54 protein-coding genes and 3 pseudogenes (1 of these 57 cut by a window edge) are annotated in these 54898 nt (G+C 64.1%); 25 read left to right on the top strand and 32 right to left on the bottom strand.

Features of this window, described 5'->3' with window-relative positions:
* From E1J61_RS34360 to E1J61_RS34340, 5 genes are all read left to right on the top strand, one after another.
* Window positions 1-677 carry the 3' portion of an enoyl-CoA hydratase/isomerase family protein gene (locus E1J61_RS34360; protein ID WP_133098280.1) on the top strand. Its footprint begins 139 nt before the window's first position, so only the last 677 of its 816 coding nucleotides appear in the window; its start codon lies off the left edge, out of view; the stop codon is at window positions 675-677.
* Window positions 678-812: 135 nt separating this feature from the next.
* Window positions 813-2174: an MFS transporter gene (locus E1J61_RS34355; protein WP_133098279.1), complete on the top strand. Its 1362-nt coding sequence runs from the start codon at window positions 813-815 to the stop codon at window positions 2172-2174.
* 346 nt (window positions 2175-2520) lie between these two features.
* Window positions 2521-2838 carry a hypothetical protein gene (locus tag E1J61_RS34350; protein WP_133098278.1) on the top strand — a complete coding sequence of 106 codons (318 nt, stop codon included), beginning with the start codon at window positions 2521-2523 and terminating at the stop codon, window positions 2836-2838.
* A gap of 192 nt (window positions 2839-3030) precedes the next feature.
* Window positions 3031-4140: an alkene reductase gene (locus tag E1J61_RS34345; protein ID WP_133098295.1), complete on the top strand. Its 1110-nt coding sequence runs from the start codon at window positions 3031-3033 to the stop codon at window positions 4138-4140.
* 23 nt (window positions 4141-4163) lie between these two features.
* The gene (locus E1J61_RS34340; RefSeq protein WP_133098277.1) at window positions 4164-5324 is read left to right on the top strand and encodes an MFS transporter; all 1161 of its coding nucleotides are present in this window, start codon (window positions 4164-4166) and stop codon (window positions 5322-5324) included.
* A gap of 43 nt (window positions 5325-5367) precedes the next feature.
* Here the strand turns inward: E1J61_RS34340 and E1J61_RS34335 are convergent, their stop codons facing one another.
* The 3 genes from E1J61_RS34335 to E1J61_RS34325 all read right to left on the bottom strand — a co-directional run bounded on the left by E1J61_RS34335 (window position 5368) and on the right by E1J61_RS34325 (window position 7253).
* The gene (locus E1J61_RS34335; protein ID WP_243737096.1) at window positions 5368-5508 is read right to left on the bottom strand and encodes a hypothetical protein; all 141 of its coding nucleotides are present in this window, start codon (window positions 5506-5508) and stop codon (window positions 5368-5370) included.
* A 267-nt stretch (window positions 5509-5775) separates the two neighbouring features.
* Window positions 5776-6201 carry an SRPBCC family protein gene (locus E1J61_RS34330; protein WP_133098276.1) on the bottom strand — a complete coding sequence of 142 codons (426 nt, stop codon included), beginning with the start codon at window positions 6199-6201 and terminating at the stop codon, window positions 5776-5778.
* Window positions 6202-6233: 32 nt separating this feature from the next.
* Complete coding sequence (locus E1J61_RS34325) at window positions 6234-7253, bottom strand: aldo/keto reductase (protein WP_133098275.1); 1020 nt, start codon at window positions 7251-7253, stop codon at window positions 6234-6236.
* Window positions 7254-7367: 114 nt separating this feature from the next.
* Here E1J61_RS34325 and E1J61_RS34320 point away from each other — a divergent pair, with 114 nt between their 5' ends.
* From E1J61_RS34320 to E1J61_RS38530, 3 genes are all read left to right on the top strand, one after another.
* Window positions 7368-8297, top strand: coding sequence for a LysR substrate-binding domain-containing protein (locus E1J61_RS34320; protein WP_133098274.1), 930 nt, complete (start codon window positions 7368-7370; stop codon window positions 8295-8297).
* A gap of 166 nt (window positions 8298-8463) precedes the next feature.
* Entirely contained in the window at window positions 8464-8754 is a 291-nt protein-coding gene (locus tag E1J61_RS38535) for a LysR family transcriptional regulator (RefSeq protein ID WP_243737095.1), read from the top strand.
* Window positions 8733-9095, top strand: coding sequence for a LysR substrate-binding domain-containing protein (locus E1J61_RS38530; RefSeq protein ID WP_243737094.1), 363 nt, complete (start codon window positions 8733-8735; stop codon window positions 9093-9095). Before E1J61_RS38535 ends, E1J61_RS38530 begins: the two co-directional genes overlap by 22 nt.
* 89 nt (window positions 9096-9184) lie before the next feature.
* Here E1J61_RS38530 and E1J61_RS34310 read toward each other — a convergent pair.
* The 8 genes and pseudogenes from E1J61_RS34310 to E1J61_RS34275 form a co-directional block, all read right to left on the bottom strand.
* A pseudogene (locus tag E1J61_RS34310) lies at window positions 9185-9623 on the bottom strand (SDR family NAD(P)-dependent oxidoreductase); the annotation flags it as partial.
* A gap of 40 nt (window positions 9624-9663) precedes the next feature.
* Window positions 9664-11154, bottom strand: coding sequence for a M81 family metallopeptidase (locus E1J61_RS34305; RefSeq protein WP_133098273.1), 1491 nt, complete (start codon window positions 11152-11154; stop codon window positions 9664-9666).
* A 20-nt stretch (window positions 11155-11174) separates the two neighbouring features.
* Window positions 11175-12458, bottom strand: a complete 1284-nt coding sequence (locus E1J61_RS34300; protein WP_133098272.1) for a Zn-dependent hydrolase — start codon at window positions 12456-12458, stop codon at window positions 11175-11177.
* Window positions 12459-12507: 49 nt separating this feature from the next.
* Entirely contained in the window at window positions 12508-13212 is a 705-nt protein-coding gene (locus tag E1J61_RS34295; RefSeq protein ID WP_133098271.1) for an ABC transporter ATP-binding protein, read from the bottom strand.
* Window positions 13209-13985: an ABC transporter ATP-binding protein gene (locus E1J61_RS34290; RefSeq protein WP_133098270.1), complete on the bottom strand. Its 777-nt coding sequence runs from the start codon at window positions 13983-13985 to the stop codon at window positions 13209-13211. Before E1J61_RS34290 ends, E1J61_RS34295 begins: the two co-directional genes overlap by 4 nt.
* Entirely contained in the window at window positions 13982-14977 is a 996-nt protein-coding gene (locus tag E1J61_RS34285) for a branched-chain amino acid ABC transporter permease (RefSeq protein WP_133098294.1), read from the bottom strand. Before E1J61_RS34285 ends, E1J61_RS34290 begins: the two co-directional genes overlap by 4 nt.
* Window positions 14977-15834, bottom strand: a complete 858-nt coding sequence (locus E1J61_RS34280; protein ID WP_133098269.1) for a branched-chain amino acid ABC transporter permease — start codon at window positions 15832-15834, stop codon at window positions 14977-14979. The genes E1J61_RS34285 and E1J61_RS34280 overlap by 1 nt, the downstream gene beginning before the upstream one ends.
* Window positions 15835-15946: 112 nt before the next feature.
* Entirely contained in the window at window positions 15947-17149 is a 1203-nt protein-coding gene (locus E1J61_RS34275) for an ABC transporter substrate-binding protein (protein WP_133098268.1), read from the bottom strand.
* Between the two features lie 428 nt (window positions 17150-17577).
* Between E1J61_RS34275 and E1J61_RS34270 the strand changes: the two genes are divergently transcribed.
* A complete protein-coding gene (locus E1J61_RS34270) occupies window positions 17578-18411 on the top strand; it encodes a FadR/GntR family transcriptional regulator (RefSeq protein ID WP_133098267.1) in 834 nt (277 codons plus the stop codon).
* 90 nt (window positions 18412-18501) lie between these two features.
* On the opposite strand, the pseudogene E1J61_RS38525 reads toward E1J61_RS34270, so the two are convergent.
* Window positions 18502-18906, bottom strand: a pseudogene (locus E1J61_RS38525) (DUF6496 domain-containing protein); the annotation flags it as partial.
* Between the two features lie 293 nt (window positions 18907-19199).
* Between E1J61_RS38525 and E1J61_RS34260 the strand changes: the two are divergent.
* The 3 genes and pseudogenes from E1J61_RS34260 to panP form a co-directional block, all read left to right on the top strand.
* Window positions 19200-19622 (top strand): annotated as a pseudogene (locus E1J61_RS34260) (lecithin retinol acyltransferase family protein); the annotation flags it as partial.
* Between the two features lie 325 nt (window positions 19623-19947).
* A complete protein-coding gene (locus E1J61_RS34255; RefSeq protein ID WP_133098266.1) occupies window positions 19948-20166 on the top strand; it encodes a hypothetical protein in 219 nt (72 codons plus the stop codon).
* Between the two features lie 288 nt (window positions 20167-20454).
* Window positions 20455-22107, top strand: coding sequence for a pyridoxal-dependent aspartate 1-decarboxylase PanP (gene panP / locus E1J61_RS34250; protein ID WP_133098265.1), 1653 nt, complete (start codon window positions 20455-20457; stop codon window positions 22105-22107).
* A 24-nt stretch (window positions 22108-22131) separates the two neighbouring features.
* On the opposite strand, the gene E1J61_RS34245 is transcribed toward panP, so the two are convergent.
* Both E1J61_RS34245 and E1J61_RS34240 read right to left on the bottom strand, forming a co-directional pair.
* Window positions 22132-22728, bottom strand: a complete 597-nt coding sequence (locus E1J61_RS34245) for a short chain dehydrogenase (RefSeq protein ID WP_133098264.1) — start codon at window positions 22726-22728, stop codon at window positions 22132-22134.
* An 83-nt stretch (window positions 22729-22811) separates the two neighbouring features.
* Window positions 22812-23240: an ACT domain-containing protein gene (locus tag E1J61_RS34240; protein ID WP_133098263.1), complete on the bottom strand. Its 429-nt coding sequence runs from the start codon at window positions 23238-23240 to the stop codon at window positions 22812-22814.
* Window positions 23241-23442: 202 nt separating this feature from the next.
* Here E1J61_RS34240 and acs point away from each other — a divergent pair, with 202 nt between their 5' ends.
* Window positions 23443-25500, top strand: coding sequence for an acetate--CoA ligase (gene acs / locus E1J61_RS34235; protein WP_133098262.1), 2058 nt, complete (start codon window positions 23443-23445; stop codon window positions 25498-25500).
* Window positions 25501-25584: 84 nt separating this feature from the next.
* Here acs and E1J61_RS34230 read toward each other — a convergent pair whose 3' ends face one another.
* Both E1J61_RS34230 and E1J61_RS34225 read right to left on the bottom strand, forming a co-directional pair.
* Window positions 25585-26589, bottom strand: coding sequence for a tripartite tricarboxylate transporter substrate binding protein (locus E1J61_RS34230; protein WP_133098261.1), 1005 nt, complete (start codon window positions 26587-26589; stop codon window positions 25585-25587).
* 21 nt (window positions 26590-26610) lie between these two features.
* Window positions 26611-27627, bottom strand: coding sequence for a 1-aminocyclopropane-1-carboxylate deaminase (locus tag E1J61_RS34225; RefSeq protein WP_133098260.1), 1017 nt, complete (start codon window positions 27625-27627; stop codon window positions 26611-26613).
* 185 nt (window positions 27628-27812) lie between these two features.
* Here E1J61_RS34225 and E1J61_RS34220 point away from each other — a divergent pair, with 185 nt between their 5' ends.
* Entirely contained in the window at window positions 27813-28358 is a 546-nt protein-coding gene (locus E1J61_RS34220; RefSeq protein WP_240745993.1) for an Lrp/AsnC family transcriptional regulator, read from the top strand.
* Between the two features lie 122 nt (window positions 28359-28480).
* Here E1J61_RS34220 and E1J61_RS34215 read toward each other — a convergent pair whose 3' ends face one another.
* Window positions 28481-30004 (bottom strand): Rieske 2Fe-2S domain-containing protein, encoded by a 1524-nt coding sequence (locus E1J61_RS34215; protein ID WP_133098259.1) that lies wholly within the window; start codon window positions 30002-30004, stop codon window positions 28481-28483.
* A 706-nt stretch (window positions 30005-30710) separates the two neighbouring features.
* On the opposite strand from E1J61_RS34215, the gene E1J61_RS34210 reads away from it, so the two are divergent.
* Window positions 30711-31667, top strand: a complete 957-nt coding sequence (locus E1J61_RS34210) for a methicillin resistance protein (protein WP_133098258.1) — start codon at window positions 30711-30713, stop codon at window positions 31665-31667.
* Between the two features lie 363 nt (window positions 31668-32030).
* Here E1J61_RS34210 and E1J61_RS34205 read toward each other — a convergent pair whose 3' ends face one another.
* Together E1J61_RS34205 and E1J61_RS34200 are read right to left on the bottom strand one after the other, a co-directional pair.
* Window positions 32031-33149 carry a metal-dependent hydrolase gene (locus tag E1J61_RS34205; RefSeq protein ID WP_133098257.1) on the bottom strand — a complete coding sequence of 373 codons (1119 nt, stop codon included), beginning with the start codon at window positions 33147-33149 and terminating at the stop codon, window positions 32031-32033.
* Complete coding sequence (locus E1J61_RS34200; protein ID WP_243737093.1) at window positions 33125-33757, bottom strand: TetR family transcriptional regulator; 633 nt, start codon at window positions 33755-33757, stop codon at window positions 33125-33127. The genes E1J61_RS34205 and E1J61_RS34200 overlap by 25 nt, the downstream gene beginning before the upstream one ends.
* 184 nt (window positions 33758-33941) lie before the next feature.
* Here E1J61_RS34200 and E1J61_RS34195 point away from each other — a divergent pair, with 184 nt between their 5' ends.
* A complete protein-coding gene (locus E1J61_RS34195; protein WP_133098256.1) occupies window positions 33942-35027 on the top strand; it encodes an AI-2E family transporter in 1086 nt (361 codons plus the stop codon).
* A 116-nt stretch (window positions 35028-35143) separates the two neighbouring features.
* Here the strand turns inward: E1J61_RS34195 and E1J61_RS34190 are convergent, their stop codons facing one another.
* The 5 genes from E1J61_RS34190 to E1J61_RS34175 form a co-directional block, all read right to left on the bottom strand.
* Window positions 35144-35470 carry a hypothetical protein gene (locus tag E1J61_RS34190; protein ID WP_133098291.1) on the bottom strand — a complete coding sequence of 109 codons (327 nt, stop codon included), beginning with the start codon at window positions 35468-35470 and terminating at the stop codon, window positions 35144-35146.
* A gap of 290 nt (window positions 35471-35760) precedes the next feature.
* On the bottom strand, window positions 35761-36201 hold the full coding sequence (locus E1J61_RS34185) for a hypothetical protein (protein WP_133098255.1): 441 nt from the start codon (window positions 36199-36201) through the stop codon (window positions 35761-35763).
* Between the two features lie 161 nt (window positions 36202-36362).
* Window positions 36363-36941 carry an elongation factor P gene (locus tag E1J61_RS34180; protein ID WP_133098254.1) on the bottom strand — a complete coding sequence of 193 codons (579 nt, stop codon included), beginning with the start codon at window positions 36939-36941 and terminating at the stop codon, window positions 36363-36365.
* Window positions 36942-37009: 68 nt separating this feature from the next.
* Entirely contained in the window at window positions 37010-37141 is a 132-nt protein-coding gene (locus E1J61_RS38720; RefSeq protein WP_255519991.1) for a hypothetical protein, read from the bottom strand.
* Between the two features lie 10 nt (window positions 37142-37151).
* Window positions 37152-37661, bottom strand: coding sequence for a lecithin retinol acyltransferase family protein (locus E1J61_RS34175; RefSeq protein WP_133098253.1), 510 nt, complete (start codon window positions 37659-37661; stop codon window positions 37152-37154).
* A 228-nt stretch (window positions 37662-37889) separates the two neighbouring features.
* Between E1J61_RS34175 and E1J61_RS34170 the strand changes: the two genes are divergently transcribed.
* The 4 genes from E1J61_RS34170 (at window position 37890) to E1J61_RS34155 (ending at window position 41706) form a co-directional block, all read left to right on the top strand.
* On the top strand, window positions 37890-38522 hold the full coding sequence (locus E1J61_RS34170; protein ID WP_133098252.1) for a malonic semialdehyde reductase: 633 nt from the start codon (window positions 37890-37892) through the stop codon (window positions 38520-38522).
* 234 nt (window positions 38523-38756) lie between these two features.
* Window positions 38757-39797: an isocitrate/isopropylmalate dehydrogenase family protein gene (locus tag E1J61_RS34165; RefSeq protein WP_133098251.1), complete on the top strand. Its 1041-nt coding sequence runs from the start codon at window positions 38757-38759 to the stop codon at window positions 39795-39797.
* A 215-nt stretch (window positions 39798-40012) separates the two neighbouring features.
* A complete protein-coding gene (locus E1J61_RS34160; RefSeq protein ID WP_133098250.1) occupies window positions 40013-41356 on the top strand; it encodes a CitMHS family transporter in 1344 nt (447 codons plus the stop codon).
* 146 nt (window positions 41357-41502) lie between these two features.
* A complete protein-coding gene (locus E1J61_RS34155; RefSeq protein ID WP_133098249.1) occupies window positions 41503-41706 on the top strand; it encodes a cold-shock protein in 204 nt (67 codons plus the stop codon).
* 222 nt (window positions 41707-41928) lie between these two features.
* On the opposite strand, the gene E1J61_RS34150 is transcribed toward E1J61_RS34155, so the two are convergent.
* Window positions 41929-42180 (bottom strand): hypothetical protein, encoded by a 252-nt coding sequence (locus tag E1J61_RS34150; RefSeq protein ID WP_133098248.1) that lies wholly within the window; start codon window positions 42178-42180, stop codon window positions 41929-41931.
* A gap of 409 nt (window positions 42181-42589) precedes the next feature.
* Between E1J61_RS34150 and E1J61_RS34145 the strand changes: the two genes are divergently transcribed.
* From E1J61_RS34145 to E1J61_RS34135, 3 genes are all read left to right on the top strand, one after another.
* Window positions 42590-44260, top strand: a complete 1671-nt coding sequence (locus E1J61_RS34145; RefSeq protein ID WP_133098247.1) for an MASE1 domain-containing protein — start codon at window positions 42590-42592, stop codon at window positions 44258-44260.
* Complete coding sequence (locus E1J61_RS34140; RefSeq protein WP_133098246.1) at window positions 44241-44912, top strand: response regulator transcription factor; 672 nt, start codon at window positions 44241-44243, stop codon at window positions 44910-44912. Before E1J61_RS34145 ends, E1J61_RS34140 begins: the two co-directional genes overlap by 20 nt.
* A gap of 266 nt (window positions 44913-45178) precedes the next feature.
* Window positions 45179-45739 carry an alpha/beta hydrolase gene (locus E1J61_RS34135; protein WP_133098245.1) on the top strand — a complete coding sequence of 187 codons (561 nt, stop codon included), beginning with the start codon at window positions 45179-45181 and terminating at the stop codon, window positions 45737-45739.
* A 115-nt stretch (window positions 45740-45854) separates the two neighbouring features.
* On the opposite strand, the gene E1J61_RS34130 is transcribed toward E1J61_RS34135, so the two are convergent.
* Complete coding sequence (locus tag E1J61_RS34130; protein WP_133098244.1) at window positions 45855-46850, bottom strand: tripartite tricarboxylate transporter substrate binding protein; 996 nt, start codon at window positions 46848-46850, stop codon at window positions 45855-45857.
* A 290-nt stretch (window positions 46851-47140) separates the two neighbouring features.
* Here E1J61_RS34130 and E1J61_RS34125 point away from each other — a divergent pair, with 290 nt between their 5' ends.
* A complete protein-coding gene (locus E1J61_RS34125; RefSeq protein WP_133098243.1) occupies window positions 47141-48154 on the top strand; it encodes an NAD(P)-dependent alcohol dehydrogenase in 1014 nt (337 codons plus the stop codon).
* Window positions 48155-48221: 67 nt separating this feature from the next.
* On the opposite strand, the gene E1J61_RS34120 is transcribed toward E1J61_RS34125, so the two are convergent.
* From E1J61_RS34120 to E1J61_RS34095, 6 genes are all read right to left on the bottom strand, one after another.
* Entirely contained in the window at window positions 48222-49556 is a 1335-nt protein-coding gene (locus tag E1J61_RS34120; RefSeq protein ID WP_133098242.1) for an amidase, read from the bottom strand.
* Window positions 49556-50257: a DUF2848 domain-containing protein gene (locus tag E1J61_RS34115; protein ID WP_133098241.1), complete on the bottom strand. Its 702-nt coding sequence runs from the start codon at window positions 50255-50257 to the stop codon at window positions 49556-49558. Before E1J61_RS34115 ends, E1J61_RS34120 begins: the two co-directional genes overlap by 1 nt.
* Window positions 50258-50346: 89 nt before the next feature.
* The gene (locus E1J61_RS34110; protein ID WP_133098290.1) at window positions 50347-51606 is read right to left on the bottom strand and encodes an MFS transporter; all 1260 of its coding nucleotides are present in this window, start codon (window positions 51604-51606) and stop codon (window positions 50347-50349) included.
* A gap of 95 nt (window positions 51607-51701) precedes the next feature.
* Entirely contained in the window at window positions 51702-52370 is a 669-nt protein-coding gene (locus tag E1J61_RS34105; protein ID WP_133098240.1) for a DUF4286 family protein, read from the bottom strand.
* 161 nt (window positions 52371-52531) lie between these two features.
* The gene (locus tag E1J61_RS34100; RefSeq protein WP_133098239.1) at window positions 52532-53443 is read right to left on the bottom strand and encodes a LysR family transcriptional regulator; all 912 of its coding nucleotides are present in this window, start codon (window positions 53441-53443) and stop codon (window positions 52532-52534) included.
* 122 nt (window positions 53444-53565) lie between these two features.
* On the bottom strand, window positions 53566-54468 hold the full coding sequence (locus E1J61_RS34095) for a LysR family transcriptional regulator (protein WP_133098238.1): 903 nt from the start codon (window positions 54466-54468) through the stop codon (window positions 53566-53568).
* Between the two features lie 170 nt (window positions 54469-54638).
* Here E1J61_RS34095 and sdhC point away from each other — a divergent pair.
* Window positions 54639-54898: succinate dehydrogenase, cytochrome b556 subunit (gene sdhC, locus E1J61_RS34090; protein WP_133098237.1), on the top strand; the 260-nt coding region annotated here is incomplete at its 3' end.

Genomic DNA, 54898 nt, shown 5'->3' with positions numbered 1-54898 from the left:
CAGCCCGCGACCAGTTGCGTGCTGTGTTCGAGGCGCTGGACGCCGATGACCGCGTGCGCGTCATCGTGCTGCGCGCGCAGGGCAAGCATTTCTCCAGCGGCGGCGACATCCGCGGCTTCCTGGAAGCGTCGCCGGAGCATGTGTCAAAGCTCGCGTGGAACGTGGCGGCGCCGGCGCGCTGCAGCAAGCCGGTGATCGCGGCCAACCAGGGCTACTGCTTCGGCGTGGGCTTCGAACTGTCGCTGGCGTGCGACTTCCGCATCGCCACCGCCACCACGGAATACGCACTGCCCGAGCAGAAGCTCGGCCAGATCCCGGGATCTGGCGGCTCGGCGCGGCTGCAGAAGATGGTAGGCGTGGGCCGCACCAAGGACATCGTCATGCGCTCGCGCCGCATCCCGGGGCGACAGGCCTACGAGTGGGGCATCGCCGTGGACTGCGTGGCTGACGCCGAGCTGGCAGCCGCCACCGACGCGCTGGTCGACGAGCTGCGCGCCTTCTCCCCGCTGGCCCAGCGCACCGCCAAGAAGCTGCTCAACGACACCGAGGATGCACCGCTGTCGATCGCCATCGAACTCGAAGGGCACTGCTACAGCCGCCTGCGCAGCTCGGACGACTTCCGCGAGGGCGTGGAAGCGTTCCACGCGAAGCGCAATCCCGATTTCCGCGGCAGCTGAGCGGCGGGCGCGGGCGGGGCTGACCCGCCTGCCGTGCCCGAAAGACGGACGCATACGGACGCATACGGACGCATCGACGATGCCCCCGGTGGGCATCGCGGGGAGCCGTTCATTTAAAAATATATGGAGACAACGATGGAAGTGCTGGCAAATGACAAGGTGCCGACCAGCGGCGCGCAGAGCGCGGCACCCGCGGCCGCGAACAACCGGCAGGTGCTGGGCGCGGTGACGGCTTCGTGCATGGGATGGGCGCTCGACCTGTTCGACCTGTTTATCCTGCTGTTCGTGGCGCCGGTGATCGGCAAGCTGTTCTTTCCGTCCGAGCATGCGATGCTGTCGCTGGCGGCGGTGTACGCGTCGTTCGCGGTGACGCTGCTGATGCGCCCGCTCGGCTCGGCCATCTTCGGGGCCTACGCGGACCGGCACGGGCGCAAGGGTGCCATGGTGGTGGCCGTGACCGGCGTCGGCCTGTCGACGGCGGCGTTCGGGCTGCTGCCGACAGTCGCCCAGATCGGCCTGTTCGCGCCGGCGCTGTTCATCCTGCTGCGGCTGGTGCAAGGCGTGTTCGTCGGCGGCGTGGTCGCTTCGACGCATACCATCGGCACGGAATCGGTGCCGCCGTCGTGGCGCGGCGCGGTGTCCGGCCTGGTGGGCGGCGGCGGCGCGGGCATCGGCGCGTTGCTGGCGTCGATCACGTACATGGCGATGACGGCGCTGTTTCCCGGCGACGCCTTCGAGGTCTGGGGATGGCGCTGCATGTTCTTCGCCGGCATCGTCAGCTCGGTGCTGGGGCTGGTCATCTTCAACTCGCTGGAAGAGTCGCCGCTGTGGAAGCAGCTGCAGGCGGCAAAGGCCGCCAGCGGCCACGCCAAGCCGCAAGCGCATCCGCTGCGCACGCTGTTCTCGCGCGAGTATCGTGGCATCCTGCTGGTCAACATCCTGCTGACCGTGGGCGCAGGCAGTGCCTACTACCTGACTTCCGGCTACCTCCCCACTTTTCTCAAGGTCGTGGTCAAGGCATCCCCCGGCGAGTCCTCGGCCATCCTGATGCTGAGCAGCCTCGGTGTGATCGTCGCATCGGTGGCAGCGGGGCATTTCAGCACGCTGGTCGGCCGCAAGCGGGCCTTTCTGCTGATCGGCGCGCTCAGCCTGGTGCTGATGCCGCTGCTCTACCAGTGGATGCCGGCCGCGCCAACCGCCACCCTGCGCGGCGTCTACGCGGTGGCGCTCAGCATGCTCGGGTGCGCCGGCTTCGCGCCGATCCTCATCTTCCTGAACGAGCGGTTCCCCACCAGCATCCGCGCCTCCGGCACGGGCTTGTCGTGGAATATCGGCTTCGCCATCGGCGGGATGATGCCGACGCTGGCCTCGCTTGCCGCCGGCACGCCCGCCGACCTGCCGGTGATCCTTGGTGTTTTCCTCGCGGCCGTCACGCTGGTCTATCTGGTGGGCGCTACGATCGTGCCGGAGACGCTGGGCCGTCTTGCCGAAAAGTAAGGGGCACTGCTGAGCTGCGGGGTGGCGGCTGGACTTCGTTGAGGCGCCGGCCCATACCCCCGGCCCGTCTCCCGCGGGCGGGAGAGGGGAGCAAACCGGCCCGCAAGACCTGCAAGGTCTTAAGTTCGACGCATTCCGTCTTGGACAGGCATGCCGCCCCTACCTAGACTCCAGTCACCCCCGGGCAATGCCCGGGTTCTTAACAGTGAGACCCGGCATTTTTTTTGATCCGCTTATCTATCTACTCGTAGATAGCATCACTTAAAAGCTGCCATCTCGATGACAGACTGGCCCTGCGACCAAACCCAAAGGTTGCCCGGCCGATCGGACTAAACAGGAGAGCATCATGCAAGCAAAGACCATCCTCGCGGCCATCACATTGGCCGCCGCCCTGACTGCCGGCGTGGCCCACGCAGCCGCCCAGCCGGAAACCGCCGGCAACGCGTTCCGCGTGGACACGCCTCGTGACGCCTACACCGACGGCGCCCGCATCAGCAACCGGGACGGCTACACCGATGGCGCCAGGATCACCAATCGGGATGGCTACATTGCTACCCGCAAGGTCGACCCCTACCTGGACGGTGCGCGCGGCAACAGCCCGCGCGATCCCTATTCAGAAGGGGCTCGCGGCGCCAATGGGTCCGGTGAGCACTTTTCGGCATAAGCGCCGAGTCATCGCGGGCACCTGTGCCTGGTCCGACGGGTCCTGACATTTGATATGAAATCAAAAGTATTTGACCCATACACGGCTTAATCAACAAATATAAACCGCGCAAACTGCGGTCCATCGACGAACTTACCGAGCGCGCCGCCACTACCCCCGGTGGCCGCCCCCCTCCCTGATCAAGGTCCCAAAATGAGTCTCCTGTTTAAGCCCTTTACCATGGGCGAGCGCCAGCTCGCTAACCGGATCGCCATGGCGCCGCTGACCCGTTCCCGCAATCCGGACGGGGTTCCCAACGACCTCAACGCGCTCTACTACAGCCAGCGCGCCGACGCCGGCCTGATCGTGACCGAGGGCACGGTGATATCGCCCAGCGCCCAGGGCTTCCTGTTCAACCCTGGCCTGTACACACCACAACAGGTCGATGGCTGGCGCAAGGTCACTGACGCCGTCCACGCCAAGGGCGGCACGATCTTCACCCAGCTCTGGCATGTCGGCCGTGTGAGCCATGTTTCGATCCAGCCCGGCGGCATACAGCCGGTCAGTGCCACCGGCCAGACCGCGAAGAACACCAAGGCCTGGGGTTACACCGCCGACGGCATGCCGGGTGCGGTCGATGTGTCCGCGCCCCGCGCACTGACGACCGGCGAGGTCTATGGCGTGATCGCCGATTTTGCCGAGGCCGCCGCCAATGCCATGGAGGCCGGCTTTGACGGCATCGAGTTGCACGGCGCCAATGGTTACCTGATCGAACAGTTCCTGAACCCGACGGTGAACGATCGCACCGATGAATTCCGCGGCGACACCGTGGAAAGCCGCACCCGTTTCGCCCTGGCAGCCATCGATGCGGTTGCGGCGCGAATCGGTGCGCAACGCACGGCCATTCGTTTGTCGCCCTATGGCGGCCTCGGCGACATGGCCGCCTACCCTGAGCTCGAGGAAACGTATCTCCATCTCGCCGATGAACTCTCTAAGCGGAATATCGCTTACGTCCACCTGATGGATCAGAGCACGCGCGGCAGTTCGGCCACGCCAGGTGACTTCCTTGCAAAGTTCCGCAGCCGATTCACAGGCGTGCTGATCCTTGCCGGAGGCATGACGCGCGCACGCGCCGAGGATCTCATCGCCGATGGCCTGATCGACATTGCGGCATTCGGCGAGCCGTTCATTGCCAACCCCGACCTGGTCGCACGCCTCGAGAACGACTGGCCCCTGGCCATGTCCGATCGCGCGCTCCACTATGGCGGCGGCGCCGAAGGCTACACCGACTATCCCGCCTACGATGGCAAGGCCGCAGCGTAAGGCACCTGCCAGGATCTGCCACGATGAAATCCAATACCGCACTGCTAGCGCTCGCCATCGGCGCCTTCGGCATCGGCACCACCGAATTCGCCCCGATGGGGTTGCTCCCCGTGATCGCCGAAGGCGTCGACGTCAGCATCCCCACCGCTGGTATGCTGATTACCGCGTACGCGGTTGGCGTGATGGTCGGCGCGCCGGTGATGACCCTGCTGTTCGGCCGCTTCGGCAAGCGCGCCGCACTGATGGCGCTGATGGCCATCTTCACCGTTGGCAACCTGCTGTCGGCGCTGGCGCCGGGATACGCCACGCTGCTGGCGTCGCGCCTGGTCACCAGCCTCAACCATGGCGCCTTCTTCGGCCTCGGGGCCGTGGTGGCCGCGAGCGTGGTGCCGAAGGAGAAGCAGGCCAGCGCCGTGGCAACGATGTTCATGGGACTGACCATCGCCAACATCGGTGGCGTGCCCGCGGCGACCTGGATCGGGCAGCAGGTCGGCTGGCGCCTGGCGTTCGCCGGCACCGCTGTGCTGGGGCTGGTCGCCATTGCTGCGCTTTGGCTGGCGCTGCCGCAGGGCGAGCGCGGCACCCCGCCCAATGTGCGCCGGGAACTGGCCGTGCTCACCCGCCCGCCGGTGTTGCTGGCGATGGCAACAACGGTGCTGGGCGCGGGCGCCATGTTCACGCTCTACACCTATGTCGCGCCGGTGCTTGCCGATCTCACCGGCGCATCCGACACCTTCGTGACGCTCTCGCTCGTGCTGATCGGCGTTGGCTTCACGGTCGGCAATCACGTAGGGGGACGGCTCGCGGACTGGTCGCTCGATGGCGCGACGAAGATCGTCCTGTCGGCGCTCGCCGTCATCATGCTGATGCTGCCCTTCGCCCTCTCCCACCACGTCACCGCGGCCCTTGGACTACTGGCCTGGGGAGCCGCGACCTTCGCCGTCGTCCCGCCGGTGCAGATGCGAGTGATGGAAGCCGCGGCGGAAGCACCGGGACTCGCCTCGTCGATCAACGTCGGCGCGTTCAATCTCGGCAATGCCCTGGGCGCCGCACTCGGTGGCGGGGTCATCAGCCTGGACCTCGGCTATCGCGCGGTGCCAGTCGCTGGCGGCCTGCTGGCTGCGGCGGGATTCCTGGTGGTGTGGCTCAGCCGGGCAGACAGGCGCGCCCTGGTCGCTTCGTGAGTGCTGTGCGAGCGTCCCTGTCCTGTGAGAGAGCAGGCAGCAATCACGCAGGACGCCGCACGCAGCTTGCCTCGCCGTCGCGCTGCCGTGCCCAGGCTTCCCACAGCAGCGCAGCCTGCAGCCGGTTGAGGACGAATCCTTCGATCTCCTTGTGCACATGGACCACGCTCTGGGGTGTGCCCATCCTTGCCCAGCCTCGCGCCATCGATGCGAATCGGCTCTCCATCGATAACGGCCTGATGAAGATGCCGTCGTAATGGCACTGCACCCCGTCAGCCGGATTCCGGCTGGCGGGGTGCAGTGCCGGTGGCGCGACGGCGCGCCATCCCACGGATTTACTCGCCATACTGGAACAGAAGGCGCCCTTCGCCAGGCACGCCAACCGCCGCCTGCGCAAGCCCCGACGTGCCGAACATGACCGCGAAAGCCAGCGACAAGGCCATCAGCCCTCTCATGATGCCGCCCCGGCCAGCGTTGCCTCCAGTGCCTTGAGGCCATCCCGATAAATGCCCTCGAACAGCCGCGATGCGTCGTCATCGCTCACGCCTGCCGGCGTGAACTGGCCAGACCATTCGACGCGCGATGCCTGGTCCCCGTCGATGCCGACCACGCGCAGCGTGGAGCGGTAGCCGGTGACCGGGAACGGCGCCTGCAGGATCGAGTAGGTGTAGCTGCGCGCGCCCTGGTCAAAGGCCTCGAGACGTTCGACGATGGCGTCGCCGTCCGGGTTGACGAGGCTGCGCACACGGCCGCCCTCGCTCAGTTCGCTCTTGGGGATATACGGCAGCCAGTCGGGCAGCGAATCGAAGCCGCCAATCAGTTGCCAGACGCGGTCCGGTGCTACCGGCAGCGTGATCGTTGCAGAAGCTTGTGCCATGATGGACTCCTTGAATCGAATGTGGTCCCGGATCAGTTGCTGTCGCCAGGCAGCGGTGCATTTGCCGCAACCAGGTGCTGCTCGCGCAGCTCGCGCCAGAAATCGGCGGGAATGACCGCCTTCAGCGCGGCGGTGTCCTCGGCGATGCGCTCGGGCCGGCTTGCCCCCGGGATCACGGCGGCGACCGCCGGGTTGGCCAGCACGAACTGCAGCGCGGCGGCCTTGATGCTGACGCCGTGGCGTTGCGCGATCGCCTTGATGCGCTCGACCTTGTCGATGATCTCGGGCGGCGCCTTCTGGTACTCGAAGTGCGAGCCGCCGGCCAGGATGCCCGAGCTGTACGGGCCGCCGACCACGATCTCGGTCTTGCGCTCCGCGGCCTTCGGCATCAGGCGCTGCAGCGCGCGCTCGTGGTCGAGCAGCGAATAGCGGCCCGCCAGCAGGAAGCCGTCCGGCTGCACTTCAGTCAGGTCCAGCGTCAGTTCGATCGGCTCGACGCGGTTCACGCCCAGGCCCCAGGCCTTGATCACGCCCTCTTCGCGCAGCCGGGTCAGCACCTTGAAAGCGCCCTTGCGGGCCGTCTCGAAATAGGCCAGCCACTCGTCGCCGTAGAAGTCCTGGGCGATGTCGTGGACCCACACGATGTCGAGGCGGTCGGCCTTCATCCGCTTGAGGCTGTCCTCGATCGAGCGCAGCGTGGCGTCCGCCGAGTAGTCGTTGACCAGCTTGTTCGGGCGGCCGGCGGCAAACAGGCCACTTTTCTCGCCCAGCGCCCGCGCGCTGGCGTCTTCGACTTCGTCCAGGATCAGGCGGCCGACCTTGGTACTGAGCACGTATTCGTCGCGCGGGTGCCGGGACAGCGCTTCGCCCAGCCGGATTTCGGCCAGGCCCGCGCCGTAGAACGGCGCGGTGTCGTAGTAGCGCACGCCTTGCGCCCAGGCCGCGTCCACGGTGGCCTGCGCCTCCGCTTCCGGGATGTCGCGGAACATATTGCCCAGCGGGGCGGTACCAAAGCCGAGCACGTTGCCGGCCAGTTTGTCCTTGATGCTCATGACTGCTCCACAAATTAAGTTGGGGTGAAGGCAGTCTAGGGTTGCAAGTTAAGTCTGTCCAAGACAGAATTTGAAAGACTTGATTCCCTAGAGGTCTGAAATTCAGGACTGGACATGCTAGATATCCGCCAACTTCACTATTTCGTGGCCGTGGCCGAAGACGAGCACGTCGGACGCGCCGCCGAACGGCTCCATATCTCCCAATCGCCACTTAGCCGGCAGATTGCCCAGCTCGAGGAAAAGCTCGGGCTGGTGTTGTTCGAGCGCTCCCAGCAACGCATCCGGCTCACGCGCGACGGCCGCACGTTCCTGGCCGAGACCCGCGCCTTCCTGACGCATGCCAACCGGCTCGAATCGCTGGCGCGGCGGCTCGGGCGCGGCGACGAAGGCGGCCTGTGCATCGGCTACCTGGAATACGCGATGCACTCCGGCATCCTGCCGAACGCCTTGCGCGAGTTGCGCCAGGACCGGCCCGCCGTGCACATCGCGCTGTACAACCAGCAGTCGGCGGCCCAGCTAGAGGGGCTGCGCCAGCGCAGCCTGGATATCGCACTCGTGTGCGAGCCGCCGCCACCCGACGATCCGGATCTCGAGGCCGCACAGGTGCTCAATGACCCGATGCTGCTGGCGCTGCCCGAAGGCCACCCGCTTGCCAGGGCGGAGCAGCTCACCCCGGACGACCTCGCTGCGCAGAAGTGGATCGGCGTCATGCACCAGGAAACCGCGCTGCGGCATGACACGTTCATCGCGGCTTGCGCGAAGGCTGGCTTCACGCCGACGATCACGATGGAAGCAACCGAACCGCTGGCGGCCCTTGGACTCGTGGCCGCGGGACTCGGCGTGACCACGATCCAGCAAAGCCTGCGCCACCAGGCACCGAAGGGCGTGGTGCTGCACGAACTGTCGTGGTTCAGCTACCGCACGCCCTTGTGGGCGGCGTGGCACAAGGTCAACCTGCGGCCGCTGGTGGAGATCTTCCGCAAGACGTTGTTGCTGCAGGCGAGCAGTGTGGTGCCGGAGATCGCAACGGTGGAGGCGGGCTGACGCGCCGTCGCTCCCCGAGGTGGTCTGAGAAGGTGCAGACGACCGCCGTCCAATGCCGCAAAAAGCTATAGTGTCGGCTTTCGGTCCTGCCGTTGCCATGAAGCCGCTGGCTGTCCCTTCCCTCGCCAACATTGCATCGCGTCTTCGCCTCAAGCAGTTGAGGCTGTTGATCGCGCTAGAGAACCATGGCTCGCTGCACAAGGCGGCCGAGGAAATCGCCATCTCGCAACCCGGCGCGACCAAGGTGCTGCGCGAGATCGAGGACATCCTCGGCATGCCGCTGTTCGAACGGCAGCCGAAAGGACTGGTCGCCAATGATCTCGGGGGCTGCGTCACGCGCTATGCGCGCCTGATCTACAGCGACCTGGAACACCTGCACGCCGAGGTCACTGCCCTGACGCAGGGACACGGCGCCACCTTGCGGTCGGCGTCATCATGGGCGCGGTGCCGCTGCTGACCCGTGCGCTGACCGACCTGCGCCATCGTCAGCGGCATCTTTCGATCGGGATCGTGGAGGGGACCAGCACCAGCCTGCTGGCACTGATCGACGAGGGGCGCGTCGATCTCGCCATCTGCCGCCGCGGCGGCAGCCGGCGCCCGGAAGCTTACGACTGCGTGCCGCTCGAATCCGAGCCGCTTGCGGTGGTGGCCGCGCGCGCGCACCCCCTCACCCGCAGGAAGACGCTGACCTTGCGCGACCTCGCGGAGGCGTCATGGGTAGCCTACCCTGTCAACACGCCGATGCGGTTCGCGCTCGAGCGCACGCACGCCGATGCCGGCATCGGCGTGCCACGCTGAAACAGGTGGCGGTCTGGCTCTCCGGCCTGACTCCTTGTCGGTGTCACGGGGCGGCCTTGAGCCACAACGACCGCCGCTCGACGGTGGTGCGCCAGTCCCGCCACAAAGCCCGTCAGGCCGGAGCGCGCGCCGTTGGAGAGGCCCAGCACGTCGATCGGTGCCTTGACCGCGCCGCTGGTGATGTTGATGATGCGGCCCCAACTTGCGCGCGATCATGCCGTCGACGGTGGCCTTGATCAGGTCGATCGGCGTCAGCATATTGGCGTTGAGCGCGGCCATCCACGTGTCGCGGTCCCAGTCGCGGAAGTTGCCCGGCGGCGGGCCGCCGGCGTTGTTGACCAGGATGTCGAGATCGCCGAGCCCGGCCACCGCGTCCGGCGCGGCGGCGCGGCCCTCGGGCCTGGTGATGTCGGCAGCCACGGCGACCACGCGGTGGCCATGGCGCGCACGGATGTCGCTGGCGGCTTGCTCCAGCGCATCGGCGTTGCGCGCCACGATTAGGGCTGCAAACGTCGACGCGGTCTCGATCGATAAACCAGTTCAATGTGTGCGCTGACCTAGCGCTGCCTTAGCCTGCCCAGGCAGCTGAGTCGTCGAGCGGATAGACCGGCCTGCTGACCTGACGAAACGGGAAGCGATCGTAGCGCGAACTGGTGACGCCTTCCCCGTCGCACTCGACCACCGCCTTGGCGATCGGGACGAACACCGGACGGCAATACATGCGCGACTTCAGCAGCAGGAACCGCGCCCGATGCGGGTCGATGCCGATATGGGTGAAGATCCCCATGTCCCAGTGCTCTTGCGGGGTTTCGGTCACGATCACCTGCGCTGCGCCGATATCGAGCAAGGCGGTGCGCCCCATGCGGATGCGCTGCCCGGTATAGGTCGGCCCGGTGATGATGTACTCGCCGTCGCTGATCGCCGCAACCTTGCCGGTCAGCGGCTTGGCCCGGGGATAGACATCCAGTTGGGGCAACGGCACCTTGTCGCCGACCGGCAGCGTGATGCTGGCCCCGACGCCGGCATCCACCAGCGCTGCCACCGCCTCCGGGTCGCATACGGGCCCGACTGCAATGCCGGTAAGTCCTTGCGCCAGTGCCTCGTGCAGCACCGCCATGTTGTCGCAGGTGCCGCCGGACATGCAATTGTCGCCATGATCGAGCAGCAGCACCGGTCGTGCGTCCGCACTGTCTGCGCTGTCGGCAAGCTGTGCCGCGCGTGCAATGGAACTGGCAAGCGGCTCCGCCTGGTAGGCAAAGGCATCGCGCTCTGCCCACGCCTGCTCCGCGATCCGGCGGGCGACCCTGTCGGCCCTGGCAGGGTCGCCGTCGCCAACCACAATGACGCTCAGGCATGGCGCGGCGATATCGGCCAGGCCGAAGCCGGCCAGCACCGACACTGCCAGCATGCCGTCCCGCTCGGCCTCGCGCGCCAGCGCCACGGCGCGCTGCATGGCGCCTTCGTCGGTGCGGCTGCGCAAGGTGTGCGTGATCAGCGGCGGGCGCCGCCACGCCATGACCGGGCGCACGCGCCCGGCAACCATGTCCAGCAGCAGCCGGCCGGCATGCGCGCCAGTTTCATACATGTCGACGTGCGGGTAGGTCTTGAAGCTGACCGCGATGTCGGCATGGTCGACAAGGGTCTGCGTGATGTTCCCGTGCAGGTCGAGTGCGACCGCGATCGGTGCATGCGGTAGCACGCCGCGCAGGCGCCGAAGCAGGTCGCCTTCGCCGTCGTCGCTGTTTTCGGCCACCATTGCGCCATGCAGGTCGAGCATCACCGCATCGCAGCCCTCGGCGGCTGCGAGGATGGTGTCGCACAGGTGCATGTAGGCGGCAGCGGCGACGCGTCCGCTCGGGTTGGCCCCAGCGATCACCGGCACCACGATTTCGGCGCCGGCGGCCTCGGCCAGGTCGATGAAGGCCGCAGCGGCAGTGCGAGTACCCTTGGCGGCGCGATAGGCGGCGTCGCCATAGGCCGGCGCGAACGACGCTAGCGGCGTTGGCACCGGTGAAAAGGTATTGGTCTCGTGATTGAGTCGGGCAATCAGGATCTTCATTGGGGCAGTCCGTTCGGTTGTCATGGCCGCGTGGCGGCATCGAGCATGGCGTGCAGCAGCACGTTGCAGCCGGCCTCAAGGTGCTCGGGCCTCGCGTCTTCGATTTCGTTGTGGCTGATGCCGTCCTTGCACGGCACGAAGATCATCGCGGCCGGGGCGACGCGGGCCAGGTAGACTGCGTCATGGCCAGCGCCGCTGATCACCTCCATGGCGGAATGGCCGAGCCGCCGCGCGCCGCCTCGTACCGCCTCCACCAGTCGCGCATCGAACGGCTGCGGCGCAAAGTACACCACCTGCTGCAAATCGATGGCGATGCCGCTGCGCGCCGCCAATGCGGCAAACTCCCCGTGCAGCGCCGCGTCCATCGCGGATAGCACCGCGTCGTCGCCGGCGCGCAGGTCCACCGTCATCGTCACCTTGCCGGGGATGACGTTGCGCGAATCGGGATGCACGGCCAGGCAACCGACTGTGCCGCGGCCGTGCGGGGGATGGTCGAGCGCGATGCGGTTGACGATAGTCACCAGCTCCGAGGCCGCCAGCAGCGCATCCTTGCGCAGCGCCATCGGCGTGGGACCCGCATGCGCTTCCATCCCGGTGAGCACTACGTCGTACCAGCGCTGGCCGAGCGCGCCGGTGACCACGCCGATGGTCGTGTCGTTTGCCTCCAGGACGGGCCCCTGCTCGATATGCGCTTCAAAGTACGCGCCGACCGGACGCGCACCGACCGGCTCCGGCCCGGCATAGCCGATGGCCTGCAGCGCCTGCCCGACGCAGATGCCATCGCGGTCGCGCTGCTGCAGCACGTCCGCCAGCGCAAACTCTCCGATGAACGCGCCCGAGCCCATCATCACCGGGACGAAGCGCGAGCCTTCCTCATTGGTCCAGACCGCGACCTCGAGCGGGGCATCGGTGACGATGCCGGCGTCAGCGAGCGTGCGCAGCACTTCGATGCCGGCGAACACACCGTAGTTGCCGTCGAACTTGCCGCCGGTCGGCTGGGTGTCGATATGGCTGCCGGTCATCACCGGTGGCAAGGCATCGTCGCGCCCGGCGCGCCGCGCAAAGATATTGCCGATGGCATCGACACGGATCGTGCATCCGGCCGCCTTGGCCTCGGCGACGAAGAAGTCGCGGCCCTGGCGGTCCAGGTCTGTCAGCGCCAGCCGGCATACGCCGCCCTTGGGCGTGGCGCCGATGGTGGACAGGCGCATCAGGGTGTCCCACAGGCGCTCGCCGTCGATGCGCAGGTCGGCGCGCGCGCCGGCGGCCGCCGCTGCCGCGCGCGCAGCTTGCAAAGTCGTCATGTCATTCCTTGTATCGGTCGGCCGGCATTGCGGCCTGCGTGATCCCGTTTCAGGCCGCCAGGCCGACGCCGAGATAGCGGTCCTTGACTGCTTCATCGGCGCGGAACGCATCATTGCTGCCGGTGTAGACCACCCTGCCCTGCTCGATGATCACGTGGCGGTCGGCCAGCTGCGTGCAGACCTCGAGGTTCTGCTCCACCAGCAGGATCGGCACACCGGCCGCCTTGATGACCTTGAGCTGCGCCACGATCTCTTCCACGATCACCGGTGCCAGCCCTTCGACCGGCTCGTCGAGCATCAGCAGGCGCGGATGGTTCATCATGGCGCGCCCGATGGCGAGCATCTGCTGTTCGCCGCCGGACAGCTGCGCGCCGCCATTGCCGCGCCGCTCGCGCAGGCGCGGGAAGATGCGGTAGATATCCTGCAACTGCCACGGCGAACCGCTGCGCGCGGCCAGCTTGAGGTTTTCTTCCACCGTCAGCAGCTTGAAGATGCCGCGGTGCTCGGGCACCAGGCACAGGCCTTCGGCGGCAATCCGGTGGGGCGCCATGCCGGCAACGTCCCGGCCGCGGAAGATGACACGCCCGACCCGGGGTTGGACGATGCCGGAGATGGCCTTGAGCGTGGTTGACTTGCCTGCGCCGTTACGCCCCAGCAGCGTCACCAGTTCGCCTTCGCCGACCGCCAGCGATACGCCTTGCAGCACATGGCTCTTGCCGTAGTAGCCATGTATCTCTTGTACGTCGAGCATCATCCCTTGCCTCCGGTAATCATGTTGCCGAGATAGGCGGCGCGCACGCGCGGGTCGCCGCGCACGACTGCGGGCGGCCCTTCCATCAGCACCTTGCCTTGCTGCATCACCGTGACGGTGTCTGAGATATCCATGACGATGTCCATGTTGTGTTCGATCAGCACGACCGTGTGGTCTGCCGCCAGCCCGCGGATCAGCCGTTTCATCGCGCCGAGATCGTCGACACCCATGCCCGAGGTCGGCTCGTCCAGGAAGATCGCGCGCGGACGCGCGGCCAGCGCCATGCCGACCTCCAGGCGCCGCTGCTGGCCGTGTGACAGCACGCCCGCTGCGCTATCGGCGACGCGCGTCAGTTCCAGCCGTTCGAGCACCTGGTCGACGATCCCGCCGCAGGCAAGCTCACCAACCGGCAAACGCCATCCGCTCATGGCTTTGCGCGGCGACGTGCCCAACGCGGCGAGGCGCAGGTTCTCGCGCACCGGCAGGCTCGGGAACAGGCTGGTGACCTGGAACGAGCGCGCGATACCACGCTGGACCCGCTGGTAGTCGGCTTCTGCCGTGACGTCCTTGCCGTCGAAGACGATGCGGCCCGCGCTGACTTCCTTCGTGCCGGTCAGCATGTGGAACAGCGTGGTCTTGCCGGCGCCGTTGGGGCCGATCACGGAATGGATCGTGCCCGGCATCACGCGCAGGTCGACCCCGCCCAGCGCCATGAACTTGCCATACTGCTTGACGATGCCGGTGGCTTCAAGGATGGGGGTGGTGGTAATGCTCATGCGCGTTCCTCCTGCGTGACGGGCGCGCGGCGTACGCCGCGCAGGCGATCCCATACCGTGGCACCCAGCCCCCACAGCCCGCGCTGCATGAACAGGCTGACAGCAATCAGCAGGAAACCGAGCAGCATCAGCCAGCGCGGCCACAGCGTGGACAGCCAGTCGGCCAGCAGCACATAGAAGGCGGCGCCCAGCACTGACGCGAAGATGTTGCCGGTGCCGCCGATCACGGTCATCACCAGGATCATTTCGCTGGCGTGGTAGTCGATATTGGTCAGCGGCGCGATGCCGGTGAGCATGGCGTGCAGCGCGCCGGCCAGCCCGGTGACCGCGCCGGAAACCATGAACGCCAGCAGCTTGAACGCCTTGACGTTGTAGCCGACAGCCAAGGCACGCTCTTCGTTGTCGCGGATCGCCAGCAGCGTGCGGCCCAGCACAGACTCGGTCACGCGCAGCACCGCAAGGAAGACCGCCAGGAACAGCACCGCGACGAAACCATAGAACTGCCATGGCGATGCCAGCGGCACCAGCGCATTACCGGCTATGGACAAGGGCGGTCGCGGGATGTCCAGCAGGCCGTTGTCGCCGCCGGTGATGCCGGGCGCCGTATAGGCCAGGAAGTAGAACATCTGCGCAAACGCCAGCGTCAGCATCACGAAGTAGGTGCCGCGTTGGCGGATCGCAAACCAGCCCACCAGCGCCGCCGCCGACGCGCCGATCGCGATCGCCAGCAGCAGCGCCAGCGGCATCGGCAGGCTTGCGCGGGTCAGCGCCAGCCCCACGGCATAGCTGCCCAGGCCGAAGAAGATCCCCTGGCCGAACGACAGCAGGCCGGTGTAGCCGAGCAGCAGATTGCACGCCATGGCGGCCATCGCGTAAATCAGCACTTCAGTGGCAAGCGTGCCGGAGCGCATGGTCAGCGGCAGCAGCAGCGTGACGGCAAGTGCCAGCCACCAGAAGCGGTAGCGCAAGAACCCTTGTTTCTGCGTAGCCATCATCCCCTCCCCAGCAAGCCATGCGGACGCAGCAGCAGCACCGCGGCCATGGCGACATAGATCATCAGCCGCGCGCCTTCCGGCCACAGCGTGCTCATCAGGCTCTGCACTACGCCAACCAGCAAGCCGCCCACCAGCGCACCGGTGAAGCTGCCCATGCCTCCTACCACGACCACGATGAAGGCCACGCCCAGCGCCTCGACGCCCATGAACGGCTCGGCGCCGCGGATCGGTGCGGCAAGCACGCCGGCGATCGCCGCAGTGGCGGCGCCAAGCGCGAACATCAGGCTGAACAGGCGGAACACGTTGATGCCGAGCAGCGACACCATCTCGGTGGACTCACTGCCCGCGCGCACCGCGCTGCCCAGGCGCGTGCCTTCCAGCAGCCACCACAGGCCGATGGCGAGCAGGCCGGTAAAGCCGATTACGAACAGGCGGTACTTGGGATAGACGAAGTCGCCCCACATCACCACGCCCTGCAGCGCATCCGGCGGCGGCACGTCGACGCCGAGCGGCCCCCAGCCGACGATGATGAGCTCCTGGATGGCCAGGGCCAGGCCAACCGTGACCAGGATGTGGAACTCGTGCGGCTGCGCATAGACGTGGCGCAGCATGAGCTTCTCGGTCAACCAGGCCAGCACGCCGATGACGATCGGTGCGAGTACCAGCGCCACCCAGAAGTTCATCCCGATCTGCAGAGCCTGAAAGCAGAGGTAGGCACCCAGCGCATAGAAGGCGCCATGCGCGAAATTGACGAAGCGCAACAGGCCGAAAACGATCGACAGTCCTACCGCCAGCAGGAAGTAGAGCATGCCTATCCCGACGCCGTTGATCACCTGCAACAGATAGACGTTCATGAGTCGTACGGATGTAGGAAGCCGCCACGCCGCGCGGAACTGCGCGGCATGGTGCTTCGGTGTGCTTCAGTGTTTATCTGCCGGGGCGGCGGCCCCGCGCAATGTCAGGGCATCAGGCCATCTTGCACTGGGTCTGGTCGACCGGCAGGAAGGCCTTGCCGACGCTCACGACCTCCGCGTAATCGTCCTTGTCCTTCATGCGCGCCTTGGCCTTGCCCTTGAGCAGGTAGTAGTTCTTCAGGACCTGATGGTCAGCGGCGCGGATTTCCTCCGGCCCTGTCAGACCCTCGTACTTCATGCCTTCGAGCGCAGCGACCACGGCCTTCGGGTCGGCGCTGCCGGCCTTGATCATGCCGTCCACCATGATCTTGGTGCAGATGTAGGAGCCTGCCAGGCTGTAGTTGGGATTGGCCTTGAACTTGTCGTGGGTGCGCTTGACGAGTTCGCGGTTCAGCGGCGTATCCACGCCGTGCCAGTACTGCGCTCCGAAATAAACGCCCTCGCACAGGTCGGCGCCAAGCGACTCGAACTGCTCCAGCCCCGAAGCCCATGCCAGCAGGATGGTGGTGTTCTTCTTCATGCCGAAGCTGACGGCCTGGCGCAGCGTATCGGCGGACTGCGAGCCAAAGTTCAGGATCAGCAGCACGTCTGGCTTGGCGGCCAGCGCATTGGTCAGGTAGCCGCTGAATTCCTTCTCGGTCAGGGCGTGGTAGCTGTTGCCCACGTGCTCGATGCCCTTCTCCTTGAAGATCGCCTTTGCTGCCGACAGCAGCCCGTCGCCAAACACATATTGCGGCGTGATGGTGTACCAGCGCTTGGCCTTGGGCATCGATTCGATCAGGGGCCGCACGGTGCGCTCGATCGCGCCGAAGGTCGGCACCGACCAGCGGAAGGTGGCGCGGTTGCAGTCCTTGCCGGTGATCTCGTCGGCCCCCGCGGTGGTAACGAACACGCCGCCAAATTTTTCCGCCTCCTTGCCCATGGCCAGCGATTCGGACGACAGGATGCCGCCCGCGAAATAGCGCGCCGCCTTCTGCTGCGCCAGTTCCTGCACCTTGCGCACCGCGGTGGCGGGCTTGCCTTCGGTATCGAGCACGCTGTAGCGCAGCGGCCTGCCCAGCACCTGGCCGTACTGGTCAAGGGCGAGCCGCATGCCCAGGTCGGCAAATTTTCCATTGGCGGCGAAGGCGCCCGACATGGGCACCGGGCAGCCGAATTCCAGGGCCTCGCCCGCGGCAAAGACGCTACGGGCATGGATCAGGGATGTGGGGACAGCAGACACAGCCGCCAGTTTTAGCAGGTCACGACGATTCAAGGCTCACTCCTCGGTATGTGGGGATTGGGCTGCACGGGGCGAAAGTCTGGACAACACCATGTGGCGCTGCACCGTCTCCCCGACATGCTGGTGACTTCGCCCGGCGCCGACATGGCCGAGCAAGAATCGAACCTGTTTATTCTATTTATACGTATAAATAGAATAGAATCATCTTAGGAGTCGGCCGGAACCGTTGTCAATAATGGAAAGGTCAGGGTTTACACACCCACTGCGAAGGACACATGCGACCCCCCCTATTGCCTCGTTGGCGGGACAAAAAGGTGAGAGAGCGGTCTAGCCATGTTTGCCAACCGGGCAGCATGCACTGAGAGGGGGCAAGCCAGCTGCGCGCACATGGCGCTGCCCCGCTTGGCTAGAATGCAAACGCCCAAGCCTCGATGGCTTGGGCGCATGACAAGGAAAGAGCAATGGCGATGTTTCGGGAGGGCAAGACTGGCGCCATCGAGATCCGCAAGCAAAAGCGCGCGGACCTGGTGGCAGAAGAACTCAAGCGGCTGATTACCCAGCGCAACCTGCGCCCTGGCGACAAGCTGCCGCATGAGGTCAAGCTGCAGCAGATGTTCTCTGTCAGCAAGAGCACGATCCGCGAGGCGCTCAAGTCGCTGGAAGTGCAGGGCCTGATTCGGGTTAGCACTGGGCCGACGGGCGGGGGCACGATCGTGGAAGTCCCGCTGGACCGCACCTTCCAGCTCATGCAGAACTACCTGTTCTTCAAGGACGTCGGCATTGCCGACATCTATACCGTGCGCCGACTGCTGGAGCCGGAGCTTGCCGCCGGCGCGGTGCCACACCTCACAGAGGACGATTTCAAGGCGCTGGAACGCACCATCGACCTGTGCGACCCGGCATCGGCCGCGGCCGCGACTCCGCTGCTGGACCAGCGCCAGGAAGACCTGACCTTCCACGACATCCTTGCCGCGGCCAATCCCAACCCGATGCTGCGGTTTTCCTGCGAGTTGATCAACGAGATGATCCGTCAGCTGGTGGTGTTCGGCAACGACACCCCTGCCTGCGAGCATGAGAAATTCGGCGCTGCCAACGTCAAGTTCCACAAGCGCATTGTCGAGGCGGCACGCGAGCGCGACGCCGAGACGGTACGCACGTTAATGTCAGCCCATATGGAAGAGTGCACGCATTACGTCACGCGCATGAACGGACGGGTACATGGCCGCCTGGTGCTCGACTCCGAAATGCCCCGGCGCGGCCGGACGCTGCCGGCAGACCACGACGAGCTTGAATGAAGGGGGGAGCCGATAACCGCCGCAGCGCTACCCGCGTCCAGACTTTCACGGTTGAGGGCGGTACACCCAAGCGTATGCAAATACTAGCGACTAGCGAGCTGAGGTCTTTTTTGCGGCGCGCGTACGAGCAGCCTTTCGGGCCGCTTCGGAGCGACCGGCAGCACCCTTCGTGCTGGCAGCCTTCCTGGCTGCAGCCGAGCGCTCGGCCGCCGTGCGCTTGCTTGCCGCGCCCTTGGCCTGCGCGGACAGCGCCTTAGGAGAAGCGCCGGCTGTGCTCTCGCGCTTGAGTGCCTTGAGCGCGGCCTGGGAGCGCTTGGCAGTGCTTTCTGAACTCGCACGTCGCGGTGCAGCCTTAGCGGCGGCTGACTTCGTTTCGGCCTTGGTGGCGCCCTTCTTCGGCGGAACATCGACTCCAGCGCAGCGCGCCTCCGACAAGCCGATCGCTATGGCTTGCCTGGCCGAGCGCACGCCGTGCTTACCTTTTCGCACAGCTTCGCTTCATCTCAACCAAGCCGGGGAATACCGGGCATAACTGCCGCGTTCATGTCGGATTTCGCTGACAGGCCGCGGGCGCATGACGGACAAAGGCCGTCTCAAAGCACGTACAAGCGGCCTGGCAAAAAGCCGACAGCATTTTCGGCACTGTGATGATTTCGGCATCGGCGGCCGACAACAATACTTCAGGCATAAGACAGGCATAAGCGGGACACAGGAGTGCTGGCGCCCGGCCAGAAACCGGCGCCCCAAATTAGGAGCGAGCAGCGCCACGAATCAACAAGGGGAAAGCGATGAGCGACGACCACCACATCGGACATGCACAGCGCCTTGCAGCAATCGCCGCGGACATTCCTCTTGGCGCGCATCTGAAAACGGACCGGCGGGGCTATATTCACCATGGTATTTATGCCGGCAACGGCGAAGTCCTGCACTATGCCGGCTTCAAAGGCTTCCTGCGTTGCGGGCCGGTCGAAAGGACTTCTCTCGCCGACTTTGCCGACGGCTACGGCTTCCGCCTCGCGCGGGCCGCGCAAGCCAGATACCCCGGATCAGAGATCGTACGGCGCGCAAGGGCGCGGCTAGGAGAAGACGATTACCGCCTTCTTACTAATAACTGCGAGCACTTTTGTACGTGGTGCCTGACTGGGGAAAGCCGCAGCGAGCAGGTGGAGTTGCTGCTGAGTCACCCGTGGCGGGCGCTCCTGGCTATTGTCGAATGGACGGGAGCAGGCATTGCTGCTCGCCTCGCGCTACCGGTGCATAGCCCGTCAATGCAGCAACTCGGGCAGCAACGCGGGCAGCAACGCGGGCAGCAACGCGGGCAGCAACGCGGGCAGCAACGCGACGACCCGCATGCTGGCGCTCAGTCCCTTGACCAGGCCCGAACAGATTATTGTGGTTTTTGAAACCGATCATTGTTCGGGTAAGGGTTTACCGCTCCAAGGGAAATCCCTAATATCGCACCCATTGAATGCCGCGGTGCAACAAGCACTGAACCAAACGGAATGGCATTCACCAGTTTGAAGAAAGAGGTGAGCCATGCATACCAATCTCCGTGCCCTACTCGCTGTCGCCGCGCTCGCTGCCACGTTCGCGGCGGCCCCCGTGTTTGCTAAGAGTGGTAAATTCGATACTTACACTGACGGCGCGCGGGCTGGAAAGTACGATGTTTATACTGACGGCGCAAAAAGCGGCAAATTCGACACTTATACGGACGGCGCCAGGTACTACATTGCGTCCGACCGCGCCCCGCTCTAAGGGCTGTTTCCCGATCGGGGGACACCTCCCCAAATCCGGTCCCGCTCCAATCCCCACACTTCTCCAGAGTGTGGGGATTTTGCTTTTGGGGAACCGGGACTTTCAGACCGCCGACACGGAGCGTCCAGGGACAGAGTTTATTTTCCTGGGCGGCATATGAAGGTCGCCCACGGGCAGCGTCGGACGTCGTCAAAGGTGCCGGTCGGGGCCCTCGGCCATCCGAATCCGTCCGATCCGGCATAATCCCGGGCGAACCATGGCGATACGGGATTGAATTAGGTAATGCAAATGAAGCCGGACATCTCTCGCGAAGAGAGCTCACAAAGCACGGACAGGGGCGACGACTGCCCCTTGCGCTGGTTCGACGCGGATCGGGGCGCATTCGAATCGCTCGAGCGATGGATCGCCGAGCATCCGGCGGATTTCTTTGCGGGCGAGCGCTTTGATCCGGTTGGCGCGTGCGCCACACGCGAGGCGGTGTTCGCGTCGGTTGAGCTGCCCGAGACTCCGGCATCGCCGCAAGCGCATGCCGATCATCTGCTCAACGACGTGTTTCGGCACGTGATGCCCGTGGCATCGCCAACGTTCGTCGGACACATGACGTCATCGCTGCCGTCATTCATGCCTTCGCTGGCCAAGGTGGTGGCAGCGCTAAACCAGAACGTCGTGAAGCTCGAGACGTCGGGCGCGCTGACAGGGCTCGAGCGCCAGGTCATCGGCATGCTGCACAAGCTGGTGTTTGCCCAGGACAGCGCGTTCTATGCGAGATGGCTGCACGATGCCGACCACGCGCTCGGCGCGATCTGTTCCGGCGGCACGGTCGCCAACCTCACCGCGCTATGGGCGAGCCGCAACAACTTGCTGGGCGCGCGTGATGGCTTCGCCGGCATCCATCGCGCCGGACTGATGGCTGCGCTACGCCATTACGGCCATGACGGGCTTGCCATCGTTGTCTCGGAGCGCGGGCACTACTCGTTGGGCAAGGCAGCCGATGTCCTTGGCATCGGGCGCGACAATCTCGTACCGGTCGGGGTCGATGCAGACGGTCGCATGCGCATCGACCTGCTCCGCCACACCATGCGTGACCTGCAGCAGCGCAACATCCGGCCGATGGCAATCGTCGGCATAGCGGGGACGACGGAGACAGGCGCGGTCGATCCGCTCGACGCGATTGCGGATGTTGCTCAGGAGGCCGGCTGTCATTTCCACGTGGATGCGGCATGGGGCGGCGCAACCCTGCTGTCGGAGCGCGAGCGCTGGCGCTTCGCGGGCATCGAGCGTGCCGATTCCGTCGTCATCGATGCGCACAAGCAGTTCTACGTGCCGATGGGTGCCGGCATGGTGCTGTTTCGCAGCCCGGCGTGGACGCAGGAAATCATCCAGCAAGCGAATTACATCGTGCGCAAGGGCTCGGTGGACCTGGGGCGCCATACGCTCGAAGGATCGCGCGGCGCGGCGGCGGTCATGCTCTATGCGAACCTGCATCTGCTCGGTCGCAAAGGGTTGGCGCAGCTGATCGATCGTAGCATCGATCACGCCCGCTACTTTGCATCCCTGATTGCGCAGCAGCCGGATTTCGAGCTCGACAGCCACCCGCAGCTTTGCATCCTGACCTATCGCCATGTGCCCGAGACCGTGCGTGCCGCGCTGGCAACGGCTTCGGCCGACCGGCGCGAGAAGATCCTGGACGCGCTGGATGCGCTGACCATCAGCATCCAGGAAATGCAGCGCGATGCCGGCCGCTCGTTCGTATCGCGCACGCAGTTGACGTCGACACAGTGGGGTGGCCGCCCGATTGCCGTGTTCCGCGTGGTGCTGGCCAACCCGGATACGACGCATGCCATCCTGCAGGACATCCTCGACGAACAGCGCGCGCTGGCGGCGGCCAGCCCGTGCATGGCGCCACTGATGGCGCTGGTGGGCGCGCCGGACACCGCGTGAGGCATTTGCAGCTGGCACTGCGAGTCAGTGGGTGACCGACACCACTTGCCCGGAAAAGTCTTCCAGAATGCACTTCTGGTAAACCTGTGCAACCACCGCTGCCCGAACGCCCTTGGCGGGGTCGCGTCCCATCGCTTCGAGCGTCTCCCACACCCATCCGGGGCTGACGACATTCACGCGAATTTTGCCTTGCAGTTCGAGCGCTGCAGTCCGCCCGAACGCCTCGACGCCGGCGTTCACGGTGCTCACGGCGGCACCACCGAGCATTGGATGCTGCGCGAGGGTGCCACTGGTGAGCGTGACCGACCCGCCCTGGGAGATGTAGGGAACCCCATACCGCACAAGGTTGATCTGCCCCATCAGCTTATTGGCGAGGCTGAATGCAAAATCATCGTCAGTCAGGGCGTCCAGTGGGGCGAATTTCGCGGTGCCCCCTACGCAGACCACGGCGTCAACCGTGCCCAGTTGTCTGTACATCGCCAGAATCGACTGCTTGTCGGAGATGTCCACGGAGAGCGCCGAAGACCCACGACTGGCCCCTATCACGTCATGCTCGTCCGACAATAAGGCCGTAATTTCTTTCCCAAGGAGCCCTGTGGCTCCAATGACCAGTATGCGCATACGTCCCCCTGATAGCAGATGACGGGCGGTAGTGAATGGCCCTCAGTACCTAACCCGTTTTGCCGTAGAAGGCCCGCGCCTCGTCAGCCTTTGCCCAAGATCGCCATTGCCTTGTTCGCATCGTCGAGCGAGTCCACTGACACGTACGCGACAAACTGTACCCCGATGACGGAGGCAGAGAATCCGCGTAGATTGATTCCGCCTTCCGCAAGCTTGCGGGTCAGTTCCGCCACGATGCCGGGCCGGTCCCCGCCCATGATACGCACCGAGTGCAGGCTGTGCGTGACATTGAAGCCGACCTGGGCAGCTGCACGGATTTCCCTGTCATTCTGCAGCGGTGTCACGAACACGACACCCTTGCCGGGATCCTCCGGCGTGCGGCGCGCAATCGCGAATTGCAGGTCCGCGCCGGCATCGCGCAGGGCCTCCAGTACCTCCGCGAGGCCGCCGGGCCGGTCCGGTATGCTTGCCGCCCAAACGTCCACGCGTTCCACAAGAAGATCGTTGGTCATTGCTGATTCTCCAATGCCCCCAATACGAATCTAGCGTATCGCGGCCGACAGGCAAGCTCTGGGCTCGGCGGACAGCGGCGGCCGATTCCCTGGCAACTCCCCGTGCCCGGACTTAATATGGACTAGTCGTTATTTCAGGCGGCTATCCCAGGATAGTGGCACCTGCCTGGATGGATGTCATGGAAAGTGAAGGGGAATCGTCATGCCTGAAGACAAAGCGCCACATCATGCTACACAGCAGGAATCGGCCGATGTGTCCGAGGCGGAAATCGCGGTCCATTGGCCCGAGGAAGACTATGTCCCGCCGCCCGCGCAGTTCATTGCGCAGGCCAATCTGACCGATCCGCGCATTTTCGAACGCTTCTCCCTCGATCGCTTCCCCGAGTGCTTCAAGGAGTTCGCAGACCTGCTGGACTGGTACAAGTATTGGGAAACGACGCTGGATACCAGCAACCCGCCTTTCTGGCGCTGGTTCGTCGGCGGCAGGATCAACGCCTGCCACAACTGCGTGGACCGCCACCTTGCTGCGTATGGGAACAAGACCGCGATTCATTTCGTGCCCGAGCCGGAGCATGAGTCGGTGCATCACCTCACCTACCAGGAGCTCTTTGTTCGCGTCAACGAGCTGGCCGCCCTGCTGCGCGATTTCTGCGGCCTGAAGGCTGGCGACCGCGTCACGCTGCATATGCCCATGGTGGCCGAACTGCCCATCACCATGCTTGCATGCGCGCGCATCGGCGTGATTCATTCACAGGTATTCAGCGGCTTCAGCGGCAAGGCCTGCGCCGAGCGCATCGCGGACTCCGAGAGCCGGCTGCTAATCACCATGGACGCCTATCACCGCGGCGGTGAATTGCTCGATCACAAGGAAAAGGCCGACATCGCCGTGGCAGAGGCCGCCAGCGCCGGTCAGCAGGTCGAGAAGGTCCTGATCTGGCAGCGCTACCCGGGCAAGTATTCCAGCGCCGCCATGCTGGTGGAGGGCCGCGATCTCATTCTCAATGACATGCTCGCCGGTTTCCGCGGCAGGCGTGTCGAGCCCGAGCCGATGCCGGCCGAGGCACCGCTGTTCCTGATGTACACGAGCGGCACCACGGGCCGGCCCAAGGGCTGCCAGCATTCCACCGGCGGCTATCTGTCCTATGTGGCGTGGACCTCGAAGTACATCCAGGATATCCACCCCGAGGACGTCTACTGGTGCATGGCCGATATTGGCTGGATCACCGGGCATTCCTACATCGTCTATGGCCCGCTCGCCCTCGCCGCCTCGTCTGTCGTCTACGAGGGCGTGCCGACCTGGCCCGACGCCGGCCGACCCTGGCGTATTGCGGAAGGCCTTGGCGTCAATATCTTCCACACCTCGCCCACCGCAATCCGCGCGCTGCGGCGCAACGGGCCCGACGAGCCGGCGAAATACAACTACCACTTCAAGCACATGACCACGGTGGGCGAGCCGATCGAGCCCGAAGTCTGGAAGTGGTACCACCGCGAAGTCGGCAAGGGCGAAGCGGTCATCGTGGACACCTGGTGGCAAACCGAGAATGGCGGTTTCCTCTGCAGCACGCTGCCGGGCATCCACCCGATGAAGCCCGGCAGCACGGGCCCGGCGATCCCGGGCATCCATCCGGTGATCTTTGACGAGGAAGGCAAGGAGGTCCCGGCCGGCTCGGGTAAGGCGGGCAATATCTGCATCCGCAATCCCTGGCCGGGCATATTCCAGACCGTCTGGAAGGATCCGGACCGCTACGTGCGCCAGTACTATGCGCGCTATTGCAAGAATCCCGACAGCAAGGACTGGCGCGACTGGCCGTATATGGCGGGCGATGGGGCAATGCAGGCGGCGGACGGCTACTTTCGAATCCTTGGCCGCATCGACGACGTGATTAACGTCTCCGGCCATCGCCTCGGCACCAAGGAGATCGAATCGGCCGCGCTGCTGGTGCCCGAGGTCGCCGAGGCGGCGGTGGTGCCGGTGGCCGACGAGGTCAAGGGCAAGGTGCCTGACCTCTATGTGTCGCTCAAGCCGGGACTGTCGCCTTCCGCCAAGATCGCGAACAAAGTCTCGGCCTCGGTGGTGTCCCAGATCGGCGCCATTGCGCGTCCGCATCGGGTCGTGATTGTTCCCGACATGCCCAAGACACGCTCGGGCAAGATCATGCGCCGCGTGCTGGCGGCGATCTCCAACCGGCAGGAACCTGGCGACGTGTCCACGCTTGCCAATCCGGAGGTCGTCGACAAGATCAGGGAACAGGCGACATAGGACGGCTGCGGCGGACAATGTCCGGCGGCATTGTCCGCTTGCCGGCTCGAATGCTGCTGCCTCCAGGCAAGGCGATGGAAACCATCAATTCGCCGTGATGCTCGCGCGCTGTGCGGTGGCGCGCATCAGCGGCAGTTCCTTGCTGATCATGGCGCTGACCTGCTCCGGGCCCGCGTAGTTCGGCTCCAGCCCGTTGGCCAGCAGCTTTTGCTGGACCTCAGGGTCTTTCATCGCCTGCGCGACCGCTTTTTCCAGCCGGGCCTTGACGTCGGCCGGCAAGCCGCGCGGCGCCGCGATGGCTACCCACGAGTCGGCATCGAAGCCGGGATAACCGGCTTCCGCGACGGTGGGCACGTCAGGCAGCGGCGTGGCGCGGCGGGCGCCCATGACCGCGATCGGCTTGATCTTGCCGCTGCGGATATGGGGCAACGACGCGGCGACCGTATCGACCGAGAACGGAATCTGCCCGCCGATCAGGTCGGCCACGGCCGGCGCACTGCCCTTGTACGGGATGTGCTGCAGCTTCATGCCGGTGGCGCCCAGCAGCATCTCGCCGGCGAAATGCCCGGTGGTGCCGGTACCGAAGGACCCATAGACGTACTTGCCCGGCGCAGCGTTGACCGCCGCAACCATCTGCGGCAGCGTATCCACCGGTACCGCCTTGTTCGCCAGCACAATCAGCGGTACGCGCGCCACCAGCCCGACGGGCTCGAAGCTTTTCACGGGGTCATACGGAAGGCTCGCGTTGATGGCCGGATTGACAGTGAATGTCGAGCCCGAACTGACCAGCAGTGTGTACCCATCGGCCGCGGACTTGGCCACGTAGCCGGCCCCGACGATGGTGCCGGCACCGGCGCGGTTCTCGATCACCACCGGCTGGCCCAGCGCATCGCCAAGGCTCTTGCCGACGAGCCGGCCGATCATGTCGACCGCCCCGCCGGCCGGGAACGGCACCACGAGCGTGACGGGCCGGACCGGATACGCCGATGCAGCGTGGGCCCCCAAGGCGGCAACCGCCAGCGCTGGCAGCGCCAGCGCCCGGGCTGCCACGAAGGCTCTGCGCAGGGACGAATGTAGAGTGGGATTCATCGCAGCACCTCCGTGCGTCGGTCAGCCGTTGCGGAACAGGAAGCTGTAGGCATTCAGGGCCGGTGCGCCGCCGAGATGGGCATACAGCACGCGCGAGCCTTCGGGGAATTCGCCACGCCGGACCATGTCGATCATGCCGTGCATCGATTTCCCCTCGTAGACCGGGTCGGTCATCATGCCTTCGTGCCTGGCGCTCAGGCGGATGGCTTCGAGCGTGCCTTCGGACGGCAGGCCATATTCGGGGCCGCCATAGCGCTCGTCGAGCACCACGTCGGCGTCGGCGATGTCGCGGTCCAGTTCCACCAGCCCCGCCGTGTGCCTGGCGATGCGCAGGATCTGCGCGCGGGTCTGGGCGGGCTTGGCGGAGGCATCGATGCCGATCACGCGATCAGCCCGGCCGTCGGCGGCAAAGCCCACCACCATGCCCGCCTGCGTGCTGCCCGTTACCGAACACACGACGATGTAGTCGAACTTGAAGCCCAGTTCGGCCTCCTGTGCGCGCACTTCCTCGGCAAAGCCGACGAAGCCCAGGCCCCCCAGCGGATGCTCCGAGCAGCCGGCGGGGATCGGATATGGCTTGCCACCCTCCTTGCGCACGCTCTCCATGGCCTCTTCCCAGCTCTTGCGGATGCCGATGTCAAAGCCGTCGGCCACCAGGCGCACGTCGGCCCCCATCATCCGGGACATCTGGATATTGCCGACCCGGTCATAGACCGCGTCGGAGTAATTGACCCAGTTTTCCTGGACGAGCACGCACTTGAGTCCCAGGTGCGCGGCCACGGCGGCCACCTGGCGCGTCTGGTTCGACTGGATGCCGCCGATCGAGACCAGCGTGTCGCAGCCTTGCGCCAGCACGTCCGGGATCAGGTATTCGAGCTTGCGGGTCTTGTTGCCGCCAAAGGCCAGGCCGCTGTTGCAGTCCTCACGCTTGGCGTACAGCTCGACCTTGCCGCCAAGGTGGGCAGAGAGGCGCTTGAGCGGCTGGATGGGCGTGGGGCCGAAGGTCAGGGGGTAACGGGCAAAGCGCTCGAGATTCATGGTGGCAGCTCCAGGGTTAGGGTGTGGTTCCGTCATCGGTGCGGCTTGCAGCAAGGCCAACGATGCGGCGACGGACTCTATCCTAGAAAAAAAGCCACGAAACGTGCTTGCAAAGAAGCGAGCTTTTGAACACTATTAGTAAGTCATCACCATTCATTCAGTCGGAAAATTCTCCCATAATCAGAATGAAAGAAACAAAATTTCGCACCAAATCCGCGCGGGCCGCACCCTCCCAGGCGCCATCGCAGACGCTGCCACCCGCACCCCACGTGGACTCGCTCGACCGCGCCGACAAGGCGATCCTGAGAGCCCTGCAGCAGGACGCATCGATCTCCAACGTGGCCTTGGCCGCAAAGGTCAACCTAAGCCCGCCCGCCTGCCTGCGGCGCGTGGAGCGGCTCAAGGAAATGGGGCTGATCCGCGGCATCGTGGCGCTCCTCAACCCCTCTGCGCTGGATGCGGGAATGCTCGTGATGATCGGCGTGGTGCTGGATCGCTCCACGCCCGAGTCCTTCGCGCAGTTCGAGTCTGCCGCGCAAAAAGTATCCGGTTGCATGGAATGCCACGTCGTGACCGGCGAATTCGATTACTTCATGCTGGTGCGCACAAGAGACAGTGAGAGCTTCAACCGCCTCCACGCGGAACAATTGCTCTACCTGCCAGGTGTCAGGCAGATCCGCTCGTTCATGGTGCTCAAGCAGGTGCTATCGACGACGCAGTTTCCTATCTGATGGACTTGCCACAGACGGATGGCAAGAAGCAGGACGCGCTGCAGCCGGGGAACAAAGGACCGGTCCCCGCTATCCAGCCGCCTCGCCGATGACGCGCCGGTGGGATAAAGCTGCAGCAGCTCTCATCCTTCGAGCTCTATAATTTTCGCTTCCAGGCTGCAACTTCCATCCAATGCCTTTCCGTCATCCTCAAGCGAGAAAGCCCACCCATGGCGCGGGCATATGAGCTTGCCATCTTCCGTAATAGTGGCGCAAGACAGATCTGCTCCTTGATGAGGGCAATATCGATTGATCTCATAACGCATTCCACTGCCCCGGGAAATCGTTATTCTTTCCTTCGGAATGGCGAGTGTTTGGAGTATGGAATCGCGAAGATTCGAGACATCCGAAAGCAGGAATATGTTTATGATGTTGTCGAACCTGTCAGGAGCGCGATATAGCTTTGCCCTCAGCGAGAGGTGAATGTTCTGCCATCGGTCGCGACCGCACATCAGGGCAAAGTATTTCCTGTCCGCGGTAATTCGCCAGAATGCCGGCATGGAACCAGGCGGATCAATAATGGATTTCTCTGACAAATCAATACATATGGAGTCATCTTCGCCATCACCCCAGGCCAGTACCAGAAGAGACTCGCATTGGAATTCCAGGTCCCAGATCTGATCCAGCCTGTTATTTATTTCATCTATCAGTCTTTCCTTTGAAAAATCGATAGCAAGACCTTCCCAGCGATCTGGAATATTCTTTCTGTAATCAAGAATATCGCGTTCCCCGGGTGGGGCGATGGGCTCCCGTGCGGTGAGTTCATTTATCTCATCCCCTGGCCTTGGGTACAGGATGTTTTCAATATTGGCGCCCAGTAAATATTGATGAAGCTCTGGTTGGTGAATGAAAATGTTGCCGACCCCGCATGATAGGGACAGGGGCAGAAAAGGAAATATTGCAGGCCCCGCAGCCGGGATGAAAAATCTCGGCTTAAGCCTTTGCATCGCGCCAACCACATTGTCGAGCTTTTTGATCGCTTTTTCCTTGCTGAGCTCCGCTCGTTCGCTTTCACTGTAATTCTCATAGCAGACCGGATGCCAGGTCGCGCCGGAAAACTGAACCGAATAGTAGGTTATCGGCCGGGGTAGCTGATCAAGCCGATCAAATATCTTGCAATCGTTCTGGTTGAAAAAACTGAAAGCAGGCGTTTCAATCAGAAGCGCGCTGTCATGATTCACCCCAATGTCCGACACAAAGCAGGTCAGCGTCAACCATGCGCTCATCAAGCTTGGCCGGCCATCGAGAAGTTCGATATATTGGAATCCCAGTTTGTCGATCTCGCTCCTCAGGGCATCATCGCGAAATCGTGGAATAACAAATACCGCATCCCGGCCGATCTTGCTCAGGGTGTCCACGTCAAAATGATCCTGATGCTCATGGGAGATATATATCCAGCCCTTCTTCCTTTGGCTTATCTCTATGAATTCCGCTTGGAGATGATGATTTTTCGGATACTGGAACCAGCTGCCATGGAATGCCCCGTTCTCGGTGAGCCAGGGGTCTGTCGCAAGATATTCCGTTGACGACTCGACCAGAAAGCCGTTATGACCCAGGAATTTCAGGGAGACCGCTTGCTGCATATCCGTGCCGGTAGTGTTCGCCATGGTCACTTCTCCTCACATCCTATATCCACGCCTTGGAGGGGTGCCGAAGGTCTCCGTGAAGAGCCCCAGCCCGACCGCGATCGCCTTTGCGTCGAGCAGGCGCGATCGCCAACATTGTGCAGACCGGTCCCGAAGCCGTTGTCCGACAAAAAGGCTCAGGTGTGTGCGAGCACCGCCAGATACCGGGCCCGTTCCTTCGCGGTGCCGAGCGAGGAGTCGTGCCACAGCATCGTGAGGCAGCCGTTCAGGTTGAGCACATTATCGAGATCACCGGGAGGCGTTACAACGGCACTGGGTGCGATGGCGCACGGTGCCTCATGTCCAGGCTCACCAATTGATGTTACCGAGCGGCTACATTAGCCGTACGATCAGGCGCAAGGGCCTGCGACCAAGCTTCATAATCTTGCTCTGCCTTATCGGCATGACTTTTTGCCTGCCAAAGCGGCTGGTCCCGCAATCGGTCTGACTCAAATCGAACAAATACAAGGCGGCAACGTGAGTGCACCATTCGATTAACCGTGGGCACGCAAGTCCGTTTCCCCAGCCGATGAATGCAATGCCGCGCCGGCATTTCTGCGGGGCATCCGCGATACCGTCCGTCCGACGGCTGATCGCCATCGGCATGATGTTGCGCCGGCCATGGATCCGCTAGTCTGGTGGGGCCAGCCGTACAGCGACAACGGCCATTCACCGGTGACTGAGACATATGGACATCAATCAGCAGAAGTACAGAGAGCTCTGCGAGATCGAACGCTCAATCCCGTTTTCCAGCCAGGCCTGGTGGCTGGACGCGACGGTCGGGCCTGAACGGTGGAGCGCGACCCTGGTGGAACGGGCAGGGAAGGTGATCGCGGCAATGCCCTATGTCAGAAAAACAAGATACGGTTTTGTCATTCTCACCCAGCCTCCCGCTGGCCATGGCTTGGGTCCCTGGCTGGCGTGCAAGGACGCGAAACCGACAAAATTGCTCAGCCAGCAGAAGGAGCTGATGACCGAGTTGATTGAACAGTTGCCGAGGTTCGATCATTTCGCGCAGGCGTGGCATTACACCGATACCAACTGGCTGCCTTTTTTCTGGAAAGGCTACCGGCAGACCACGCGATACACCTACGTTCTCCCGGACCTTAGCGACGAGACGTCGCTTTGGAACGCCATGCAGCCCACCGTGAAACAGGACATCCGGAAAGCGACTGGCCGCTTCAATCTTCACGTGCGCCACACCGATAGTATTGATGAATTCCTGCCCTTGAACCGCAATGTCGGCACCGACCCAAGATGGCGACGAGGCTATTCCGATGACGTCGCGAGGCGAATCGATGCCGCGTGCAAGGAGCGTGGGCAGCGCAAGATATTCATCGTCGAGGACGAGGAGGGACGGGCTCACTATAGCGCCTATCTCGTGTGGGATGAGCAGAGCGCCTATGGCCTGATGGGTGGCGCAAACCGGGACCTGCCACCCAATACCGGAGCCGGCAGCTACTGCATATGGGAAACCATCAAATTCGCTTCGACGGTAACCAGGATCTATGACTTTTCAGGTTCCATGCTGGAATCGGTGGAACGCTTCTTCCGGGGATTCGGTGCTGTTCAGAGACCCTATTTCCGGATTACGAAGACACCATCCAGGGCGCTTTCCCTGTATCAGCTCATGCGGTCCCGATAGCGGGGGCCAGCGGGGAGATCGGGTGAACTACGACAACGGCACCGATCGTTGTGCCATGCACTGAACGTCGGTCGCTTCGCGGCACTGCCGGAGCTCGGCTCAGAACTCATGCCGCATCCCGAGCCCCAACAGTGCAAGCACATAGCTTTGACGACGCGCCATCAGCGCGCCGGTTCCAGCGCGGCCTTCACTCCATTTTGAGCCCCACCGTCCTGGTCATGGCCTGGTAGGTCGGGGCCGGCAGGAATGGCATGCCGCTACTGGACGTGTGCCGGGAGATGGCTATCCCGGTCGCTGAAGTCATGGTGACCGCGCGCGTCGAGGAGAGCTGTGGGGGGCGCAGACGGGATTTCGCATGTCGTGCTAGTCAAGTCGCTGGCGCTGCTCCTGGCTGAAATAGGCAAGCCGGTATAGCCGCCATGGTGCCTGCACACTGTCGCGGCAATAGCCATAGCGGAAGATGTCTTCCACCGCGGGCAGGTCATAGCGCAGGTCGGTGAACCAGACGCAGGCGGCCGTTTCGCCTGGCTCGCGCGGCGGCAGGTCCGTTGCCGGCATCGCAGTGATGGCGGAAAGGGCCGGATAGACAGCGAATCGCCTGAAATCGGCAAAGTCCGGCCGCACCCAGAGTTGCCATGCGAGCGCCTGCCCGGACCGCGCCAGCGGAAGCTGCAGCAGCTGCGGCCGCAGCGTCCATTCCATGTGCGCGGGCGGCACATAGGCCCTGGCCATGGCGGGCAGGCGCCCCAGCACCGGCCATGGCGGCAGCCAGGCAGGATGCCCGGCCAGGTTGACGTGGGCGACATGGTAGTCCGTCCCCGCGCGGGCGATCAGTTTCCAGTTGAACGGAGAAAACGGCTGTGGCAGCGCGTCCACACCCTGCGCCTGGATGCCGGCAGCATGCAAGGATTCGTTGCCCAGTTCCAGCGCGCGTTGCCTGAGCACGCCCTGGGCGCCGACATAGGCGCACAGCAGCACCATGCCCGCCAGGGCTGCCCGCGCACGCAGCGGCGGTGCCAGGCACAGTGCCAGGCCCAGGGCGGATACAACGATGCCGCTCAGCAGCGGATCGACCAGGAAGGTGGTGCCGAGGCTGAAGCGCCGTTCGGAGCCGGGATAGAAGATGCGGGTGCCATAAACGGTGATCAGGTCCAGCGCGATGTGGCTGGCCACGCCGAGGCAACTGACGGCAAGCGCTTCGCGCCAGGCCTGGTGCCGGCGCGTCACCAGGCAGAACAGTCCGGCCAGCAATGCGCCCCAGGCCGGAAGCAGCAGCAGCGAATGCGTCGGCCCCTGGTGCCACTGGGCCAGGAAACGCAGCGGATGGACCAGGAAGCCCAGGAAATCGATATCCGGAAAGGCTCCGGCGGCAGCGCCAAGCAGCAGTCGTTCGCGCGTGCCGAGGCGCCGGCCGGGAGCCTCGTCCATGGGGACGGCCAGCGCAACCTGCGCGCCCATCAAGGCGTGGGTGATCGTGTCCATCCGGGCCGCGCTCCGGTGTCGCCAGGACGGCGCCACGCCAGGCGCTCGGCGCAGCGCAGTTGCCGATCGAGCCAGGCCCGCGTGCGGCCTGCATCCGGTGAATGGTCGCGCAGCCAGCAGCCGAAGGTGGAAACGAAGATGCCGGTCAGCACGACCTCGCCCGCTTCGCGGCGCCAGCCGGATTCCGGCAGGCGGGCAGCTTCGCGCAGCCACTGCACGGTGCGGCTGATATGCAGCAGGCCCTGCACCTGCAGGTGTACGTGCTCCGGCTGCAGCTTGTAGCGCAGCATCTGGGCAGTGAGTTGCCGGTGCGGGGCCAGCGCCTCCAGCCAGGCGAGGATGGCCTGCTCCAGCCGCTCGCGATGGGACAGGGCGCCCCAGCCTTCACGCGCGGACACGCGCACCAGCGCAAGGTCAGCGCGCTCGAACCAGGCTTCGGCCAGGTCGTCCTTCTGCCGGTAATGCCGGTGGATCTCTTCCAGGCCGATGCCCATGTCGTCGGCGACATCATGCAGATGCAGGGCGTCCCAGCCGCGGCGCTCGCCGAGCATCAGGGCGACCTCCAGGATCCGGCCGGCCAGGGCTGCATTGTCGTTCATGGCGTTCATGGCTTTGCCATCCTCGGGAATGCGTCTGCACGCTGCTTTCCAGCATAGAAAGGCAGCGCGCAGGCTGGCGCCGATTTCTGACCCATGTGCGCGCTGCTGCTACCGCATCCTATGCGGCGTGATGCGCCGCGGTTAGCATATTGGCAACGTGCATCGCCCGGATGCCGTGCCCAGGTGCCCTTCCATGACCGATTCCCAAGCAGCCGTATGGGTACGCCGGACTCTCCTGGTGTGCCTGCTCGGCGGGCTGCTCGCCCTGTCCTTTGTCGTGGTACGGCCGTTCCTTGTGCCACTCGCCTGGGCCGCAATCCTCTCCTATATCACCTGGCCGCTCAACGCGCGGCTGCGCCGCGTGCTGCGCCAGCGGCGAACCTGGGCTGCGCTGATCTCCACGCTGATACTTTCCGCGTTGTTGGGCGTGCCGCTCATCGGGCTCACTATCCTCCTGCGTGCCGAGATGGTCGCGGCCTACCGCGAGGCGGCTGAGATCCTGAACGCGGGTGCGGCACTGCCGGATTCGCTCGCACGCCTGCCCTGGGTTGGCGAATGGCTGCAGGAATGGGTATCAGTGCTGTTAGGTGACCGCGCAGCCCTGCGTGCCCAGGTCACGCCGCTGATCGAACGATGGGGCGGCGCCCTTGCAAGGCTGGCCGGCGGCGTGGGACTCAACGCAGGGCTCATTGGCGTGACGCTGCTTACGGCATTCTTTTTCTTCCGCGATGGCGAGAAATTGCTTGCGCAGTTGCGCCTGGTCCTGCAAGGGGTGCTCGGGCCGCGCGCGCACGGGTACGTCATTGCAGTGGGCGACACCGCGCGGGCCGTGGTGTTCGGCCTCTTCCTCGCCGCAGTCGCGCAAGGGTCGTTCGCCGGAATTGGCTACTGGGCGGCAGGCGTCGAAGCGCCGGTGTTCTGGGGCATTGCCACGGCCATCCTTGCGCTGATTCCCTTCGGTGCGCTTGCGATCTGGGTCCCCATCGGCGTTTGGCTGCTCATCACCGGCCACACCGTGGCGGGGATCGGGCTCCTGCTGTGGGGCGCTACCGCCGTGAGCTGGGTCGATAACGTCGTTCGTCCGCTCGTCATCAGTGGAGCCACCAAGATTCCGTTCCTGCTGGTGATGTTCGGCGTTGTGGGCGGACTCGCCGCATTTGGCCTGATCGGCCTGTTCGTCGGGCCGGTGATCCTCGCGGTGCTGCTTGCCGTATGGCGCGAATGGCTGGAAAGCCAGGCGGAGCAACGGGTGGGGCCACCGCCGGCACCTCCGGCGTAACCGGGGCGACACCTGTCGTGCATCACCTAAGTTTGAACGCGGCGAATTGAAATCAGCCCCGGCGGGTTGCACCGAGGCTGTCAGGCTGGTTAATGTGATTAGTGCGGTTAGTGTGGTTAGTGCAGCTGGCGCTTCAGGTCAGCAAGCTCCGAATGCATCGAACTGACTGCATCCTTGACCTTTGCATCGAGACCGCCGGCCTGCTGGCAAGCGCGGTCTGCACGATCGCCGATCCGTTCGAGATCATCGACCCACTGCCGGATCCGGTCCTCGTCCTTGGACGACATGACCTTCGATGCCGATTTGCATTCCTTGTCGAGTTCATCCACCCAGTTCATCAAGTCCGGTGGAATCGCCGCCTCGGCATGACAAGTCCGTGATGTCTCGCTGATGGTTTGCTGCAGATGACTAAAGCGTTGCTGCATTTCGCTGGCTTGCAACATGATGCCCCCTTCGTGAACATCCATCCACATGAATTCAGGCAGCAGATAACAGTGCGTTGCCCGTGCCATTGTCATTCGCCCGCGAGCGGGCTGCCAGCGAAGTTGCATTGCGCCAAAGCGGCCGCCAAGCGCGCGAAGGACACTTTTTCAGTCTAGGTCAGAATCGGCCAACCGCTTCGCTGTGAGCCCGGGGTTCCTGCTAACCTCGGGAACAAGTCAGCCAGCTTGGCGACAACAGGTATGCCGAAGCCGGCCGGGTACGACGCCCGCCCCTGGCTGCAGCCGCAGGGCTATCGCTTGCCCGCCTTCCCGGCGTGCCGCGCGCCGTACATCCGGTCCGGGACCAGATCCTGGTCCAGGATGTCATCGATGCTTGGCGGCATTGGCGGGTGCTCTTCCCGCACGGCGCTATGGTCCGCCCTGTCTGCCGGGCTGTCCGAGGGAATACTCTCTGCAGCGCGGGTGATCTCGTTGCGGCCGTCCTCCGGCGCATCGTCATCATCCGGATGGTGGCCATGGGGAAAATCGACCGGCTCCACCACCCGTTCGACGATCTGCTCGACGGCCCGTTCAACGTCTTCCCATACCTCTTCCGGTTCGATCGGATCCAGGATGCTGGGCATGGAGCGATTGGCGTGAGACCGACGCGGTGGTCCGCTTCGCCGCGTCCCGCCCAAATCCACTTTGGGTGGCTTGTGCATGAACAACTCCTGAGCGACGACGATGGTCATGCGGCATGCATGGCATGCGCATACTTGCATAATATGCAGACGCGAGGCTCAAAGTGAAGGACAGGTACCGGATACGGTACTGCCGCCGCCGCTGCCGGCCCGTCCCGGCGCGAGTGTACGCGGCGCTGCACATGTCGGGAGCGACGCCGCAGCATGCGGATTCACGATTTCCGCGTCCCGTGCCTTACCCGCTCCAGGTATTTTCCTGAAGCAGCCTCGATTCGCACCGTGTCCCCTTCCTTGATGAATTGAGGAACGAGAACCTCCATGCCGTTGTCCAGCGTCGCGGTCTTGAAGGTAGAGGTTTCATGCTCGCGCAAGCCCGGCGGCGTGGACACGATGGTTAACTCGACCGCAGGGGGAAATGCGATGGTGACTGGCTCGCCCTCATAAAGCTGCACCGGGATTCGCATGCTGGGGCGAAGAAATTTTTGATATGCGCCTATGGTCTCTGCGGGAAAACTGATCTGCTCGAAGGTTTCGGGATTCATGAAATAAAAGGCGGCACCATCGGTGTACAGATATTCCATCTCCTGGTGAACGAGCGCGACCTCTTCGAGCTTGTCGCTCGGGCGCAACCGCAACTCCTTGATGTGACCGGTCTTCAGGTTCCTGAACTTGGCGAAAACTGCGCTTCCCTGCTGGCCACTGCCGGCGTGATAACCGGCGCTGGTAACGCTGTGAAGTTCGTCCTCGAGCATGATGACCATGCCCGGCTTCAGTCCGGAAGCTTCGACCATTGGTGTCTCCGCCTGGGCGGCAAGATTCGCCTTCAGCCTAGCACCGCAGCGCCCTTTCAACAAACGGCCTAGATGAAGTCGCGGCCAAATGCAGCGCAAACCCGCACGGTGGTGGTGAAATCGCGCGGCCATTTCCGCGCGGCCATTTCCACGCGGCCTTCGACCAGTTCCTGACCACGGTGATCGGCCACGACCGGCAAGAATCGATGATCAGCTCACGCAAGCTCCGGTGCGCCGCATCGACCATGCCGCCGCAACAAATGCAGTGAAGAAGCGCAAGGCAGTCCGAAAGGCCGCGCGCGGGTCGATGAAGCACGCGAGCACCTGTTCGCTACGGCTTTCCCCATACAGGCACCAGGCGCAGAAATGCTCGCAGTTATTGGTCAGCAGCCGGTAGCGATTCTCACCGAGGCGCGAGCGCGCACGCCGCACGGCTTCGTGCCTTTCATAGACCGGATCAGCACTGGGTGCGATCAAGACCTCATATCCGGCGGCAAAACACATGATGCTGACTTCCTCCACGGGGCCGCGGCGCAACGACACCGCAAGCCCTGCGTAATGCACCACTTTGCCGTCGCCCACATAAATGCCATGGTGGCTGTAGCCGCGCCGCGGGGTGACGAGATGGGCACCAAGCGGTGGTTCTGCGCGGGCATCGAGGCGGCACTGTGCCGGCACTGCATTGGCAGTGCGACTTTGGCTGGAGGCGGGGTGGTCCATGTTCAAACACTCAAGCAATCACGTGAACTTGAGAAAAGCCTAGACCCGGCAAAACATTAATGACAATCAAAGATTCTTCTGCCGACCATAAGCATTTGTTGATCGACCCACAAGGCGATGGGACAGATCAGCAGTGCGCTGAACGGAGGGGCATCCGTGACTATGCTAGTCAGGAGCGGCGGGCTGGCCGGTCAGCCGCGGAGTCCATCCCAGTACAAGGAGGCAACCATGAACAAGCGCTTGAGTGAAGAAGGCATGGATCTGCTCTTTCGAGAGGCACGCACGCACAACGCATGGCTGAGCCAGCCCGTGAGCGACGAGACGCTGCGGCAACTCTATGACTTGATGAAATGGGGGCCGACCAGCGCCAACTGCTCTCCCGCACGCATCCTGTTCCTGCGCACCCCTGAGGCCAAGCAGCGACTGGTGCCCGCACTCGCACCGGGCAATGTGGAGAAGACCATGGCGGCGCCAGTCACTGCCATCATCGCCTATGACGTCAAATTCTACGAACTTCTGCCCAAGCTGTTCCCGCATGCGGACGCACGCTCATGGTTTGCCGACACACCGGAACTCGCGCTCACCACCGCGAGGCGCAACTCTTCCCTGCAGGGCGCGTACTTCATCATTGCGGCCCGCTCACTGGGACTCGACTGCGGGCCGATGTCCGGCTTCGACAACGCCAAGGTCGATCACGAGTTCTTTCCCGCGGACCCGAAGGAGAATGCCTTCCAGCTCGAATATTTCCCGGACAGCCATGTGAAATCGAACTTCCTGTGCAATCTGGGCTATGGCGACCCCGCCAAGCTGTTTCCGCGTGGCCCTCGCCTGGAATTCGACGAGGCATGCAAGCTGCTTTGACGGAGGGCGCATCGCAGGCTTGATTGGGGAAGCCCTTTGACAACCGGCGCTACAGGCTGCCGCGCACACGGGCGAAGACTCCGCGTAAACCCCGAGGACACAATCGTTACATTGACAGTTTGCTGACAGCTTCCCCCCATAGAATCTGCCCCTCGCAAGCCGGACCTGCGGCACGAGCCGGATAGCGTCCGGCCTCGGCGAGCCAGCGGTTCGGACACCTCGACAGGAGCACAGATGGAAAACGGAGCAAGCGAACAGATCCCGGCCACACTGATCCCCGGCGACGGCATCGGTCCCGAAGTGGTGGATGCCACCGTCAGGGTGCTGGACGCGCTCGGTGCCCCGTTCGCCTGGGACCTGCGGCGCGCGGGCATGGCCGGTGTGGAATACAGCGGCGATCCGATGCCGGAAGACACGCTGGACAGCATCCGCCGCACCGGCCTTGCGCTGAAGGGCCCGCTGACCACGCCGGTGGGCGGCGGCTTCCGCTCCGTCAATGTGCGCCTGCGCGAAGCATTCAACCTTTACGCCAATGTGCGCCCCGCGCGAACGCTGGTGCCCGGCCGCTTCGACAACATCGACCTGGTGCTGGTGCGCGAGAACGTCGGCGGCTTCTACGTGGCGCACGACTACTACATCCCGGTCGGCGACGACCCGCATGCGGTGGCGGTGTCTACTGGCACCAACACGCGCGACGCCTGCCGCCGCATTGCCCGCTTCGCGTTCGAGTACGCCGTCAAGAACGGCCGCAAGAAAATCACGGTGGTGCACAAGGCGAATATCCTGAAAGCACTCACCGGCATCTTCCTGGAAGCGGCGCGGGAAGTGGCCAGCGATTACGCCGGCCGCGTAGCGATGGACGACATCATCGTCGACGCCTGCGCGATGCAGCTGGTGCTCAACCCGTGGCGCTTCGACATGCTGCTCTGTACCAACCTTTTCGGCGACATCCTGTCGGACCAGATCGCCGGCCTGGTCGGTGGGCTCGGCATGGCGCCGGGCGCCAACATCGGCGACGACGCGGCGATCTTCGAGGCGGTCCATGGCTCGGCGCCCGACATCGCGGGCCAGGGCATTGCCAACCCGATCTCGCTGATGCTGGCCGCCGGGCTGATGCTCGACCACGTGGGACGGCAGGACCTCGCCACGCGGCTGCGCGGCGCCATCGAGCTGACGCTCAACCAGGACCAGGTGAAGACTGGCGACCTCCACGGTACTGCCTCAACGCTGCAGTTTGCCGACGCGGTAACGAAGCGCATCGTTTCCGCGGGCTGACCCGCCCACGCCCGGCACGCCTTGCCAGCGCGCAAGGCTGCCTCTCCCCGGTCGTTCCTCGTTGTTCCGGCACGCTGTCCCGTGCCGGCAGGATCGGCTTGCCTTGAAATCCGTGCGCCGGACGGACGCACACAGCCGGCTCGGGTGCCCCCTGGTTCCTCCCTCGGGGCCATTCGTGTGCTCGTGGCCTGGCCGGCAAAGAGATACAGAACAAGATGTTGACCCTGCTCGCCTACTCGATGGTGATCGTGTTCATGGCACTGATCATGACCAAGCGGCTCTCTGCCATGGTGGCGCTGATCCTTGTGCCAATTGCGTTCGGCGCCGTCGGCGGATTCGGCCCGGAACTCGGGCCGATGATGCTCGAGGGCGTCAGGAAGCTGGCCCCGACCGGCGTGATGCTGATGTTCGCCATCCTGTATTTCGGCCTGATGATCGACGCTGGGCTGTTCGACCCGGTGGTGCGCGTCATCCTGAAACTCGTCGGCGGCGACCCGGTCAAGATCGTGGTCGGCACCTTCGTGCTGGCCGCGCTCGTATCGCTGGACGGCGACGGCTCGACCACCTACATGATCACCTGCGCCGCCATGCTGCCGCTCTACAAGCGGCTGGGCATCAGCCGGCTCGTGCTGGCCTGCGTGATCATGATGGCCGGCGGGCTGATGAACATCCTGCCCTGGGGCGGACCCACCGCGCGCGCGGCCAGCGCGCTCGGCGTGGACGTGGGCTCGCTGTTCGTGCCGATGATCCTGCCGATGATCGTCACCGGCATGTGGGGCGTGTTCGTGGCCTTCGTGCTGGGCCGCCGCGAGCGCAACCGGCTTGGCACCCTGGCCCTGATGAGCACCGGGCCAGGTCATGCCGGCCTGTTTTCGGGCCGCGCCGGCGACACCGACCCGGAGGTAGCTGCCGGCGATCCGCAAATCGCCAGGCCCAGGCTGCTGTGGTTCAACTTCCTGCTGACCGTCGGCCTGATGGCCATGCTGATCCTCGGCACAGTGCCGCTGCCGGCCCTGTTTATCGTGGCCTGCGCGATCGCGCTGATGGTCAACTACCCGACGCTGCAGGAACAGAAGGAACGCATCGGCGCCCACGCTGCCAACGTCGTGCCGGTGGTATCGCTGATCTTTGCTGCCGGCGTTTTCGTCGGCATCCTGTCGGGCACGAAGATGGTCGACGCCATCGCCCACAGCGTGATCAGCGCCGTGCCTGACTGGATGGGCCCCTACATGGCCCTGGTGACCGGCGTGCTGAGCGTCCCGTTCACGTTCTTTATTTCGAACGACGCGTTCTACTTTGGCATCCTGCCGATCCTGGCCAAGGCCGCCGCGGTCTATGGCATCGGCGCCGCCGAGATCGGGCGCGCGTCGCTGATCGGGCAGCAGGTCCACCTGCTGAGCCCGCTGGTTGCATCCACCTATCTGCTGGTCGGCCTGGCGGAAGTCGAGTTCGGCGACCATCAGCGCTACACCCTGCTGTGGGCGCTGTCGGCGGCGTTGGTCATGCTGGTTGCGACAGTTGCCTTCGGGGTCATCCCGCTCGTGGGCCGTATCGGCTGACGGCAATGTGCCCGCTCCGATACCGCCTCACTTGGCACCTGCTCACCGCTTCGCCTATGCTGACAATCAACGATGTCTGGCGTGCGCCGAAGTCATGAAAAGATTTCTGAGCACCAGACCCGTGCGTACCAAAATCCGAGGACGAGATGGCGACTGGCACTGTGAAGTGGTTCAACAGCGAAAAGGGGTATGGGTTCATCACGCCAGACGATGGCGGCAAGGACTTGTTTGCGCATCACAGCGAAATCGAGGGGACTGGCTTCAAGTCACTCGATGAAGGCGCGAAAGTTGAATTCGAGGTCACCCAAGGCCAGAAAGGCCCGCAAGCCTCGAAGATTCGCAAGCTATAGTCGCTTGCACCGCGCAGAACCAAGGTAGAGGCCCTTTGATTGCCAAGGGCCTCTTTGTCTTGGAGGTTTCGAATTGACGCGGCGGTCGTTTGCGCCAGGCGTTCTGGCACGGCAAAAAAAATCCCCCGAGGCTTTGCTCGGGGGAGATGTTCGGTTGTGGATGCGGACGTCGCGCGCCCCACGTATGAAAGTCCGGACGCATCCAGGCAATTACGTAGTTGCTTATTTACCGTCCTCTGTCAGCCCGTCGCGATTGGTAATTCTCGCACCGTCGGTGAACACGTCTCGCCTGTCTACCACTCTCGCGCCATCCGAGTAGACGTCAAACTTTGCGCTTCCATCGGCATACGGATCCCGCGGCCCCAATACGCTCGCGCCGTCCGTGTACACATCTCGCGCCCCGATGCCGGCATAGGCCAGGCTGGAGCCAAGCGCCGCGCTCACGCCAGCTAGCAAAATGAGTGTCTTTACCATTTTTTTCACCTCCTACTTATGCGGTTGCAAGGGCCCGGCAGCGAATCCGCTTCGCTCCCGTGTGAGGACATAGCTTCGTACGACTGCAATGTATGTCCTGGCGGTAGGTAGATGAATAGGGCTTGTTTCCGAAAAGGGGCTAGGGGAATGCCCTATTCGGAAGGCGGACGGGAACTTTTCGAAATTCCTTCAAGAAGGCTTACCGCGCAGCAGCATTCTGGCATAGATTGGTAGGGTGCACTGCAACACCGAATGGATTCGATCCGCCTACACATTGCCCGGATTCGATAGAAATTGGCGATTTTCAACAAATTTAGACACGTTGGCTTTTTGCAAGACTTTTGTCATTTCCGATAACGTGACAATGGCTGGTGTTGCCAGGGCATGTCTCGATGGTTTGAATCGAACAATGGCCATCATTCTGCATAAAGCGAGGCTCAACCTCTTCATTCGAAGCGCGTTTGTCGCATTGGCGTATTTTGCAGGTGCAAAGCTGGGTCTTGCGTATGCGGTAGTGGGCGGTGCGGTGTCCCTGGTCTGGCCATCCAGCGGCATTGCCCTCGTTGCGCTGCTCACGATGGGCGTCGGCGTTGCCCCTGGCGTTGCGATTGGCTCGATGCTGGCGAACATGTCGGTGGGCATACCTGCGCATGTCGCCGCGGTAATCGGCCTCGGCGCAACGATGGCCGCCTTGACGGCCACATGGCTGCTGAAGCGGGTCGCCGGTTTCCAGGTATCGCTTGATCGCATCAGGGACGTGCTGGCCTTGATCATCCTGGCTGCGACGCTTGGCTCGGCACTGAGCGCCTGGATCGGCACGAGCGCCCTCCGGGGCGAAGGTATGCTGTCAGTCGACGAATACAGCGGCGCCTTTCTGAAATGGTGGCTCGGCGACATGATGGGGGTGCTCGTGGTAGCTCCGCCGCTGCTCAACCTGCTCACCCATTCAAGTCCCGTCCGTTCGGCGAGCCAGGCCGTGGAAGCGTGCGGACTTGCCGTGGTGATCCTCTGGGTGAGTCACCTGATCTTCGGCGCCCCGCAGCTTGCCGGGCACGGCTACTATCCTGCGGCCATGGCGATCTTTCCGTTCGTTATCTGGGCCGCCCTGCGCTTTGACCATCTTGGTACCAGCCTCGCGACCTTGCTGGTCGCGATCATCGCCGTCCGGGGCACCACGCACGGCACTGGTCCCTTTGTCGCGGAATCACCGGTGGATAGCCTTGTGAGATGGTGTGTGTTCGCGAACGTGGTGGCGATCACCGGGCTGCTGCTGGTGGCGACACATGCCCAGCAGAAGCGCATTCATCGTCTCCTGATGGCATCCCACAAGGAACTTGAACGGCGCGTGCAAGAACGAACCCAGGACCTTGAGCGAGCCAACAACGAACTGAAGCAGGAGATGGAAAGGCGCCGCCGGCTGGAGTCGGAACTGATCCGGATCGGCGATCACCAACAGCGGCTCATTGGCCGGGAACTGCATGACGGCCTCGGGCAGCACCTCACGAGCCTGGGCTTCTACTGCACCACTGTGAGCCAGGAACTGCAGAGGCAGGGAAACCCGGCAGCGGCGGATGCGGCAATCGTTGTTGAACTGGTGAAACAGGCGTCCCTGATGACTCGCAGGATTGCCCATGGGCTGGACCCCGTCACCATGGACTCCGGTGACCTCTCGGTCGCCCTGCAAGGCCTGGCGGAATCGACACGCTCGCTGAACGGCATTGGCTGTACGCTTCGCATCGCGACGGATGTGGACTTGCCGGATCCGCCAATGCAGACCAACCTTTACCGTGCCGCACAGGAAGCCGTCAATAACGCCCTGAAGTACAGCCACGGCAGCCATATCTGGATCGACCTGGAGCGCGAAGGCGACGGCCAGACGCTTTCGATCAGTGACGATGGCCTGGGGATCGACCCGGAGCAGATGGAACGCACTTCGGGACTGGGACTTCACAACCTGCGTCACCGGGCAAGCCTGTTGGACGGTTCGTGCACCGTCACCCGCAATGCCATGGGTGGCACCACGGTTGCCATCAGCTACCCGATACACAGGGGGCCCGGCCATGCCAGAGACGCCACCTAGCCCTCGCCCTGCAACCAGGGTCCTGATCGTCGACGACCACCCTATCATCCGGGAAGGATTGACCCACTTGCTGAAGCAGGAGAATCTGCACGTCTGCTGCGCGGCAGCCAGTACGGAAGAGGCTTTGGCCGCAATGGCGTGCGGGCCTGACATGGCCATTGTGGATCTCAGCCTGCAGGCGGACTCCGGCCTGGATCTTATCAAGACGCTCCGGCAACACTATCCGAACCTGGCAATACTGGTCCTCAGCATGCACGACGAAGCCCTGTTTGCCGAACGCGCATTGCGAGCGGGCGCCAACGGATATCTGATGAAACTCGAGGCCACCGGGCATGTCATGAGTGCCATCCGCGAGGTGCTGGCCGGCAATATCTACCTCAGCGCCGCCATGCATACCAGGCTTGCACGGGCACTGGCCGTCCCCAGGAACAACCTGGCAGGCTCGATTGCAAGTCTTTCTGATCGTGAGTTCGAAGTCCTGCACCTGATCGGGCTCGGCTTCAGCACGCGCGAGATCGCCATGAAGCTGAATCGGAGCGTCAAGACCATCGAGGCACATCAAGCCAACATCAAGGAAAAGCTCGACATTTCCAGTGGCAAGGAGTTGATGCGCTTTGCGATTCAGTGGCTCGAAAGCGAGGGGAGTGCCTAGGACCTTTGGGATATCGGAGGGGGAAGCAGGCTCTTGCTTTTTGAGCCGGCCGCACTCGCCCGAAGGCAGGGCGATCCAGGCGCACGTGTCAGCTTTGTGCCATGAAATGGTAAATGCTTGTCACGTCCCGTCAAGCGGACGCAGACCGCAACATCCAAACTCACGAGGGCTGATCTGTCTGATCGAGCACCGCAGCCTTATCCCCGTGCCACCGAAAGATGGAGCGAACCGCCATCATCGGTGACGCGCCATCTTGAAAGTCTGACATGAACCCTACGACACCAACCGTTCTCATCGTCCCCGGCCTGCGTGACCATGTGCCGGAACACTGGCAGACCCTGCTGGCAGCGAAGCTGCCCCGCGTGGTCTCCGTCGCCCCACTCGAGCAAGACAAGCTGAGCTGCGCTGCCCGGGTCGATGCGATCGAGCGCGCCCTGGCTACTATCGAGGGGCCGGTCATCATCGTGGCACACAGCGCCGGCGCGATGATGGTCGCCCATTGGGCAGCCCGAGGCGGCAAACGCGAGATCCTCGGCGCACTGCTTGCGGCACCTGCGGACCTCGAGACGCCCATGCCGGCAGGCTACCCGGCGACCGACACACTGCGCGATCACGGCTGGCTGCCGATCCCTCGCGCCGCCTTGCCGTTCCCGAGCATCGTTGCGGCAAGCAGCAACGATCCGCTGACTCGCCTCGAGCGCGCCCGCGACCTGGCGCAGGCCTGGGGAAGCCGTTTCGTCGAACTCGGCGACGTCGGGCATCTGAATCCGGCTTCCGGCTATGGTGAATGGCCGCAGGCGGAAGCGCTCATCCGCGAGCTCTCGTAAAGCGGATCACCGCCTGGTGCCACAGGCCGGGAGTAACGGACATGGCCCGCGGCACCGGTGATCGTGCCATGCACGCCGGAGGAGCCGTGGCAAGTTCGCTCACGGCTCCTTCTATTTACTCCGGCTGGTAGTTGATGGACTTCAGCAGCGCGGCCTGTTGCTGGTATGCCTGCTTCAGGTCCGTCATCATCTCTTCCGACGTGGCGGGATCGCCCTGCTCCATGCCCATGTCCTTGATGCGACTCTGCACGGCGGGTTGCTTGAAATATGCCAGCGTGGCGTCGCGGATTTTCTGCTGTACCGCCAGGTCGACATCCGGGCGTGACCACACGGCGAACCAGCCAGCTTGCGCCAGCTGCGGGTAGCCAAGCTCCTTGAAGGTAGGTACATCCGCCAGGCCCGCGATCCGGGCCGGATAGGCCACCGCAATCGCTTTGATCTTCCCCGCCTTGATCAGCGGCAACGAGGTAGTCACCCCATCGAACATCAGCGGCACATGCCCACCCATCAGGTCGTTCAACGCGGGTGGAGAGCCCTTGTAGCCTACGTGCCGCATTGGCACATGGGTGAGTTGTCCGAGCAATATGCCCGAGGTGTGCCCCTTCAGTCCGGCAGCATAAGAAGCAAACACGAGCCCGTCTTTTTGCGACTTGCCATAGTCCACAAGCTGCTTCAGGTTGGAAACAGGAAGGTCCTTGTTGGCAACCAGCACCAGCCCCGTGCGGCTGATCTGGGCAAGAGGCTTCAGGTCGGCAAACGGCTTGTACTGGACCTTGTAGGCCAATGGCGCCTCGCTTACGACACCGCCCTGGATGACCAGGAGGGTATGGCCATCCTTGCCGGTGGACTGCATGTCGCTGATCGCCAGCGCACCGGCGGCACCAGGCTTGTTTTCCACAATGACCGGCTTGCTCCATGCCTTATGCAGGCCTTCCGCGAGCAGCCGCGCCAGTGCGTCAGCGCTGCCGCCGGCAGGCCCCGCCACCACCAGGCGGATCGGCTTCGTTGGCCAGGCCTGCTGGGCGTGAGCCACGGGCAGCCAGCCGACGACACCAACACCGAATGCCAGGGCGCATCCTTGCCACCATAAGCTATTGGCCTGCTTCTTCATGTCTGTACCTCTTGATTGCTGCTTTGCGTGTTTGGAAAGCTTTGTCGATGACGGAAGCGGCATATCGCACCACGGGCCACGCGCGTGAGGACTGCTCACCTCTTTTTTTCTATTCTCGGAGCGCGGCACGTCAACCGGCTAGGCCGATCACGACATGCTTTTACCAATTCGCGCAAACAGAGGGAAAACCCTGTAGAGATATGGCAAGCCACCCTGACGAGCCGGTGGTCTTTCCGGCGTTCGGCAGCTAAACTCGGCCCGCATCTTCTGTCGGCGACCTGGGGAAGGCCATGACTGCTGCAAAAGCCATATATCTCGATCCACCTGCCGGTTTCGAGCGCATCGTCGTCGGGGAAGCCACGGCCGCCCCTCCCGGACCGGGGGAGATCACCGTGCGCATCCATGCGAGTTCGCTCAACTATCATGACTACGCCGTGGTTTCAGGCCGTCGGGCCCTGGCGCAAAGGCGCATTCCGATGGCGGACGGCGCCGGTGAAGTCACCGCCGTTGGTGCCGGCGTGAAGACATTCTCGGTCGGTGACCATGTTGTCAGCACCTTTTTTCCGACGTGGCATGACGGAGGGCCGTTCCTGTGCGATTTTGCTACCGTCCCCGGGGATGGCGTCGACGGCTTTGCGCGGGAGGTTGTGACGTTGCCCGAAGCGTGCTTCACGCATGCTCCACACGGCTACAGCCATGCCGAGGCCGCCACGCTGACCACGGCCGGCCTGACTGCCTGGCGGGCATTGTTTGCCGATGGCGGCTTGAAGCCGGGAGAGACCGTGCTGGTACTCGGCACCGGCGGCGTATCGGTCTTTGCGCTGCAATTCGCCAAGGCGGCCGGCGCGCGGGTGATCGCCACCTCATCCTCGGACGAGAAGCTGGCCAGGCTGCACAAGCTTGGCGCAGACTGCCTGATCAACTATCGCAAGACGGCGCAGTGGGGCGAGGCAGTACGCGAGATGACGGATGGCGCAGGCGCAGACCATGTCATCGAGGTTGGCGGCGCCGCCACCCTGGACCAGTCGATGACGGCAGCCCGTGTCGGCGGACATATCGCCGTGATCGGGTCACTGGGAAACCCGACCGGGCCGGTCACCGTCACCCAGCTGCTGCGCAAGCACCTGCGGCTGACGGGGCTGCTGGTGGGGAGCCGCCAGCACCAGCTCGACATGGTGCGTGCCTTGAATACCACCGGCATCCGCCCGGTCATCGACCGGCATTTCCCGCTGGAAGCGATGGCCGACGCCTTTCGCTACCAGGAAGCGAATCAGCACATCGGCAAGATCGTGCTGGACATCTGATCAACGGCCGCTGCATAACCAGCGGCGGCCGGCAACCCGATGTCTTGCGCACGCGCGCACGATGCCTTCAGCAAAGGCCCCTTTCGATCGCCCCGGCAACCTGCAGGATGCGCGCGTCGGCACCGTTCAAGCCACAGACGCTGAGCGCGACGCCCGGCACGGCTGCGGGGAGCGGCAGCGATACCGCACAGCCATCGAGGAAGTTGATGACACTGGGATTGCGAAGCACTAGCCCGTTGATCGAAAAGAAGGCCTCATCGCTGCCGAGTGCATCGAGCCGCGGCGGCCGGACGGCAACGGTCGGCATCAGCCAGGCGTCGGCATCGCGCAGCAGCTTGGCTGCGCTCTGGCGCATCGCTTCCCGTTCTTTCAGTAGCGTCAGATAGTCGGCAGCGCCCTGTTGCTGGCCGCGGCGTATCCGTGTCGCCACACGCGGATCGTAGGCAGCGCCGCGCTCGTCCAGCAGCGCGCGATGCCAGTGCCAAGCCTCGGCCGCGGTCAGGCCGCCGCCGGCGTTGATCGTGGGCAGGTGGTGCAGTTCGGGGAAATCGAACGGGATGACGTGCGCACCGTGCCGGGACAGGCTGGCAAGCGCTGCGTCGAAACCACGCGCGACTTCGCTGTCCAGACCCTCGGTGACGAAATCGCGCGTCACGTACAGGCGCAGGCCAGCGAGCGCAGCGGGCTCGCTGTCGAGCGTTTCGCCGCTGAGGACCGCATCGAAGGCCGCGCAGCAAGCCACCGAACGCGCCAGCGGGCCGGCCGAGTCGAGCGAGGTCGACAACGGCACGGCGCCCGCCAGCGGCACGCGCCTTGCGCTGGGCTTGAAGCCCGTCAGCCCGCAGAATGCGCTCGGGATGCGGATCGAGCCGCCCGTGTCGGTACCGAGCGCGGCCACGGCCATGTCGAGCGCCACGCTGACGGCGCCGCCCGAGGTCGAGCCCCCGGCGATGCAGGCTTCGTCGAACGGCGTGCGGGGCGTACCGTAGTGCGGGTTCAGGCCAAGCCCGGAAAACGCGAACTCGCTCATGTTGGTGCGCCCGATCAGCACCGCGCCTGCCGCGCGCAGGCGCGCCACGGCCGGCGCATCGGCGGCCGCAGCGGCGCCATCCAGCGCCTTCGAGCCGGCCCGCGTCACCTGGCCGCGCACATCGAACAAGTCCTTGACGGACACCGGCAGGCCGGCCAGTGGCGATGCCACATAGCCGGCGGCACGCGCCTGGTCTGCCGCCGCGGCCGCCGCCAGGGCGCCCTTGTCATCGACCTCGACGAAAGCCGCGCCGCCCGACTTACGATGGCTGTCGATACGCGCCAGCGCCTGTTCGGTCAGCGCGACGCTGGTCGTCCGCCCGGCATCCAGGCTGGCGGCCAGTTCGGCGATGGTGGGAAGATCGGTACGCATCAAGGAGCCACCTCCAGGCTTGCCACGCGGTACGCATGGCGTAGCGAACGCCGCAATACCGGATCGTGCAGCTCGACTTCGAACGCCTCCCCGCCTCCCAGTTCCCCGATCACGGCCTGGGTGCCGCAGAACATCGCGGTACCGGGCGGTAGCGCGTCTGCGCCGTGCACATCTCCGTGCACATCGCCGTGCAAGCGCCGGATCAGGTCACGCGGATCGAGCAGGCGCGTCACCAGCCCTTCCTGGTAAAGCTCGCGCACGCCATGCCGGGTGCGCCAGCAGCGCATCTCGAGCCGGTCCCAGTGCGCCGCGACATCGTCGAAGCGCCAGACCTCGCTGCCGACCGGCTTGGCGCACATCTGCTTGGAGACGGTGACGTCATAGGCCTCGACCTTGCGATCGGTATGGTCCGAGCCCACGCCGACATAGAGCGCGTCGGGGCCCGCCATCAGCACAAACTCGATCTCGCCCGATGAATCCTCCCGCGGCACTTCCAGCAACGGCGCGGTCGTCAGCAGCGACGCGGCAAGCGGGTAGAAGCACGGGACGGTCGACGGCGGCTTCACGCCGATCTGTTCGAGTTCCCGGATGTGGTGGTTGACGGCGTCGGCATCGCGCCCGGTCCAGCCGGCAATGACGAGCCGGTCGATATGCAGCGCCAGCGGTCCTTCGCCGGCGAGCTGGAATTCCAAAGCAGGCATACGGTACAAGTGGTTGGAATGGTGGGGCTGCGAGCGCAACGCAGCCGCTGGGCGCGGCCCGCCGGACAAGCCGGCGGGCCATGGCCGGCCTAGTGTTCGAGCGGCTTGTGCGCCGTTTCGCGGGCAACCAGCAGCGCAACCAGCGTCACGCCCAGTGCCGCGCAGACGTAGAGCGACACCGCGCCGGTCGTGCCGTAGGCCTTGTACAGGCTGGTGATGATGAGCGGAGCGAAGCCGCCGCCGAGGATGCCTGCCAGGGTGTAGGCCAGGGACGAGCCTGCATAGCGCACCCGCGTCGGAAACTGCTCGGTCACGAACGCTGCCTGCGGGCCGTACATGACGGCGTGGATCTGCAGCCCCAGCACCACCGCCACGCAGATCTGCAACGGCTGGCTGCTGTCCATCAGCACGAAGAACACGAACGCCCATACGATCCCCAGCAGCGCCCCGACGATGTAGACCGGCCGGCGGCCGAGCTTGTCGGACAGCGCACCGAACAGCGGCACCGTCAGCGCATTGCCGGCCGCGCCCAGCATGGTCGCGGTCAGTGCCAGCGGTCGCGACAGGTGCAGCACGCTGGTGACATAGGTCAGCGTAAACACCACGACCAGCGCATAGAGCACGTCCGAGCCGATCCGCACGCCGCCGGCCACCAGCAGGCGCCGCCAGTGCGAGACGAACACTTCCTTCAGCGGGGTCTTGGCCTGCGCATTGTGCGCAGCCATTTCCTTGAACGCCGGCGTCTCCTCGACGCCGCGCCGCAGCCACAAGCCGAACACCACCAGCGCCACGCTGGAAACGAACGGGATGCGCCAGCCCCACGCCAGGAAGTCCTCCGGGCTCAGGAACAGCGACACCAGCGCAATGAAGCCGGTGCCCAGCAGCGTGCCGGCCGACGGACCCACCTGCGTAAAGGAGGCATTGCGCCCACGCTGGTCCTGCCTGCCGTGCTCCATCGCCAGCAGCACCGCGCCGGCCCACTCGCCACCGATGGCGGCGCCCTGGACAAAGCGCAGTGCCACCAGCAGCAGCGGGCTCCAGATGCCCCACGATGCATAGGTCGGCAACAGGCCCATCACGCCGGTGGCGATGCCCATCAGGATCAGCGTGGTCACCAGCACAAAGCGGCGGCCGAGCTTGTCGCCAAGATGGCCGAACACCATGCCGCCGAGCGGCCGGGACACATAGCCGACGGCATACGTGGAGAACGCCAGGATCGTGCCCGTGAGCGGATCGAAGGACGGAAAGAAGATGACGTTGAAGACCAGCGCCGCCATCAGGTTGTAGACGGTAAAGTCGTACCACTCCAGCGTGGTCCCGATCGAGCTGGCCGCGGCCAGGCGGCGCATCTTTGCGCTGGCGTTGGCGTTGGCGTTTGCGTTTGCATTTGCCTCGTGCGCGCCGGCTGCGGAGCCGACGTCGGCTGCCGTAGAGATCATTTCGCTCATGACGTCAGTTCCTTTGCATAGAGTTTCCACTTGAGGATGTAGCGCGTTGCGCCTGCGGCATCGGCGTGCAGGCCCTGCGCCGCGATGCTCAGCGCAAGCTCGCTTGCCTGTTCATCGCTGCTCTCCACGACGAACAGGGGAAGCAGCTCGCGGCCTTCCAGGCTCTCGTTGGGCAAGGGCTGACTGAGTTCGTCGTCGGGGACCAGAAGATAGGAGCGGACATACCCCGCGCGCAGCGAGAGTTCATCTCCAACCTCGCCGGCCCGATCGATGAGGGACACGGCATCGTCTGCACGCGGCAGTGGAAGGACCGCGATCCAGCTGCCGCTGCCCTGCCCCACCGAGGCGTTGACCGCGCACACGCGGCGCATCGGCCTGCGCATGCGCCCGAGATTGGTGACCGACCACGGGGTCTGGTGCCGGAAGGCCTGCCTGTAGGCGGCCGAGGTGAACGCGGCCAGCGATTCGGTGCGATAGAGGCCAAGGTACTTCGGGCCGCCGTGCACCGCCTGGTAACGCGCGGCCGAGATAAAGCCCGGCACGCGCGCACGCTCCTCTACGTGTTCGCGGTCGTACCACAGGTTGAAATCGGCTTCATCCGCCGCGTCCACATCGGACGCGACGAACAACAAGCCATGTGGGGGAATGGCCGCAGGATTGCTCATCTGACTCTATCTCCTCTGATGGGGTGATCGCCGTGTTCGGCGGATGAGTCGATGATCGTTGCAGCAGCGAGTCAGGACAAACGGGAAATTGTTGGTCCTTCCGATCAGTTTTTCTTGTGGATGCGGCCGGGAAACCGCACCAGGCTGGCGCAATGGCCGCTCTAGGCACCCGAATATGGTGCGGGCAGCGACTCGACGAACCGGTCCGATTCGCGGCAGGCCAGTTCGGCAACGAAACGGATGGCCTCGGAAACGCCGTGGTCGTGATAGCTGACCACGACGCGCTGCGGTGGCAGCGGGACATCGCAGGCAAGCAGGCGCAGTTCGCCACGCTCCACCTGCTCGCGCACCGGTGCCAGCGGCATCAGGGCATTGCCGAAACCGCCCCTGACCAGCCTGACAATGGCAGCGATCGAGCTGACGCAATGCACCTTGCCCACCGGCAGTCCGGCCTTGCGATACAGATCCTTGAGCGCAACATGGGGTTGCGAGCCCCGGCTCATAGTGATGGTCGGATGCTGCAGCAGCCCGGCCAGCACGCCCTCACCCGGCTGCGGCTCGCCCGGCGGGCCAACCCAGCCCATCGCCATCGGCAGGCAGGGCATGCTGGCAATGCCTTCGCCGACAGCGGTGTCGGTCTGCAGCGCGATATCGATGGCGCCGGCGCGCAGGCTCTTGTGCAGCCCTTCGGTCGTCTCGGAGGTGATCTGCACCTCGATGCCGGGATAGGTCGAACTCAGGTGCCGCAGGAAGTCGACCAGCCAGGTATGCACCACGGTTTCGATGGCGCCGATGCGCACCAGCCCGAGCAGTTGCTGGTCGGAGCGGCCCAGCACCATGATCTCGCGCTGCAGTTCGAGCATCCGCTCGCCATAGCTGAGCAGGCGCAGGCCAACCGGCGTCAGCCGCAGGTCGCGGGCCTCGCGTTCAAAGACGCGGGCTCCAATTTCCTGCTCGAGCGAGGCGATGCGGTTCGACATGGCAGCCTGCGTGATGTGCAGGTGGTCGGCAGCGGCGCGGAAGCTGCCAAGCCGCGCGACCCACATGAAGGCCTCGATGAAACGTGTATTCAAGGGCACCTCTGCGCCAGGCGGCCTGAAACCACACCAGTCATGGTGTTGTCCCCTCTTATTTATGTGTCGATTTTCCGGGGATTGTACCTGCGCCCGTTCGAACGACTGCGGTGCCCTACGGCTCAGCCTGCGTTGGCGCCGGCACGGAATCCCTGAGCCATTGCCAGAAAATTGGCCGTCTTCGCAGGCGTGGACTCGATCCGGGAAGCCAGTGCCAGCCGGATCGAGACCGGGCTGCCAACGATGTCCTTATAGACAACGCCCTCGACCTGTATCTGGCAAACCGAGGCAGGAACAATGGACACGCCGAACTCCGCTGCCACGAGATTGACGACAGAAGAGAGCTGCGGCGCTTGCTGTCCGGCGATGAGATCAAATCCGGCCTGCTTGCAAGCGCCCACAATGACGTCATGCAAGGTCGGACTCGCTTCGCGGGGCAGCAGGACAAACTGGTCTTCCGCCAGTGCGTCGAGGGATATCCGGCGCCGCCTGGCAAGTGGATGGGTTGCAGGAAGCACGACCTTCATCGGCTCCACCGCAATGTGCTGCAGTTGAACCCCGGCCGGCGACTGCCCGCTCAATCGGACAAAGGCCACATCGACCCGGCCATCGTTGAGAAAGGCGAGGAGCTGGGATGTATTGCCTTCCGCCAGGGTGAGGACAACGTTGGGGTAATCCTGCCGAAACGCGCGGATCAGCCTGGAGACCACCGGGTTGAACGCGGCGGAGCCGGTAAATCCGATATTGAGTCGCCCGATCTCGCCCCGTCCGGCGCTTTGCGCTTTCTCCACCGCTGTGCGCGTGTCATGGAGGATGCGCCTGGCATCCGTTGCGAACGCCTCGCCCGCTTCCGTCAGTACCACGCCATGCCCGGTCCGGCGAAACAGCTTGACGCCCAACTCCTCCTCCAGCGCGTGAATCTGCTGGCTGAGGGGCGGCTGTCCAATGCCGAGCCTTTCCGCCGCCCGCGTGACGTTGCGCTCGTCGGCGACGGCGAGGAAGTACCGAATATGCCGCAGCTCCATGCGATATCTGCCGTTTTATATATCAGAAAGATGCGATAGATATTGGACAGTATATCAGCGGAAGGCCAAAATACGCGCGTATCACCCCTTGCCGGGTACTTCACGGTGTCGAAGACCGTGTTGTTCGCGGCAAAGGCGGCGAATCACCCCACGACAAGAATCAGCGCCCCATGGAAAAGCAACTATCCACCAGGCCCGAATACCGGAATATCGGTATCTCGCAGATCGCGAAATACCGGTTGCCCTGGGCCGGCAAGGTATCCATCCTGCATCGCGTGAGCGGTGCCTTGATGTTCCTCCTCCTTCCCTTCGTCCTGTACCTGTTCGAGCAGAGCATTACCTCCGAACTGAGCTTCGCAAAGTTCTCGGCCCTGTTGTCCGGCGGCTTTGTCAAGCTGGTTGTGCTGGCCCTGATCTGGGGTTATCTGCA

The sequence above is a fragment of the Cupriavidus sp. L7L genome (assembly GCF_004353535.1).
GTDB lineage: Bacteria > Pseudomonadota > Gammaproteobacteria > Burkholderiales > Burkholderiaceae > Cupriavidus > Cupriavidus oxalaticus_A.
This window is presented reverse-complemented; position numbering and strand designations above follow the sequence as displayed.

Excerpts from the sequence above, each read along its gene's own strand:
- E1J61_RS34355 (WP_133098279.1), top strand. The coding sequence starts at position 813 with ATGGAAGTGCTGGCAAATGACAAGGTGCCGACCAGCGGCGCGCAGAGC.
- E1J61_RS34350 (WP_133098278.1), top strand. The coding sequence starts at position 2,521 with ATGCAAGCAAAGACCATCCTCGCGGCCATCACATTGGCCGCCGCCCTG.
- E1J61_RS34345 (WP_133098295.1), top strand. The coding sequence starts at position 3,031 with ATGAGTCTCCTGTTTAAGCCCTTTACCATGGGCGAGCGCCAGCTCGCT.
- E1J61_RS34340 (WP_133098277.1), top strand. The coding sequence starts at position 4,164 with ATGAAATCCAATACCGCACTGCTAGCGCTCGCCATCGGCGCCTTCGGC.
- E1J61_RS34335 (WP_243737096.1), bottom strand. The coding sequence starts at position 5,508 with ATGGGCACACCCCAGAGCGTGGTCCATGTGCACAAGGAGATCGAAGGA.
- E1J61_RS34330 (WP_133098276.1), bottom strand. The coding sequence starts at position 6,201 with ATGGCACAAGCTTCTGCAACGATCACGCTGCCGGTAGCACCGGACCGC.
- E1J61_RS34325 (WP_133098275.1), bottom strand. The coding sequence starts at position 7,253 with ATGAGCATCAAGGACAAACTGGCCGGCAACGTGCTCGGCTTTGGTACC.
- E1J61_RS34320 (WP_133098274.1), top strand. The coding sequence starts at position 7,368 with ATGCTAGATATCCGCCAACTTCACTATTTCGTGGCCGTGGCCGAAGAC.
- E1J61_RS38530 (WP_243737094.1), top strand. The coding sequence starts at position 8,733 with ATGGGCGCGGTGCCGCTGCTGACCCGTGCGCTGACCGACCTGCGCCAT.
- E1J61_RS34305 (WP_133098273.1), bottom strand. The coding sequence starts at position 11,154 with ATGAAGATCCTGATTGCCCGACTCAATCACGAGACCAATACCTTTTCA.
- E1J61_RS34300 (WP_133098272.1), bottom strand. The coding sequence starts at position 12,458 with ATGACGACTTTGCAAGCTGCGCGCGCGGCAGCGGCGGCCGCCGGCGCG.
- E1J61_RS34295 (WP_133098271.1), bottom strand. The coding sequence starts at position 13,212 with ATGATGCTCGACGTACAAGAGATACATGGCTACTACGGCAAGAGCCAT.
- E1J61_RS34290 (WP_133098270.1), bottom strand. The coding sequence starts at position 13,985 with ATGAGCATTACCACCACCCCCATCCTTGAAGCCACCGGCATCGTCAAG.
- E1J61_RS34285 (WP_133098294.1), bottom strand. The coding sequence starts at position 14,977 with ATGGCTACGCAGAAACAAGGGTTCTTGCGCTACCGCTTCTGGTGGCTG.
- E1J61_RS34280 (WP_133098269.1), bottom strand. The coding sequence starts at position 15,834 with ATGAACGTCTATCTGTTGCAGGTGATCAACGGCGTCGGGATAGGCATG.
- E1J61_RS34270 (WP_133098267.1), top strand. The coding sequence starts at position 17,578 with ATGGCGATGTTTCGGGAGGGCAAGACTGGCGCCATCGAGATCCGCAAG.
- E1J61_RS34255 (WP_133098266.1), top strand. The coding sequence starts at position 19,948 with ATGCATACCAATCTCCGTGCCCTACTCGCTGTCGCCGCGCTCGCTGCC.
- panP (WP_133098265.1), top strand. The coding sequence starts at position 20,455 with ATGAAGCCGGACATCTCTCGCGAAGAGAGCTCACAAAGCACGGACAGG.
- E1J61_RS34245 (WP_133098264.1), bottom strand. The coding sequence starts at position 22,728 with ATGCGCATACTGGTCATTGGAGCCACAGGGCTCCTTGGGAAAGAAATT.
- E1J61_RS34240 (WP_133098263.1), bottom strand. The coding sequence starts at position 23,240 with ATGACCAACGATCTTCTTGTGGAACGCGTGGACGTTTGGGCGGCAAGC.
- acs (WP_133098262.1), top strand. The coding sequence starts at position 23,443 with ATGCCTGAAGACAAAGCGCCACATCATGCTACACAGCAGGAATCGGCC.
- E1J61_RS34230 (WP_133098261.1), bottom strand. The coding sequence starts at position 26,589 with ATGAATCCCACTCTACATTCGTCCCTGCGCAGAGCCTTCGTGGCAGCC.
- E1J61_RS34225 (WP_133098260.1), bottom strand. The coding sequence starts at position 27,627 with ATGAATCTCGAGCGCTTTGCCCGTTACCCCCTGACCTTCGGCCCCACG.
- E1J61_RS34220 (WP_240745993.1), top strand. The coding sequence starts at position 27,813 with ATGAAAGAAACAAAATTTCGCACCAAATCCGCGCGGGCCGCACCCTCC.
- E1J61_RS34215 (WP_133098259.1), bottom strand. The coding sequence starts at position 30,004 with ATGGCGAACACTACCGGCACGGATATGCAGCAAGCGGTCTCCCTGAAA.
- E1J61_RS34210 (WP_133098258.1), top strand. The coding sequence starts at position 30,711 with ATGGACATCAATCAGCAGAAGTACAGAGAGCTCTGCGAGATCGAACGC.
- E1J61_RS34205 (WP_133098257.1), bottom strand. The coding sequence starts at position 33,149 with ATGGACACGATCACCCACGCCTTGATGGGCGCGCAGGTTGCGCTGGCC.
- E1J61_RS34200 (WP_243737093.1), bottom strand. The coding sequence starts at position 33,757 with ATGAACGCCATGAACGACAATGCAGCCCTGGCCGGCCGGATCCTGGAG.
- E1J61_RS34195 (WP_133098256.1), top strand. The coding sequence starts at position 33,942 with ATGACCGATTCCCAAGCAGCCGTATGGGTACGCCGGACTCTCCTGGTG.
- E1J61_RS34190 (WP_133098291.1), bottom strand. The coding sequence starts at position 35,470 with ATGTTGCAAGCCAGCGAAATGCAGCAACGCTTTAGTCATCTGCAGCAA.
- E1J61_RS34185 (WP_133098255.1), bottom strand. The coding sequence starts at position 36,201 with ATGACCATCGTCGTCGCTCAGGAGTTGTTCATGCACAAGCCACCCAAA.
- E1J61_RS34180 (WP_133098254.1), bottom strand. The coding sequence starts at position 36,941 with ATGGTCGAAGCTTCCGGACTGAAGCCGGGCATGGTCATCATGCTCGAG.
- E1J61_RS34175 (WP_133098253.1), bottom strand. The coding sequence starts at position 37,661 with ATGGACCACCCCGCCTCCAGCCAAAGTCGCACTGCCAATGCAGTGCCG.
- E1J61_RS34170 (WP_133098252.1), top strand. The coding sequence starts at position 37,890 with ATGAACAAGCGCTTGAGTGAAGAAGGCATGGATCTGCTCTTTCGAGAG.
- E1J61_RS34165 (WP_133098251.1), top strand. The coding sequence starts at position 38,757 with ATGGAAAACGGAGCAAGCGAACAGATCCCGGCCACACTGATCCCCGGC.
- E1J61_RS34160 (WP_133098250.1), top strand. The coding sequence starts at position 40,013 with ATGTTGACCCTGCTCGCCTACTCGATGGTGATCGTGTTCATGGCACTG.
- E1J61_RS34155 (WP_133098249.1), top strand. The coding sequence starts at position 41,503 with ATGGCGACTGGCACTGTGAAGTGGTTCAACAGCGAAAAGGGGTATGGG.
- E1J61_RS34150 (WP_133098248.1), bottom strand. The coding sequence starts at position 42,180 with ATGGTAAAGACACTCATTTTGCTAGCTGGCGTGAGCGCGGCGCTTGGC.
- E1J61_RS34145 (WP_133098247.1), top strand. The coding sequence starts at position 42,590 with ATGGCCATCATTCTGCATAAAGCGAGGCTCAACCTCTTCATTCGAAGC.
- E1J61_RS34140 (WP_133098246.1), top strand. The coding sequence starts at position 44,241 with ATGCCAGAGACGCCACCTAGCCCTCGCCCTGCAACCAGGGTCCTGATC.
- E1J61_RS34135 (WP_133098245.1), top strand. The coding sequence starts at position 45,179 with ATGAACCCTACGACACCAACCGTTCTCATCGTCCCCGGCCTGCGTGAC.
- E1J61_RS34130 (WP_133098244.1), bottom strand. The coding sequence starts at position 46,850 with ATGAAGAAGCAGGCCAATAGCTTATGGTGGCAAGGATGCGCCCTGGCA.
- E1J61_RS34125 (WP_133098243.1), top strand. The coding sequence starts at position 47,141 with ATGACTGCTGCAAAAGCCATATATCTCGATCCACCTGCCGGTTTCGAG.
- E1J61_RS34120 (WP_133098242.1), bottom strand. The coding sequence starts at position 49,556 with ATGCGTACCGATCTTCCCACCATCGCCGAACTGGCCGCCAGCCTGGAT.
- E1J61_RS34115 (WP_133098241.1), bottom strand. The coding sequence starts at position 50,257 with ATGCCTGCTTTGGAATTCCAGCTCGCCGGCGAAGGACCGCTGGCGCTG.
- E1J61_RS34110 (WP_133098290.1), bottom strand. The coding sequence starts at position 51,606 with ATGCGCCGCCTGGCCGCGGCCAGCTCGATCGGGACCACGCTGGAGTGG.
- E1J61_RS34105 (WP_133098240.1), bottom strand. The coding sequence starts at position 52,370 with ATGAGCAATCCTGCGGCCATTCCCCCACATGGCTTGTTGTTCGTCGCG.
- E1J61_RS34095 (WP_133098238.1), bottom strand. The coding sequence starts at position 54,468 with ATGGAGCTGCGGCATATTCGGTACTTCCTCGCCGTCGCCGACGAGCGC.